The organism is Xanthomonas euroxanthea, from assembly GCF_900476395.1.
In the GTDB taxonomy this organism is placed as follows: domain Bacteria; phylum Pseudomonadota; class Gammaproteobacteria; order Xanthomonadales; family Xanthomonadaceae; genus Xanthomonas; species Xanthomonas euroxanthea.
The window spans coordinates 163,275-220,945 of record NZ_UIHB01000010.1 but is presented as its reverse complement, the minus strand read 5'-3'; the positions used below and the strand labels follow the sequence as shown (position 1 = coordinate 220,945).

Genomic DNA, 57,671 nt, shown 5'->3' with positions numbered 1-57,671 from the left:
ACGGTCCTAAGGTAGCGAAATTCCTTGTCGGGTAAGTTCCGACCTGCACGAATGGCGTAACGACAGCGGCGCTGTCTCCACCCGAGACTCAGTGAAATTGAAATCGCTGTGAAGATGCAGCGTTCCCGTGGCAAGACGGAAAGACCCCGTGAACCTTTACTATAGCTTTACACTGAACGTTGAGTTCGTCTGTGTAGGATAGGTGGGAGGCTATGAAACTGTGGCGCTAGCTGCAGTGGAGCCATCCTTGAAATACCACCCTGTCGTGCTTGACGTTCTAACCTAGATCCGTTATCCGGATCAGGGACCGTGTATGGTGGGTAGTTTGACTGGGGCGGTCTCCTCCTAAAGAGTAACGGAGGAGCACGAAGGTACGCTCAGCGCGGTCGGACATCGCGCACTGTGTGCAAAGGCATAAGCGTGCTTGACTGCAAGATCGACGGATCAAGCAGGTACGAAAGTAGGTCTTAGTGATCCGGTGGTTCTGTATGGAAGGGCCATCGCTCAACGGATAAAAGGTACTCCGGGGATAACAGGCTGATACCGCCCAAGAGTTCATATCGACGGCGGTGTTTGGCACCTCGATGTCGGCTCATCACATCCTGGGGCTGTAGTCGGTCCCAAGGGTATGGCTGTTCGCCATTTAAAGTGGTACGCGAGCTGGGTTCAGAACGTCGTGAGACAGTTCGGTCCCTATCTGCCATGGGCGTTGGAAGTTTGAGAGGGGCTGCTCCTAGTACGAGAGGACCGGAGTGGACGAACCTCTGGTGTTCCGGTTGTCACGCCAGTGGCATTGCCGGGTAGCTATGTTCGGAAGCGATAACCGCTGAAAGCATCTAAGCGGGAAGCGCGCCTCAAGATGAGACTTCCCGGGGCACAAGCCCCCTAAAGGAACCATATAGACTATGTGGTTGATAGGTCAGGTGTGTAAGTACAGCAATGTATTGAGCTAACTGATACTAATGATCCGTGCGGCTTGACCATATAACCTCAAGTTGCCTTGGTCCCAACGAACGTTGGTAGATCATCAAACGCAAGCTACGTCACAAGTTAACTATGCGAGACTGGGCGCCTTAATCCGTTTCTTGGATGGCGACGCTCCAACCGTCTCCCTGGTGAAATTAGCGCTGTGGAACCACCCGATCCCATCCCGAACTCGGAAGTGAAACGCAGCTGCGCCGATGGTAGTGTGGCTCAAGCCATGCGAGAGTAGGTCATCGCCAGGGGCTTTACCCGAAACCCTCAGTCCAACAGGACTGAGGGTTTCTTTTTGTCCAAAATCCGCAACGTAACCGCCAAAAACACCGCGCGAGGACGCACGCGGACCAGCGGATCCGCATCCGCAGGCTCGACGCTCAGGCTGAGCCAGGCACTGGTGCCAGGGCTCGCGCCTGGCGCTTGCGTTGAAGCAGGACGCGCTAGCAAGGCCGAAAGGTCTGAATGTCACTGCAGAACTCGGACCGGCAAGCCGCAATCGGAGCAGGGCACCGATACCAGGACACGCGCTTGACGCTGGGGGCCCACTTCCTGGTACTGCAGCGGCATCCACCTTGCCCTGACCGCAAAGCTGGATTTACCGCGTTTGGCCACCATATTGATCCGCTCCGGCGTGCCGCCGGCCTGGTCGATTGGAGTTGTGCATGCCCGAGCTGCCCGAAGTCGAAACCACCTTGCGTGGGCTGGCACCGCATCTGGTCGGCCAACGCATCCACGGCGTCATCCTGCGGCGGCCCGATCTGCGCTGGCCCATCCCTGAGCAGATCGAACGTCTGTTGCCCGGCGCGACCATCACCGACGTGCGTCGTCGCGCCAAATACCTGTTGATCGATACCGATGCCGGCGGCAGCGCGCTGCTGCATCTTGGAATGTCCGGAAGCCTGCGCGTGTTACCCGGCGATACGCCGCCGCGGGCGCATGATCATGTGGATATCAGCCTGGAAAATGGCCGTATCCTGCGCTTCAACGATCCGCGCCGGTTTGGTTGCCTGTTGTGGCAGCACGCTGCACAGGTGCACGATTTGTTGGCGGCACTTGGTCCGGAACCCTTGTCGGATGCATTTACTGGCGATTATCTGCATGCACTGGCGAGTGGCCGGCGCGCGGCAGTGAAAACCTTTCTGATGGATCAGGCGGTCGTCGTCGGCGTGGGAAATATCTATGCGGCAGAAAGCCTGCATCGCGCCGGAATCAGCCCATTACGCGAAGCGGGCAAAGTGTCATTGGACCGTTACCGGCGCCTGGCCACGGCGGTGAAAGACATCCTCGGCTACGCCATCCAGCGCGGCGGAACCACGCTGCGCGATTTCATCAGCCCGGACGGGGCGCCCGGTTATTTCGAGCAGGAACTCACGGTGTATGGGCGCGAGGGTGAAACCTGCAAGCAGTGTGGACGTTTGCTGAAACACGCCACGATCGGTCAACGCGCGACGGTGTGGTGCAGCAGCTGCCAGCGTTGAACGCCGGCCAGCTGACCCACGTTGATCGAAACACCAGCCTCCAGCTCTGGATCAGTTACGACCGCTGGCCAGTAGCCCTCGGATAACAGCAAACAGCGCGCTTGGAGCAGCAGCGGCCGATTGCTTGATGGTGCGTTGCCGTGCATCGCGCCACAATCGTGACGTCCTGTGATTGGAGTCGTCCATGCCTGCCTCACTGCGCTACTTAATGCCGATCATGCTTGTGGGTGCATCAGCGTTGCCGCTGGCAACAGGCGCATACGCGGAAGAGCTTGCGTCCAGCACCAAACCTGGAGTTGAGCGCATCCAGTTGCACAACGGAGTTGTTGAACTCAGTGCTACGCCCGCCTTCGGTGGGCGCGTGCTGTCCTTCAATTTGCGTGGACACCCCAACGTGTTGAAGACCGGCGAGGCGGTTGATCAGCAGCCCGCGCCAGAAGTGTCCGCGACTGCAGGCGATATCCCGTATCTCGGCCACGATGTGTGGGTGGGGCCGCAGAGTCAGTGGTGGGTGCATCAACAGGTCAACCTCACACGTAAGGCTGCCACCGCGGTTTGGCCGCCGGATCCGTATCTGTCGCTGGCAACCACACGTGCAGTCACCCGTAGTGGCGATGAACTGATGTTGGAGGGGGTGCCCAGTCCGGTCACCGGCGTGCAGCTCCGCAAGCGCGTCGCGCTTTCATCCACGCGTGCCGATACCGTGGAGGTGGAGGCCACTGCGCGCAATATTCGCAAGGATCCGATCAGTTGGGACCTGTGGTTCAACACGCGGGTTGCGGCGGGCACGCGCGTGTTCGTCCCGGTTGCCGAGGCGGCAGACATTCGCCTGCAACCACCGAACGAGCCTGGCACGGTTGCGCCCACGTATCGGCACCACGGTGGTGTGTTTGCGTTGCGTGCCGATGCACGAAAGGACGGGCTGGTCCAGCGTGGCAAGGTGTTGCTGCAGCCTTCGGCGGGCTGGATGGCGGGCTTCGCCGGTGATCAGGTCCTGGTGATCCGCTTTGCGCATCAGCCGCTGGCGGCGATCCATCCGGAACAGGGGCAGGTGGAGTTGTATCTGGATGCACCGCCGCAGCATCCCGAGCGCGGGCTGCTGGAAATGGAAGTGCACGCGCCGTATCGGCAGCTGGCCCCGGGTGCGCACATGCAGGCGAACGAGCAATGGACCTTGCTGCGTTATTCCGGGCCGGACGCGCAGCAGGCGCAACAACAGTTCCTGTGCAGCAAGGCGCAGGAGCTGCAGCTGATCAATGCCTGCGCGCCTTCGTCTGCGGGGCCCTGACCTGCGCATTACCTCCGTGCCGCGCTGTGGCTATGATGTCGGCCATTCCCTGATCAGATCGATGCGCATGCAACGACGCCATTTCCTGAAGAATGCCGCTGCCGCATTGGCCGCGCTCGGTCTGCCGGCGCTGCCGCAGTGGGCGCTGGCGGCCAAGGCCGTTGGCCTGCGGCGCTTGGGGCAACCGCAGCCGTTCGACTATGCCTGGCTCAAGGGGCAGGCGCGTGCGTTGGCCACGGCGCCCTACAAGAGCCATAAGCAGCTGCTTCCCGGGCCCCTGGAAGCATTGAACTGGGATCAATACCAGTCGATCCGCTACCGCCAGGATCACGCGCTATGGGCCGACGGCAACGGCAAGTTCCAGGCCAAGTTCTTTCATCTGGGGCTGTATTTCCACACTCCGGTGCACATCTACGACATTGTCGATGGCAAGGCGCAGCAACTGGCCTACGACCCGGCGGCGTTCGATTACGGCAGCAGTGGCCTGGGCGGCAAGCAGTTGCCCAAGGACCTGGGCTTTGCGGGCTTCCGTCTCAATACACGCAAGGACACCGACCGCGATTTCTCCGCCTTCCTGGGTGCGAGCTATTTCCGCGCAGTCGGCAAGGAAGGCCAGTACGGGCAGTCGGCACGCGGGCTGGCGATCGACACCGGCACCGGCGGGCCGGAGGAGTTCCCGGACTTCATCGCCTACTACCTGGAGCAGCCGGCAGACGATTCGAACACCGTGGTGGTGTACGGGCTACTGGACTCGCCCAGCGTTGCCGGTGCGTATCGCTTCGCCATCACCAATGGCGAGGTGCTGGTGATGGAAATCGACAGCGCGCTCTACCCGCGCAAGACCATCGAGCGGCTGGGCATCGGCCCGTGCACCAGCATGTATCAGGTCGGCGAAAACGATAACCGCATGGATTGGGATTGGCGCCCGGAGATCCACGACACCGATGGCTTGGCGATGTGGACCGGCGGCGGCGAATGGATCTGGCGGCCGTTGTGCAACCCGCCGCAGCTGCGCTTCAACATGTTCGTCGATGAGAATCCGCGCGGGTTTGGCCTGTTGCAGCGCGATCGCAACTTCGACCATTACCAGGACGACGGCGTGTTCTACGAGAAACGCCCCTGCCTGTGGGTGGAACCGAAGAGCGGCTGGGGCAAGGGCTCGGTACAGCTGGTCGAGATCCCGACCGTGGACGAGACCTTCGACAACATCGTGGCGTTCTGGAATCCACAGGACAAGCCGCAGCCGGGCCAGGAATTGCTGATGGGGTACCGGCTGTACTGGGGCGCGCATCCGCCGGCCAGTTCGCCGCTGGCGCATTGCGTGGCCACGCGCACCGGCCTGGGCGGCATCGTCGGGCAGAAGCGCAGCCATTTCTCGTGGCGGTTTGCGGTGGATTTTGCCGGCGGCGAACTGGCTGCGTTGACCAAGGACCCGAAAGCCAAGGTCGAGGCCATCCTCCAGGTCTCGCGCGGGAGCACCGAAATCGTGTCGGCGCGTCCGCTGCATGAGCTCAAGGGCTATCGGGCGATGTTCGACCTGGTGCCGCCGGATGACAGCACCCGGCAGATCGATATCCGGCTGTTCCTGCGCGCCAACGGCAAGCCGCTGACCGAAACCTGGCTGTACCAGTGGACGCCGCCGCCGCCGAGCGAGCGCAAGATCTACTAGCGCAAGGCCACGCGCGGCCGGCAGCCACCGCGGTCCTTGCGCCAACGGCGCATCGAGATCGCGCCGGGTCGGGGAGCCGGCACGCTGCTGCTGCCATCACGCGCACGCCGAAGCGGTGCGCGACCGCGCGTCTGCTAGGCCTGGTTCGTTTTGGCGACAAGCTGCATGCGTCCACGCGGACGCATGCATGCCAGCTCCACCCGGAAGCAGGTGCCGTCCTTGCCGCTGATGATGCGCAGCTCGCCTTGATGGGCACGGGCGATCTGCGCGGCCATGTGCAGGCCCAGATCGACTTCGGGCAAGGGGCGTCCGCCGGCGTGCACGTGGGTGGAGGCGTGCAGCACGTCGAGCCGGCGCGGGTCGATACCGTCCAGATTGCAGACCTCGATGCGCAGGCGGCCCTGCTCGGTCACCGCGATCGCCTTGATCAGCGAGCTCTGTTGCCCCTGCACCACGGCGTTGATCATCAGGCTGCCGAACATCTGCGCCAGGCGCACCGCATCGCCATGCACCGGTTCGTCGATGGCCACGTGCGTGGACAGCACCTGGTTCGGATATGCGGCGCGGGTTTCGTCGACGACCTGCGATAGCGCATCGAGCAGATCGCTGCCGTTGCCGTAGTCCAGCTGCAGCCAGTCGCGCTCGATGCCGCGTGCGAAATCGCTGGCAAAGTCGATCAGCTCTTCCATGCGCCGCAGGCTGCGCTGCATCGACCGGATCGCGCCACCCTGGCGCTGGTTGAGCGAGTCGATCGCCAGCATGTCCACCACCGCATGCATGGACTGCAGCGGGTTGCGCAGGTCGTGGCCAAGGATGCCGATGAACTCTTCGCGCAGCCGGGCCGAGGCGCCGACACGCCCCAGTTCGCTGCGCGCGCGCAGCGATTCCTGCGCGCTCTCTTCGGCGCGTTGTTCGGCCTGGATCTGCGCTGCCAGCAGTTGCGCCAGCAGTTCGACCTTTTCCACCAACGGTGCGTCCATGACGCGCGGCAACGGGTCCAGCGCACACAAGGTGCCGAACACGCTGCCATCGTCGAACTTGATCGGCACCGAGACATAGCTTTCGAAGCCGTACAGCCGCGGCGTGGGGTGGTCGCGGAAGACCGGGTGCTCGGAGGCATGGCCGAACCACAACGCGTTGCCCTGGGTGCGCACGCTGTCGCAGAAGGTGGTGACCAGCGGTAGCTCGTCGCCGGGCGCCAGACCGAACGCCAGGTCGTCGCGCACCTGGCAGGTGATCCAGCGCGTATCGGTCACGCGCGCGACGGCGGCGAACCCCATGCCGGTCAGACGGGTGAGAACGGTCAGGACATCGGGCACCGACGATAGCCGGCCAACACGCGCGATATCGGCGCGTAACTCGGGAGGAAGCGGACCCATGTATTGCCTCCCGACAAGTGGATGGTCGCCAGTTTACAGGACTGCGGTTGCGCCTGGTTGCGCGCGGATCGCTGCAACGGCCCCGCAACGATACGCCTGTTGATGTGTAGCGAAGATGCAGTGGCGACCGCATGCCTGCGGGGGTTTAGCGACGCATCACAGGCGCATACCAGGCAGCGCGCCAGAGCATCCGGCTGAATTCTTCAGCTGCCGCCCTGCCAGGGTTAGCCGTCCGCTGGCACGTAAATACCGGGCCGATAATGCCGAATCATCCGGGAGCTGGAGGATCGCGAGCCGCGCATCAGGTCCATCGGGCGGGATCGGGTAACGGCCGCCGTGTGTCGCTGCAGTTGCGTGGGTTCAATGCGTTGCCAGGTGCGAAACGACGTTGGCACGCCATGCCACCCCGCGTCGGCGGCCATGTCGATGGCCGGTCCGTGGACGATCGGCGTTGCCAGCCGCGGGCAACCCGTCCAGCGTCGCGCTGCCCTTCCAACAGGGCGTGGGCGTTATGCGCCCGCTGGCGGCAGCGGCAATGCGATCTGCAGCGGGTCGATGCGCCCTTCGCCACGCATGATCTTCTTGAACTCGGCGCGGCTGACCGACACGTAGCGCTCGTTGCCGCCGATCTCCACCTGCGGGCCGTCCTGCACCGCGTGGCCTTGCGCATCCACGCGCACGGTCATGGTGGCCTTGCTGCCGCTGTGGCAGATGGTCTTGATCTCCTCCAGCTCGTCGGCCCAGGCCAGCAGGAACTGGCTGCCCTCGAACAGCTCGCCGCGGAAGTCCGTGCGCAACCCGTAGCACAGCACCGGAATGCGCAGGCGGTCGACCACCTCGCTCAACTGCCAGACCTGGCCGCGATTGAGGAACTGCGCCTCGTCCACCAGCACGCAGTGCAGCGCGCCTTCGGCCTGGATGTCGCGCTCGATCAGCTGCTGCAACTCGGTGTTGCGATCGAAGGTGCGCCCATCCGCGCGCAGCCCGATCCGCGAGGCCACCACGCCGCTGCCGGCGCGGTGATCGAGCTTGGGCGTGAGGATCAGGGTGCGCATGCCGCGTTCGCGGTAGTTGTGCGCGGACTGCAGCAAGGTGGTGGTCTTGCCGGCATTCATTGCCGAGTAGTAGAAGTAGAGCTTGGCCATCGGTGGATTTTACCGGGCCGGGCGGCCGGCGGTGACAGCCATCTGCATGAACCGGCGGCGCAGGCCTGCCCGACGCGGCGCCGGTACAATGGCCCGCTCTGTTGGAAGTCTCTATGCACGGTCTCAATCCCCCGCAAAGCGCCGCAGTGCTGCACTGCGAAGGTCCCCTGTTGGTGCTGGCCGGCGCCGGCAGCGGCAAGACGCGCGTGATCGTGGAGAAGATCGCGCACCTGATCGCCACCGGCCGCTATCCGGCCAAGCGCATCGCCGCGATCACCTTCACCAACAAGTCGGCCAAGGAAATGCGCGAGCGTGTGGCCAAGCGCATCCGTGGCGATGGCGCCGATGGCCTGACCATCTGCACCTTCCACGCGCTGGGGTTGAAGTTCCTGCAGATCGAGCACGCCGCTGCCGGCTTGAAGCGCGGCTTTTCGATCTTCGATTCCGACGATGCCGCCGCCCAGATCAAGGACCTGATGCACGGCGCCAAGCCGGATGCGATCGAGGATGCCAAGAACCTGATCTCGCGCGCCAAGAACGCCGGCCTGTCTCCCGAACAGGCGATGGCGGCAGCGCGCAGCAATCGCGAAAAGGAAGCCGCCAGCCTGTACGAGCGTTATCAGGCGCGGCTGACCACCTTCAACGCGGTGGACTTCGACGACCTGATCCGCCTGCCGGTGCAGATCCTGGAGGCCAACGAAGAGATCGTACTGGGCTGGCGCGAGCGCATCGGCTACCTGCTAGTGGACGAGTGCCAGGACACCAACGATGCGCAGTACCGGCTGCTGAAAATGCTGGCCGGGCCACGCGGCAACTTCACCTGCGTGGGCGACGACGACCAGAGCATCTACGCCTGGCGTGGCGCCAATCCGGAAAACCTGCAGCAGATGGGCCGCGATTATCCGGCGCTGGAAATCATCAAGCTGGAACAGAACTACCGCTGCTCCAACCGCGTGCTGCGTGCGGCCAATGCCTTGATCGCGCACAACCCGCACGAACACCTGAAGACGCTATGGAGCGACCAGGCCGACGGTGAGCGCATCCGTGTGTGGGAATGCCGCGACAGCGAGCACGAGGCGGAAAAGGTTGCCGCCGAGATCTCGTTCCTGGGGACCGCCAAGCAGGTGCCGTGGAGCGATTTCTGCATCCTGTTCCGCGGCAATTTTCAATCGCGGCCGCTGGAAAAGGCGCTGCAGCTGCTGCGCGTGCCGTATCACCTGACCGGTGGCACCGCGTTTCTGGAGCGGCAGGAAGTCAAGGACGTGCTGTCGTGGCTGCGGCTGATCGTCAATCCCGACGATGACGCCGCGTTTCTGCGCGCCGTGCAGTCGCCCAAGCGTGAGGTCGGGGCGACCTCGCTGGCGCGGTTGGCCGAGCTCGCCAGTGCGAAGTCGGTACCGATGTCGCGCGCGGCCGAGTCGATGGGCGCGCTGCAGCACCTGCCACCGCGTGCGGCCAATGGCCTGAGTGCGTTCACCGATATCCTGCGCGATATGCGCGAGCATTCGGCCACGCTGCCGGCGGGAGAACTGGTGCGCATGCTGGCCGAAAAATCCGGCCTGCTCAACGACCTGCGCAACCAGTCCAAGGACGACACCGGCTTCCAGCGCCGCAAGCGCAATCTGGACGAGCTGGCCGAGTGGTTCGAAGGCGGCCCGCGTGGTGCCAGTGCCAGCGACCTGGCCGCGCAGCTGGCGCTGTTGTCGCGCAACGACAAGGACGACGGCGGCAACCAGGTGCGCATGATGACCATGCACGCGTCCAAGGGGCTGGAATTCCGTTATGTGTTCATCGTCGGCTGCGAAGACGGCGTGCTGCCGCATGAAGTGAGCCTGGAAGAAGGCAACCTGCAGGAAGAACGCCGGCTGCTGTATGTGGGCATCACCCGTGCCAAGGAGCAGCTGTGGATGAGCCACAGCAAGTTGACGCGCAAGTTCGGCGAGCATGTGCGGCTCAAGCCCAGCCGCTTCTTCGACGAGATTCCGGCTGAAGAATTGCAGCGCGATGGCGCCGACCCGGTGGCCGATGCCGAGCGCAAGAAGGAGCGCGCCAGCGCGGGCCTGGCGGCGATCCAGGCGTTGTTCGACTAGCGGTTGTTGCGTACTACGCAGGCTTGCCAGCGACACGTCTGCACGGCAGGCTGGGTTGCCCTGATGCCGGAGTGCGCCGTGACCGTCGTGATCGAAACCCCGCGTTTGCGCCTGCGCACGCTCGACCCCGAGCGCGATGCCGATGCGGTGCTGGCATTGGTCAACGACCCCGGTTTCATCGCCGGCATCAACGACCGCGGTGTGCGGACCCGCGAGCAGGCGCGTGATCATCTGCGCGAGTGGGCGCAGGCGCACCAGCAACGCTACGGCTTTGCGCACTGGGCGGTGGAGACGCGCGCCGAAGGCGCCTTTGCCGGCACATTGGGCTTGTTGTGCCGCGATACCTTGCCGGTGCCGCATATCGGCTTTGCACTGCTGCCCGAACATCGCGGCAAGGGGTTTGTGAGCGAAGCCGGGCGCGCGGTGCTGGCGCATGCGCGCGATGTGCTGGGGTTGTCGCAGCTGTGCGCGATCGTGTCGCCGCGCAATGTCGATTCGATCCGCGCGCTGGAAAAACTCGGGCTGCAGCGGCAAGGCCTGCGCGTGTTGAGCCAGGAGGCCGATCCGGTGCTGTATTACACGATCGAGCTGGGCCCCGTCGACATGGACAGCCGGGCAGGCCTGCGGCACCCTGGCGGCGACGCTCACCGCTGAACGCGGCCGGCACAACGTAACGAGCAGTCGTCAGCGCAGCCTGGACGGCGCGGAAGAACTCCGGTGCACACTTGGCACAGGAGACTGCGCGCACCGACCGCAGCTGCCTGGCGATGAGCGCCATCGTGGTGTCCGTCGCCCCAACCAGGACACGTGCATGCCATTGCTGGTCAACGCCTATTCCACGCTGCGCGAGCCGGCGTGGCCGGATTTCCTGCCGCGCGCCGCCGTGCAGCACCGCGACCACGCCGATCCGGAACTGGCCAATCATCTGCACGGTTTTGTCGGCTACGTGAACCAGGCCGGCGACGGCCAGATGACCCAGCCGCGCTATCACCTGATGCGGCATGTACAGCGGGTGCGTCAGCACTTCACGTTCGAGGTCGACGATGCGGCGTTCGGGGAGTTGGCGCAGTGGGCCGAGCAAGCCAATGCGGTGTGTTTCCTGGCCGACGGCAGCGTGCGCGATCCACACGGGCGGGTGCTGATCAGCCAGGGCGAGCCGGCGATCGATGCGCAGGCGCAGGTGCCGTATCCGCCGGATGCCTTGCAGCGGCGTGCGCAGCAACTTGCGCAGCTGACCACGCAAGGCATTCGCGTGCCACCCGGCCTGCCGCCGGTGCCTGGCGAGGCCGAAGCACGGGTGCGCGATGCTGCGACGGTGACGCAGCGCATGCTGGGCTTGTTTGCGGTGGCCTTGCGCGCGGAGATGCTGGCCGCCGGCGATACGCCACCGGCGTTGGAAGAGATGGACGCCCGCCTGCCCGGCGTGGCGGCGGCACTGTCGCCGCAGGAGCGCGCCTTTTTTGCCCAACCCGTGCCGGAGCCGCAGCAGCTCGCCAACTTCGGCTGGCGCTACGAGAGCCTGGCCGTGCTGCAGTGGGCCCTGGGGCTGGCCGAGGCGCTGCCGGAGCCGACCGACCTGTGCGATGTGCCCCTGGCCGCCCAGCGCGCGCTGGAGCATGCCGACACGGCGACGCGGCCATCGCTGACGCTACGGCCGGTGCCCGAACTGCTGGATGCGCTGGACCGGCACTTGCGCCTGCATTGGGCGGTGCGCCAGGCCGGCCAGAGCGAGCAACCGCCGCCGGGCGGCATCGTGCCGGGCGTGGTCTACGAGCGGCACTACGCCCTCAACTGGCTGCTGCACTTCGAAGACGCCGACTGGGACGAGGTGGATACGCCGACGTAAGCGGGATGGGGCGCAATCTGCGCCATCACCGCCCGGCAAGGCCCTCGTCCGGTAGCCGGGCCGGTCGGTGCGTGCACTGGGATCGGCGTGGGCGGCGAGGTGCAGCGGGCGTCTCCAGGCGCAGACCGTCGCGCTCAGGCGCCAGCCGCCTCCAGGCGCGCCTGCACGGCGGCCAGCGCATCCTGCAGCTCGGCGACCGTGGCTTCCAGTGTTTGTACGCGCGCTTCCAGCTCGCTGCTGTCGGCATTGCTGCGGGCGCTGGGGGCAGCGCGCGCGGCCGCAGCCTGCAGCGCCTCCACATCCAGCTCGCCACTGAGCAGATGCGCATAACGCTCTTCGCGCTGGCCGCTGGCGCGCGGCAGTTGCACGGCCAGGCCGCGCTGGATCAGCCGGTCCAGATGGTGGCGCACGTCGTCGGCATCGTTGAAGCGTGTCAGCCGCTCGCTGCGCGCGAACAGCTCGCCCAGCGTCTGCGGGCCGCGCAGCAGCAACAGACCGATCAGGGCGACCTGCTGGCGGGTCAGGTCCAGCACGCTGCCCAGCCGGTGCTCGTAGCGCTCGGCGCGCGAGGAGAACTGCTGGCGCACCAACCCCAGGGTTTCGAGTTGACGCAGGGCGTGATGCACCACGCCGGTCTGCAGGTTCAGCACCGGCTCGCGTGCGGTCTTCTGGTTGGCGGCCACCTGCGCGGCGTTGACCGTGAGCGGATACGCATCCGGCGTGGTCGCCTCCTTTTCGATCAGGCAGCCGAGCACGCGGGCCTGGGCGGTATCGAGGACGGGCGGGGAAGGTGTCTCTGTCATGGGGCGACTCCGGGGCAATCAGCGCACAAGGATATGCCGTTCCTGCATCGGCGTTCTTCAGGCCACGATCCCGCCGGCGATGCCGGCACCGGCAGCGGGAGCGAAGAGGCGGTCAGGTGCGGAGGCGGTCGGTTGCCCGCAGCGTGCGCAGGCGCATGCAGCACTCGCGCATCGCCATGAACCCCGCGATCGCGATGTCTTCTTCCATGCGCCTGCGGCACTGCCATCAGCGGGAGCGGGCGGTGCGGCGCGAACCCGCTAAAATCGCGGTCTTCATTGCCGCTCCTGTTCTGGTGGATGCCATGCGCCCCTCGCTTTACGCACCCTTGTCCCTGCTCGCCTGCATCGCGCTGGCCCTGAGCGCCTGCAAGCCCGCCGACCAGGAGCTGGCCCAGCGCGCGCAGGACGCCGCCGTGTCCGCCAATGCGGCCGCCAGCGCCGCCGCCAAGACCACCACGCAGCCTGCAGCCACCAGCGCACCGGCCGGCGACGACAACCTCAATGCGGTGCTGTGGATGCAGCGCTCGGAGGAGTACCGCGCGGTGGCCGAGCAGACCTATCGCGCTGCTGCCGACAAGCTGGACGCTGCGCTGAAGCAGCCCAACTGGGATGCGCTGGTGCCCGAGGAGCGCGGCAATGCCGCCAGCGGGCTGAAGCCGGCGGTGGTGCTGGACGTGGACGAAACGGTGCTGGACAACTCGCCCTACCAGGCGCGCCTGCTGCGCGACGGCAAGGAATACGACGAGCTGAGCTGGGACCAGTGGGTGGCGGAGAAGAAGGCCACCGCGATCCCGGGCGTGGTGGACTTCGCCAAGGCCGCCAACGCGCGCGGCATCACCCTGATCTACATCTCCAACCGCGCGGTGCACCTCAAGGACGCCACGCTGGCCAACCTGCGCAGCGTCGGGCTGCCGGTGGCCGACGACAGCGTGTTTCTGGGCCTGGGCACGGTGGTCAAGGGCTGCGAGCAGAACGGCAGCGAGAAGAACTGCCGGCGCCAGCTGGCCGGGCAGACGTACCGCGTGCTGATGCAGTTCGGCGACCAGCTCGGCGACTTCGTGCAGGTCACCGCCAACACCGGCCAGGCGCGGGGCGCATTGCTGCAGCAGTACCACGACTGGTTCGGCGAGCGCTGGTGGATGCTGCCCAACCCCAGTTACGGCGGCTGGGAGCCGGCGCAGTTCAACAACGACTACGGCAAGCCCTGGCAGCTGCGCCACGACGCCAAGCGCGCCGCGCTGGAGGTGGCCCGATGAGCCGCGCACCGCTGCCGCTGGCCGCGCATGAGCGGCTGATCTTCGCGCTGGATGTGCCCGGCCACGACGAGGCGATCGCCTGGGTCGACCGCCTGGGCGAGTCGGTGTCCTTCTACAAGATCGGCATGGAACTGCTGGCCTCCGGCGAGTACTTCCAGGTGCTCGACGCCCTGGCCAGGCGCGACAAGCGCGTGTTCGTGGACCTGAAGTTCTTCGACATCCCCGCCACCGTGGCCGGCACCATCCGCCGCCTGGCGCAGTGGCCGGTGAGCTATTGCACCGTGCACGGCTGGCACGCCGGCATGCTGCAGGCCGCCGCCGAGGCCAACCACGGCGACATGCGCCTGCTGGCGGTGACCGTGCTGACCTCGATGGGGCGCCCGGACCTGGCCGCGATGGGCATCGACCGCGAGCCGGTGGAGGTGGTGGTGGAGCGCGCGCTGGCCGCACAGGCGGCCGGCATCGACGGTGTGATCGCCTCCGGCCAGGAAGCCGGCCCGATCCGCAGCGCCACCGGCGCCGGGTTTTCGATCGTCTGCCCGGGCATCCGCCCCGGCGGCCCGGTCGGCGACGACCAGCAACGCACCGTGGGCGTGGCGCAGGCCTTCAACGATGGCGCCGATGCCATCGTGGTCGGCCGCCCGATCCGCCTGGCCACCGATCCGGCCGCCGCGGCGGCTGCGATCCAGGCCGAGATTCAAGCGGCGGTGGCGCAGCGCTGACGGAGCCTCCGGCGCGCGCCGGCCATGTCTAAGCAAGCAAAATCAACAAGTTAAAGCGATAGAATTAAAGTGTTGCTTTAACGTTAAAGCCTGCGTACGATGCCCCTCGTCCGATGTCAGTCGGAAGCTGTGCCACTCATTGTCCACCGGGCTTGTCCCGGTTTTCGAAGGGATCGGGCCTTGTGCCCGATCCTTTTTTTTGCCTGCCGATCGGTGCATGTGGCGATTGCGCCTGCCGTGGCGTCGCTCAGCGCGGCGCAGCCGCCTTGCAGTAGCGATCGATGAACTGCTGGTGGGTGGGCATGACATCCACGCAGTGGCCGATGGTCTGCGCCACGCTGGCCAGGAAGCGTTCGGCGTCGTGATCGGGCACCTGGTCCACCAGCGGGTGATAGCCCTGCGGCAGGATGCCCTGGCCGATCATTACCTGCACCCAGCTGATCTCGGCAAACATCTCCTCGGCATTGCGGTAGAAGCGCCCGCTGTCGCGAAACAGGTCCAGCGTGGTCTGCAGCTCCGGGGTGATCGGCATCGTGCGGCAGTGCCGCCAGAACGCGCTGTCGTCGCGCTCGGTGGCGTGGTAGTGCAGCACCAAAAAATCGCGGATGCGGTCGAACTCGAACGCCAGCCGGTCGTTGTAGCGCTGCACCAGCACCGGGCTGATGCCCTCGCGCGGAAACAGCTCCAGCAGCCGCGAAATGCCGGCCTGGATCAGATGGATGCTGGTCGATTCCAGCGGTTCCAGGAAGCCGCTGGCCAGGCCCAGTGCGACCACATTGCGGTTCCAGAACTGCTTGCGCCGGCCGGTGGTGAAGCGCAGCGGGCGCGGGTCGGCCAGCGGCGTGCCCTCCAGGTTGGCGAGCAGGGTGGCGGCGGCTTCGTCGTCGCTGATGTGCGCGCTGGAATACACATAGCCGTTGCCGGTGCGGTGCTGCAGCGGAATGCGCCACTGCCAGCCGGCCGCGCGCGCGGTGGAGCGCGTGTACGGCGTGGGCGGGCCGACGTTTTCGCTCGGCACCGCCAGCGCACGATCGCACGGCAGCCAATGGGTGAAGTCGTGGTAGCCGGTGTGCAAGGCTTCTTCGATCAACAGCCCGCGGAAGCCCGAGCAGTCGATGAACAAATCGCCGCTGACGACCTGACCGGAGGCCAGCTGCAGCGATTGCACGTGGCCGGTGTCCGCATGCAGCTGCACCTGTTCGACCAGGCCCTCGATACGGGTGACGCCGCGCTGTTCGGAGTAGGTGCGCAAGAAGCGCGCGTACTGCGTGGCATCGAAGTGGTACGCGTAGGCGATGTTGGCCAGCGGCGAATTGGCCGGCACATCGCCGGCCGAGGTCATGAACTTGCCGCGCACCGCAGCCACGGTGTTGAGCGTGTAGGCGCCCAGCGGCTGCGCCTTGCCGCGCGCGCGCTGCTTGATCCAGTACTGGTGGAACGGCAGCAGCCCGAGCGGGTGCCCGATCTGGGTGCCGAAGCCATGGATGTACGACGTGCCGGGGCGCTGCCAGTCGACGAACTCGATGCCGAGCTTGAAGCTGCCCTGGGTCTGGCGCACGAACTCGGCCTCGTCGATGCCGAGCAGATTGTTGAAGGCCTTGATGTGCGGCACGGTGGCCTCGCCAACGCCAACGGTGCCGAGCTGTTCGGATTCGATCAGCTGCACCTTGAAGCCGGGGCCAAGCACGCGCGCGAAGGCCGCGGCCGCCATCCAGCCGGCCGTGCCGCCGCCGACGATGACGATGTTGCGGAGTGGAGCGGGGAGCATGCGGCGTTCGATCCTGTACAAGAGTGGAAACCGCCAACAAGCGAACGGGGCCAGCTGGCCCCGTCCGGATCATCTGCCTGCACAGCGCAGACAGATGGCGTTGGGCTGCATCAGAACTTGGCGCCCACTTCCAGCACGACACTACGGGGCACATAGCTGATTTCGCCGTTGTCGACCACGGTGATGTCAGGCTGCAGGCGTCCGTTGCTGCCGAAGCTGTTGTACTGGTACTGGGTGAAGTTCTTGAAGTTGAAGGCGTTGAGCACGTTGATGCGTGCGTTGAGCTTGAAGTCGCCCACCACCGTGAACTCCTTGTTGGCCTGCAGGTCCACGGTGCGGTAGCCCCAGATCTTGCCACCCAGCAGGAACTTGCCATTGCCCGGCGGGGTCACGCCCACGGCCTGGCAGGTGCCGCCATCGGGATCGGTAAAGCCGTAGCAGGCGATCGTGTTGATCGGCTCGGGCGTGGCCAGCACCAACTTGGCGCCGAAGGTCACTCCCCACGGGCCATCGATCGAGCCGGATGCGACGAAGCGATGCGCCGACACGGCATCGGACTTCACGAACGGATAGTCGCGAATGGTCGCCTTGTCGAACGCGAACGGCTCGTCGATGGTGCGGTTCTGGCGCGCGCTGGTGTGGGTGTAGGACAGGTTCAAGCCCCAGCCCGATTCCTTGGTGTAGGGCTTTTCGGCCGACAGCAACACCTGGCTGCTGCGCTGCTCCAGACCGTTGTAGCCCAGGATCGTATTGCGGTAGCCCGGCACCGGCTCGCCCCAGGGCACGCTGCCGGTGGCGTCGAAGTACGCACCATCCGGGTAGCGGTTGACCAGGCTCATCACCAGGCCGTCATAGGCCAACACGCGCTGGAAGGTCACGTCGGTCAACCAGTCGCCGACCTGGTTGCTGATACCGATGCTGTACTGGTCGCTGTACGGGGTCTTGAGCTTGTTCTTGAACATGAAAAGCTCGGAGCTGTCACTGGTGCCATCGATCGTATTGAGCTGATCGATGCCGGTGAAATATGCCGGGTTCCACGCCGTGCACGCACGGTCGTCGCGGAAGCAGCTTTGCCCGCTGGCAGCATCGCTGAAGTACACCACCACCGGTGACAGCGCCGCCTTGACCGATTCCAGTGCGAGCTGCTCGAACAGGTTGCGATCGTAGGAGCGACCGGCGCCGCCATGCAGCACCGCGCTCTCGTCGCCGAAGAAGTCATACGAGAAGCCGAAGCGCGGTGCCCAGGCGTCCTTGAAATTCTTGCGGTTGTTGCCGGTGCTGATGTAGTCGGCCACGTTGATGCCGCTGGGCAGCAGACGGTTGGCCCACGGTTGACCCGGGTTGTCGGGGTCGTCCGAATACAGCGCATTGATGAACGGCTGCGAGGTCACGAAGTCGGTGTAGGCCGGGGTGTCCTCATAGTCGTAACGCACGCCGATGTTGAGCATCAGCTTGTCGTTCACTGCCCAGTCGTCCTGCAGGTAGATGCCGTACTGCTTGGACGGCGATTCCACCACCGGCACCTGACCGGGATTGTCGAACGCACGGATATAGCGCACCTGGAAGGGAACCGGCGCAACACCGTTCTGACCGACTTCATAGCTGAACTGCGGGTTGAGCGAACTGGACTCGCGCGACGTCAGCTTGATGTCGCGATAGGTCACACCGGTCTTGATGGTGTGCTCGCCATGCCACTGCAGTGCGTTGAAGGTCAGATCGTTCTGGAACGACCAGCCCTTCTGGCTACGTAGCTTGAAGTCTTCGCCGCTGGCGGCGCCGGTGTTGAGGAAGACCCACTGGCGCGGATCGGCCTGCGTCCGGTCGATGTAGGTATAGATGGAGCCGTTGCCGATGCCGCGCGGTGTCGGCACGTTGCGCGAATCCTCGGTGGTGAGGATGGCTTCGTTGAACCAGCTGTCGGCGCTGTGCTGCCAACGCAGGCTGGTGCGCTTGTCCTTGTTGATCTTGTCCACTGCGCGGACGGGCGCGTTCTGGCCGCCGACGTTGCTGACCTGGGTTTCGTCGCGGTACTGCGTGGCCAGCTCGATGCGGTCGTTATCGGTCGGCTCGAAGTCGATCTTGCCGAAGTACAGGTCTTCGGTGAACGGCATGTTGGACGCACCGTACTGGTCGCGCAGATTGGACGGCAGCAGGCCGACGAACGGCGCCGCTTCGGCGCTTGGCTGCACGCTCTTGGGCGCCACGTTGTCCTTGCCTTCGTAGGCGAAGAAGAAATGCATGCGGTCCTGGATCAGCGGGCCGCCGATCGCAACGCCGTATTCCTTGGTCTGCGAGTCCACCTTTCCATCTTCTTCGTCCGGGCGCTTCTCACGCAGATCCTGATTGGTGAAGCGATAGAACGCCTCGCCATGGAACTCGTTGGTGCCGGACTTGGTGGCCGCGGTGATCGCCGCGCCACTGATCTGGCCGTATTCGGCCTTGTAGTTGGAGGTGATCACCTTGTACTCGCCGATGGCGAGCTGGGGGAACGGATTGCCCTGGGTCTCGTCCTGCCCGGCAATACCGCCACCGGAGACATAGCTCTTCTGGCTCACGCCGTCGATGTACAGGTTGCTGGAACTGGCGTTGGACGCACCGCCACGCAACTTGGTGTTGCCGTCCTGGTCGATGGTGAACACCATGCCCGGCACGGTGTCGGCGAACTCCAGGAAGTTGCGCGTGGCCTGCGGCAGCTGCTGGATCTGCCGCAGCGAAACCGTATTACCCACCTCCGATGTCTTGACGTCGCGGATCATCGGCGCGCTGACCGTCACCGTGTCCAGCGTGGTCGCATCGCCGGCCGGCGCTGCCGCCGCTTCGGTGCCGAGATCGACGGTGGCGCTGGAGGCCACCGACAGGGTCACCGTGCGGCTGACGCCGTTGGATTCGACGGTGTAGGTGCCCGGTTGCAGGCCGACGATGGTGTAGTTGCCGTTCGCATTGACCGGTGCACGTCGCACCGAGCCAGTGGCGACATTGGTGACGACGACCTCGCTGCCGCTCTGCGCGGAAGCGACCTGGCCGCGCAAGGTGGCGTTGCTGGACTGTGCCATGGCCGGGGTGGTGGCGAACAACGAGGCAGCCAGGGCGCAGCACAACAGGCTGCGTGCCGGCAGGGTGGAGACGGTGCGGTGAGTCTTCATGACTTTCCCCCTCCCAGGGGTAAAGCGCGAACCAGTGAAGTGACTGGCGCGTCGAGGTTGGTGCTTGGTGTGGATGGAACGGGTACAGCGGCAACAGACAGCAGGGACGGCAAACACAACAAAAAACGATCGCCGATGGGAGCGTGCTGGCTGCAGCATCGCGCGCATCGCGCGCCGCGCCACAGCAACACACCGCAATCGGGACGATGCAACAAGCCTGCAGGCGGCCCCTCCCCATTGCCGTGGGGCCGATGCAGCTTAGGCAGCGGGGGTGGCACCGGCGCCGGGACGCCGGATGCCGCCAACGCCGCCGTTACCAGATGATGCGTGCGCTCATGAACAAGGTCCGTGGCGGGGTGGACATCGCGCCGTACTGGTTGATGCGCACGCGCGGGTCGTACACGCCGGCACTGCCCCAGTCGATGCTGTACTGATCGTAGTTGCGGAAGTTCAGCGCATTGATCAGGTCGCCGCGCACCTGCACGGTGACCGCGTCGGTGATATGCATGTCCTTGGACAACGACAGGTCCAGCTGGCGGGTGCCGAAGATGTCGCCGCCGGCGATGAACTTGCCGCCGGGCGCATCCACCGACACCACGCGGATATTGTCCGAACTGGGGCCGCCGTACTGGTCGTAGGAGATCGCCTCGTTGCGCGGCGGCACCGTGGCCAGGGTCAGCTTGGCCGAGCCGCTGATGCCCCAGAACAGGTCGTAGATGCCGGTCAGTACCAGGCGGTGGCGCGGCACCGCGTTGAGGTCCAGGAACGGGTAGTCGGCGATGGTGGCCGCATCGAAGCCGTAGCGATCGTCGTTGCCGCGATTGCCGCGTGCACGCGAGAAGGTATACGCCGCGGTCAGGCCCCAGCCGCTTTCCTGCGTATAGGCCTTGTCCGCTGACAGCAGCAGCTGGCCGGTCTTGGTTTCCACGCCGTTGTTGCCGATGATCAGGTTGCCGAAGCCCTGGGGCCGTTGCTCGAACGCCTGGGCGCCGTTCTGGAAGAAATCGCCGTTGGCGTAGCGGTTGCCCAGGGTGAAGATGAAGCCGTCCTTGCTGTGGATATAGGACAGCGTGGCGGAGGTGTTCCACTCGCCCAGCTGGGTACGCAGACCCAATGAATACTGGTCCGCGTACGGCGTCTTCAGATCGTTGTTGAGCAGGTTGATCTCGCCGTTGCGCACGCGCGCATCGACCAGGTTGCCCAGGCTGTCGGGGTTGCTCACATACGCCGGATCGAACGCGGTGCAGGTGCCCGGCGCCGGGACGCAGTCGGTGGGTCCGGCAAAGCGGATCGTGTACTGCGCCAGCGCGGATTTGATCTGCTCCAGGCCCATCACGTCGAACAGATTGCGGTCGTAGCTGCGGCCGGCACCGCCGAACAGCACCAGCGACTCGTCGCCGCGGAAGTCGTAGGAAAAGCCCAGGCGCGGTGCGAAGTTGTTGTTGTCCTGCTTGCGATTGCGGCCGTTGCTGATGTAGTCGTTGATGTTCACCCCGCCCTTGGCGAGCTGCTCGGCGTAGGTGGCGCTCACCGCCGGATCGGTGCCGGGGCCGTTCAAGGCCGCCACCACTTCCGGCGGGGTCACGTTGTCCAGGTACGAGGGAATCTTTTCGCCATCCCAGCGCACGCCGAGGTTCAACTGCAGCTTGTCGTTGACGTCCCAATCGTCCTGGATGTACAGGCCCAGCTGCTTGCTGGTGGTGGTCACCGACGGTGCGGCGCCGGCGAACGGCAGGTTGAAGCGCACCTGGTAGGGAACGGCCGAGGTGCCGACGCCATCGCTCACTGCGTAATAGAACGACGGATTGGCTGCCGAGTTCTCGCTCTGGGTCAGCTCCACTTCCTTGTACTTCACGCCCATCTTGATGACGTGGTTGCCGTGCCACTCGAGGTTGTTGAAGGTCAGGTCGTTCTGGAAGCTGGGACCCTTCTGGCCCTTGCGCTGGATCGCCAGGCCGCTGGTGGCGCCGTCGTTGAGCAGCACGTCGTCTTCGGCGATGCCGCGCGTGTACACGGTCTGGCTGCCCAAGGTGTAGGCGGTGGGATTGAACAGCACGTCCTCGTAGGACACGCGCGCTTCGTTGACGTAGCGCTCGCCGTAATGCTGCCAGCGCAGGTCGAAGCGTTTTTCGGTATTGAGGTTGATCTTGGAGGCGATCGCGGTGGTCTGGCCGCCAACGCTGTCGCGGCTTTCCTCGTCGCGATACTTGCCGGTGAGTTCCAGACGGTCGTTTTCGCCGATGTCCCAGTCGACCTTGCCGAAGTACAGGTCTTCGTTGAACGGGCGGGTCACCGAGCCCAGCCGGCCCTGCACGCCGGCCGGCAGGTCGTCGCTGAGCGCGCTGAAGCGGTCGGGTACGGCCACCGGATCGGCCGAGACCTCGAAGCCCTTGCCTTCGTAGCTGAAGAAGAAGTGCGCCTTGTCCTGCACGATCGGCCCGCTCAGCGCGAAGCCATATTCGTCCTGGTGGGTCTTGCGCTTGCTGCCGTCGGCGTTGGGCGCGCCGGCGCGCTCGTCGGGCTGGCGCGCGCGGAAATCGGTGTTGCTGGTGCGCCCGAAGATCTCGCCGTGGAATTCGTTGCCGCCGGACTTGGTCGAGGCCACGATCGCCGCCGAACCGACCTGGTCGAACTCGGCCTTGTAGTTGGAGGTGATGACCTTGTACTCGCCGATGGCCAGCTGCGGGAACGGATTGCCCGCGCTCTGCTCCTGCCCGGACACACCGCCGAACAGGTAGCTCTTCTGGCCGACGCCGTCGATGTAGACGTTCACCGCCGAGCTGCCCTGCGCGCCGCCGCGGATCTGGCTATTGCCGTTGGAGTTGGTCTCGAACTGCATGCCCGGCACGGTGTCGGCGAACTCCAGGAAGTTGCGCGTCAGCTGCGGCACGGTGCTGATCTGCTTCAGCGACACGTTGGTGCCCACTTCGGACGTCTTGACCTCCTGCAGCGTGGTGGCGGTGACCTGCACCGCATCCAGCGTGGTGGCATCGCCGGCAGGCGCCGCCGCCGCGCCGCCGCCCAGGTTCAAGGTGACCGACGAGGCCACCGACAGGGTCACGGTCTGTTCGCTGCCGGGGCCGGCGTCCACCTTGTAGGTGCCCGGGGGCAGGCCGACCAGCGCGTAGCTGCCGTCGGCGCCGGTGGGCACGCGCCGTACGGCGCCGCTGGCGACATTGGTCGCGGTCACGGTGGTGCCGGCCTGCGCCGAAGCGACCTGGCCGCGCAAGGTGGCGTTGCTGGACTGGGCCATGGCCGGAGTGCTGGCCAGCAACGAGGCGGCAAGGGCGCAGCACAACAGGCTGCGCGCCGGCAGGGTGGAGACAGTGCGGTAATGCTTCATGACTTTCCCCCTCCCAGGGGTAAAGCGCGAACCAGCGAAGTGGCTGGCGCGTCGGTACGGCGTAAAGCGGGACAGCTGGCAACAACGGCAGGGACTGCAAGCAACACACGTTCGGCAAGGCGCGGTGGCGCGTCTCAGGTGGGAGGCGCCGCACGCGGCGCGCTGGATGCGCGCACGATCAGTTCGGGCACCATCTCCGAGAACGCCGGCGGTGCGGCGTCGGCGGGCGGTGCAGGCGCATCGGCCAGTTGCTGGCCCAGCAGCAACTGCAATGCGCGTGCGCCCAGCCCGGCGATATCCACCCGCATGGTGGTCAGTGCCGGCAGCACGTAGCGCGCCATCGGCACGTCGTCGAAGCCGGCCAGCGCGATGTCCTGCGGCACCTTCAGCCCGGCATGGCCGAGCGCGAACAGGCAGCCCAGCGCCATCATGTCGTTGGCCGCGAACACCGCATCCGGGCGGGTGTCCTGCGCCAGCGTCTGGCCGGCGCGGTAGCCGGACTCTTCGTCGAAGTTGCCCGGCAGCACCCACGGCTGCGCGTCGGCATCCAGCGCCAGCTCGTCGCGGTAGCCGCGCAGACGCTCGTGCGCATCGAAGTTGTCGGCCGGCCCGGCGATGAAGGCGATGCGGCGGTGGCCGCTGTCGCGCAGATGCCGCGTCATCATCCGCGCGCCGCCGTAGTTGTCCACGTTGAGCACCGGGCGCTGGCTGGCGGTGCCGGCGCAGTTGAGCAGCACCGCAGGCAGGCCGCCGGGCAGGGCATCCTCGTGCACGCCGGAGTCGCCCAGCGAGGGCGACATCACCACCACCCCGTCCACGCGCCCGGGCAGGCGTTCCAGCGCCTTGCGCTGCGCCTGCGGGTCGCCGTGCGAGCTGGACACCAGCAGGTGGTAGCCCTGCTCGCGCGCCACCTGGTCGATGCCGCGGATCAATTCGGAAAAGAATTCGCCATGCAGGTCCGGCAGCACCACCCCGATGGTGTGGGTGCGCCGGCTGCTGAGGCTGCGCGCGGCGTGATGCGGGATGTAATGCAGCGCACGGGCCACCTGCAGCACGCGTTCGCGCACCGATTCGGCCACGTGCTGATGCCCGTTCATGGTGCGCGAGACCGTTGCCACCGACACCTGCGCTTCGCGCGCGACGTCCTTGATGGTGACGCTGCCGCCTTCGGAGCGTGGCCGACTCATGGCAAAACCTCCAGGACAACGCGGTTGCCGGCGCGCGCCGGGTAGGGGCGCGCGGTCCGCTGGCGCAGAACGTTCGTGTCACACATGCACATGAATGACATCGGCCCCAACCGATGGCGACCTCAGAGCGAGATGGCGCGCACGCTAGCAGGAACTGCAAGCGCTTACATGATGCGCTGCACCATTGCGCCAAATGCAGGTGGCACAAGGGCTTGGCGACATCGCCTGGACAAGTTTGTCCGCAAGGGACAACAGCAGTCAATGTCGGACACCGGACGACATCGTGCGTGGAACTACGAAAACCTAACATTTTGTACCGTACCCGGGCGCACGGTTGTCGCGCGCCTTGCCGCCAGTGCGTTCAGCCAGCAAGATGCGCCGATCGATCAGGGGGAACAGCGTGCGCATGTCGCCATCCACCGTCCGCGCCGGCCGGTTCCAGTCCATCGCGTGGGTGCTGCTGGCAGCGCTGTGCGTCAGCAGCTGCCAGCGTACGGACAAGACCGCCGCATTGCCGGGCGCCAGCGCCGAGCCGGCTGCGGCGATGCAGTCGATGACCCTGCCATTGCGGCGCAACGACCTGGTCGCCTATGCGCGGATCCGGGTCACCCCTGCGCAGTACACCCGGCTGGAAGCGGCCTGGCGCAGCGGGGCCAGCCGTTGGCCGCTGACCGAGCTGCCGTTGCCCAACGAGGTCGGCAGCCTGCTCGGCAGCTTGTCCGCGCCCGGCGCCGAGCGCCAGCTGCAGCAGGCCTTCGATGCGCAGCTGGCCGGCCAGGCGCAGGGCATCCGCCAGGCCGCGCAGTCGCTGGGCCAGTTCGGCGTGCAATACCTGCGCAGCCGCAGCGACTACCAGCCCGAGCAACGCGCCCACTACGTGCAGCTGGTCGATGCCCTGAGCGCCTGGGCCGCCACCGCGCCGCTGGCCGATCGCGCGCGCGCCAAGGCCAGCATCACCGACCTGGTGACCGCCGCCCGTGCCACCGGCATCGGCTCGGACGCCGATCTGCAGCGGCTGGGGATGGAAGAGAGCCTGCGCCGGCTCGGGCCGTTCTGGGCCGCGGCCAAGCAGGTGCTGGAGCGTTACGGCCTGTCACTGGACGGCAGCCTGGATGCGCTGCGCACCGGCCTGATCAGCCAGGACGGCGACCGCGCCCAGGTGCGGCTGCGCTATCCGCTGGCCGCGCACGACATCGACCTGAGCATCGCCCTGATCAAGCGCGACGGCCACTGGTACCAGCAGCAGACCCAGGACGAGGTCCAGGCGCTGCTGGACGCCGCGCCGCCGGCCGCGCCCGTACCCGATGCCGCGGCAACGCCTGACACCCCGGCGGCCGCGCCCGCCACGCCCGCCGCCACCGGGCAGCGCCCGGCTGGGCGATAATGACCGTGATGCCAGACCAGAATCCCCTGCCGTTCCCGGACGGCCAGCCCGCCCCGCCCAGCGCTGCCGCCGCCGATCTCGGCGCCACGGCCGCCGCATTGCCGACCGCCACACCGGTTCCGCCGGAGGTTGCGCCGTCGATCGCGCCTGCCGTCGCCGCCGCCCGCAACGCCAAGCGCCCGTGGTGGGCGCGCCTGCTCGGCCGGCTCGCCGACCCCTGGCTGAGCCTGACCATCGAACCGGACCAACCGAGCCGCTACGACGACGGCACGCCGGTGGTCTATGTGCTGGAGGACTACGGCCTGTCCAGCGCGCTGATCCTGGACAAGGCCTGCCGCGAAGCGGGGCTGCCCTCGCCGCTGGTGCCGCTGCCGGGCGACCCGCTGCAGCGCAAGCGCGCCTACCTGGCGCTGTCGCGGCGCAGCAGCAGCAACTCGCTGATCCCCGAGCAGCGCGGCGGCAAGACCCATTCCGATTCGCTGGCCAAGCTGCTGCAGGCGCACCGCGTGCGTGCCGACCTGGACGTGCACCTGGTGCCGGTGTCGATCTTCGTCGGCCGCGCGCCGGACAAGCAGAGCGGCTGGTTCGCGGTGCTGTTCTCTGAAAACTGGGCGCTGGTCGGCCGCTTCCGGCGCCTGCTGGCGGTGCTGCTCAACGGCCGCACCACCATCGTGCGCTTCGCCCCGCCGATCTCGCTGCGCCAGACCATGGCCGAGGGCCTGCCGCCCGAGCGCACCCTGCGCAAGCTGCAGCGCGTGTTGCGCACCCACTTCCGGCGCATCCGCGAGGCGGTGATCGGGCCGGACCTGTCCACCCGCCGCCTGCTGGTGGACCAGGTGCTGGCCGCCGACTCGGTGCGCGAGGCCATCGCCACCCAGGCCAAGCGCGACAACTCCAAGCCGGTCGATGCCTGGCGCAAGGCGCACGCCTACGCCTGGGAAATCGCCGCCGACTATTCCAGCCCGGTGGTGCGCTCGGCCAGCTTCCTGCTGACCCACGTGTGGAACCGCATCTACGCCGGCGTGCTGGTGCACCACCTGGACAAGCTCAAGCAGGCCGCGCCCGGGCACGAAGTGGTCTACGTGCCCAGCCACCGCAGCCACATGGATTACCTGCTGCTGAGCTACCTGCTGTACGAGCGCGGCATCGTGCCGCCGCACATCGTGGCCGGCATCAACCTCAACCTGCCGGTGGTGGGCACGCTGCTGCGCAAGGGCGGTGCGTTCTTCATCCGCCGCTCCATCAAGGGCAACGCGCTGTATTCGGCGGTGCTGAGCGAATACGTGGCCCAGCTGGTGGCCGGCGGCTATTCGATCGAATACTTCGTCGAAGGCGGGCGCTCGCGCACCGGGCGCCTGCTGCAGCCCAAGGGCGGCATGATCGCGATGACCTTGCGCGCCTACCTGCGCCAGCCGCGCAAGCCGGTGCTGTTCCAGCCGGTCTACATCGGCTACGAGAAGCTGATGGAAGGCAACAGCTACCTGGACGAGCTCACCGGCCGGCCGAAGGAGAAGGAATCGATCTGGGGCCTGCTGTGGTCCATCCCCAAGGTGCTCAAGCAGAACTACGGCCAGGTGGTGGTGAACTTCGGCGAGCCGATCGCGCTCAACGACGTGCTGGCCAGGCACGCGCCCGACTGGGACGGCCAACCGCTGCCCGACGACGAAAAACCCACCTGGCTGGCACCGGCGGTGGACACGCTGTCCACCCAGATCCAGACCCGCATCAACTGCGCCGCCGACGTCAATCCGATCAACCTGCTGGCGCTGGCGCTGCTGTCCACGCCCAAGCATGCGATGGGCGAGGCCGACCTGATCGCGCAGATCGAGTTGTGCAAGAAGCTGCTGGCGGAAATGCCGTACTCGGACCGCGTTACCGTCACCCCGCACACCCCGGCGCGCATCATCACCCACGCCGAAGAGATCAACGTGCTCACGCGCGTGTCGCATCCGCTGGGCGATGTGCTGAGCGTCAGCGGCGACACCGCGGTGTTGCTCAGCTACTTCCGCAACAACGTGCTGCACCTGTTCACCGCGTCCTCGTGGGTGGCCTGCTGCTTCCAGAACAACCGCCGCATGAGCCGCGCCGGCCTGATCCGCCTGGGCCGCACGGTGTATCCGTTCCTGCAGGCCGAACTGTTCCTGCCGTGGAGCGAGGACCGCTTTGCCGAACGCATCGAGCAGACCATCGACATGTTCGTGCGCGAGGGCCTGCTGCTCAACGTCACCGACGACGATGGCGGCATCCTGGCGCGCAACACCGGGCAGACCGATGAAGTGTTCCGCCTGCGGGCGATCGGCCATTCGCTGCAGCAGGCCTTCGAGCGCTATTACATCGCCATCTCGGTGCTGGTGAAGAACGGCCCCGGCGTACTCGGCGCCGGAGAACTGGAAAGCCTGTGCCAGCAGGCCGCGCAACGCCTGAGCCTGTTGTATGCCCCGGCCGCCCCGGAGTTCTTCGACAAGACCCTGTTCCGCAGCTTCATCCAGAAACTGCGCGAGCTGCGCCTGGTGTGGCCGGACGAGAACAGCAAGCTGCTGTTCGACGAGCGCCTGGATGCGTGGGCCAAGGACGCCAAGTTCATCCTCGGCCGCGAACTGCGCCACACCATCGAGCGGGTCAGCCCCGAAGCGGTCAAGCCGGATGTGGTGCTGCCGCCGGCCGAGTAAGGCGGCGCTACAGACGCCAGCGTCTCCCTGCGGTAGGTGATGCGGGCAACGGCAGCGCACCAGCAAGGAAGCGCAGGTGCGCACGACGCTCTCTTCTCCCTCCGGGAGAAGGTGCCCGAAGGGCGGATGAGGGCAGTCAGCACGCAACCCCCCGGCGCTGCAGCAGACCAGAGTCACTTCTGGCGTCCTCCACTGACGCCAGCAACTTCACACAACAGTTCCGCCCGTTTCATCCTCCGCTTGCGGCCGTGCCGATAGCATCGCGCCACCTTTCATCACGATCGGGTGCGTTGGACCACTGGCGTGCCCGGCAGGAGATCTCCATGCGCGCAGCCATCCACCCCCAATTCGGCGACCCCGCCAAGGTGCTCGAACTCGGCCAGCGGCCCACCCCGCAACCCGGCAAGGGCCAGGTGCGCATCGCCATGCGTCGCTCGCCGATCCACAACCACGACCTGTGGACGGTGCGCGGCAATTACGGCTACAAGCCCGAGCTGCCCGCCATCGGCGGCAGCGAAGCGGCCGGCGCGATCGACGCACTCGGCGAAGGTGTCGACGGCCTGCAGATCGGCCAGCGCGTGGTCGCCGCTGGCGTGCATGAAAGCTGGGCGGAGTACTTCCTCGCCGATGCCTCTGGCGTGGTGCCGCTGCCCGACGCGCTCGACGACGACCGCGGCTGCCAGCTGATCGCCATGCCGCTGAGCGCCTTGATGCTGATCGAGTTCCTGCAGGTCAAAAAAGGCGACTGGATCGTGCAGAACACCGCCAATGGCGCGGTCGGCAAGACGGTAGCCATGCTCGCCGCCGCGCGCGGCATCAACGTGATCAACCTGGTGCGCCGCGATGCCGGTGTGGACGAGTTGCAGGCGCTGGGCATTGGCAATGCAGTCTCCACCGCGCAGGAAGGCTGGCAGGACACCGCCCGCGCGCTGGCCGGCGACGCACCCATCGTGCGCGCGATCGACTCGGTCGCCGGCAGCGCGGCCGGCGAGCTGATGGGGCTGCTGGCCGAAGGCGGCGAGCTGGTCTCGTTCGGCTCGATGACCGGCGAGCCGTTGCAGATTTCCAGCGGCGATGTGATCTTCAAGCAGGCCAGCGTGCGCGGCTTCTGGGGCACCAAGGCCATGGCCGCCACCAAGCCCGAGGACAAGCGCCGCATGATCGGCGAACTGCTCAAGGCCGCCGTCGATGGCCGCCTGGCCCTGCCGGTGGAAGCGGTGTTCGACCTGGAAGACGCCGCCAAGGCCGCCGCAGCCAGCGCCGAACCGGGCCGCCGCGGCAAGATCCTGCTGCGTGCTGGCCGAGCGCTGCACGCAGGAGTCTGATTGTCTTGCCCTGGCGCTTCCTTCCCCCGCTGGCGGGGGAGGTGCCCGAAGGGCGCATGCGGGAAACGCAGCGACAGTTGGTCAACGTCTGCGGACTCGCAGTCAGTCGGTTACGTGCGCGCAACGCCACGCCAAGGCCACGCTTGCTCCACCCGCCATGACACGCCGCGTCCCCCATCGCGAATCACATGTCGCGCATTCGCAGCCCCGCCAGCCAATCTGCTCACAGGCACCGTAGAAGCACGCCTGAGCGCGACGGGCCTTCCAGGGGAACGTCTCATCGCGCCCAGGTGCGCTCCTACGCAGGGGAATTGGCCCCAAGAGCGGGCAGACGCCGCGATCAGCGCGCCGGTGTCGACAAGCGAACCCAACTGAAGGCACGACCTCACGCCGGCTCGTCAGGCACCAGTTCCATCTCCAGCCGCGTGATGCAGTCCTTGAGATGCAGCTTGCGCTTCTTCAGGCGCTTCATCTGCAGCTCGTCCTCCAGATTCGCGGGCACGCGCTGGATCTCCTCGTCCAACGCGCGGTGGGCGCGTCGCAACTCGGCGATCTGCTCGGCAATCTCGGCGGGTAAGAGGGTTTCCACGGCTCCGAGCATACACAACCGCGGCCCGGTCGCGTCACCTGCTTGCCAGGCAGCTTGAGGCTGCGACAACGGCGGCGCGCCGCCGGGGAAGCGGGCGGCGCACCCGATCCCCTCATTGCCGCGCGGCCACGGCCGTCGAGAAATGAGCCTCACGATGCGCCTGCGGTGTTCCCTGCCGGCCCTGAGCCTGCTCACCGCCGCCGACAACGCAATGTCTGACAATTTCGACCTTGTGGATAAGGCAGCGGTGCGCCTATCGTCCACAAGCTGATGAAAGGTCTGGTAACAAGGCAGGATGATGTCACGCCCACGATGTGGAGCGTGGTCAGAGACCTCACAAGCAGTGGCGACCGGAGGACATGCCCCAACCACTATGGAGTTTTCACCATTGTCTGAAGTGGCCTGTGATCAGCATTGATGCTCAGTCGGTTGCTCTGGATGGCGCCCACCCTGCATGCGGTTGCATGGTCACCACGCGACTCCAGTCGCGCGTCTGATTGGATTCGGGTGCTGAAGCCGGCGGCCAGACGACGGGTCTTGCTGCCTCCGCCCTACCTGCGATAACCGCGCTGCTCAGCGAGCCTCCTGCTCTGCCTGAGTACCTGCTCTCCAGTGCCGCTGGCGGCGCGCCATTGCTACGTCACATATGAATACCTGGTGAGAGCCAGGCGCTAGAATTCCTCCTCGGCCAATTGGCCGCCAAAATCCAAACCCTCATGCAACGACATCCGGACCTGTATCCCAACGACGACAACGGCGACACTCTCTGGCACATCGCCCAGCAAGGGGTGGATCTATCCAAGCCACGCGAGATTGCGTTCTCCGTGGTCTTCCCCACGAAGGAGTCGGCACTGGAGTTCTCGGTGACGCTGCTGCGCTTCGAGCAGAAGGTGCGTTGCTGCCACTACCCGGACAACACGGCGTTTCCGATGGACGTGACGGTGTATCCGACCATGATCCCAACGTACAAGGCGATTTCGGCGTTCGAGGAAGAGCTGGCAGCCGAAGCCAAGCCGCTGGGTGGCTTGAATGACGGGTGGGAATTTTCCGTGGATGACAAGAACGTCTGACGCGCACGGCATGTAAGCGCCTGCGATGCGGTCACTGCATCGCTGGGCGCGGTCGCAGTTTTTTTTCCGCAGCGGCGCTTTACCGCGTCAGCGCTGCGACTGCGGGACGCGGCGCAGCTGCGAGACGTCGTAGCCCATGGCGGCGATACGTTGGACGGCCTGCTGATAGTCGGCCTCGGAGACCTGCGGCGTGCGCGCCATATACCAGACGTAATCGCGCTTGCTGCGTGCCACGATGGTCTGCGAATAGTCTGCATCGCGCCAGGCGATCACGTACTCGGCCTTGAACGGCCAGAAGAACTGCATGCTCCACAGCGCGCCATTGCCCTCCTTCGCCACCCGGCCGATCGGATGCATGGACTTGAGCGGTGCCTGGAAGCTGCCCTTGCGAAAGGTAAAGGTGGTCTGGATGCGGCCGTCTGGGCGCAGCGCATAGCTCTCCACCGCATCGTAGGCCTTGCGCTCGGGCCGGGTGGGAATGTGCGCGATGACGTACCAGTCGCCCATGAAGCGCGGCACGTCCACGCTGTCTGCGCGCGGCAAGGCGGAACGCGACTCACCGCCGCTGGCACTTCCGTGGGCCGCGAGCGTCAGTAACAACAGCATCGAACCATGTCGCATGACAATCTCCACCTAAAAGAAACACGTACATGCCCTACGGAGTTGCCATGCGTGCGGATGCAACCCCATGCGATGCAGTTCCGCACTGGCGCACGCCGGCCTGCCGTGCCAGTGAGGCGACGGTAACGTCCAACATGTCATGGCCGCGTTGAAGAGCGAGGCCGACGCGTCGCGCACGCCAGGAGATGCTCGATCAAAGACTTGAGCGCTGGGGCGACGATCGGCCGTAGTAAGGATCACGACGTGCTTTGAAAGCATCGCGGTGACAGGACGTGTCGTTCAGTGCCGGCGGTGGAGCCATGACGCGCTGGTGGACGTTCCGGGAAGCAGGAGCGCAACGACATTCACCAGGGTGACACCGCGTCTTCGCCATATGGATAAATCGTCGCGATCCTTCCGTCGGCAGCATGCTGCAACGGTGCCATCTTGATGCTGCGCAGATGCGTCTGCCCGCCCGACAAGACAGCGTCGTGATAGAACAGATACCACTGGCCTTCGACCGCACAGATGGAGTGATGCGTGGTCCAGCCAATCACCGGTGCGAGCAGCACGCCCTGGTAGGCGAATGGCCCGTACGGGGAGTCGCTGGTGGCGTAGCAGATCAGGTGGGTGTCGCCGGTGGAATACGACAGGTAGTAGCGGCCCGCATGGCGATGCACCCAGGGGCCTTCGAAGAAGCGGCGGGCGTGGTCGCCGGCGCGGAGCGGGGCGCCGTGTTCGTCGAGGATGACGATCTCGCGGGTGGGTTCTGCCAGTTGCGTCATGTCCTCGCGCAGGCGGGCGACGCGCGGGCCAAGCGCAGGCGCAGCGTCGTCAGGTTCCTGATGGGTCGGCGCGTAGACATTGTCGCGGTAGTGCTGCAGCTGGCCGCCCCAGATGCCGCCGAAGTACAGGTAGTGCGCGCCGTCGTCGTCGGCCAGGATGGCCGGGTCGATCGAGTAGGTGCCGGCAATGGGTTCGGGCTCGGCGACGAACGGGCCTTGCGGGCCATCGCCGACTGCCACGCCGATCTGGAAGATGCCGTCGGCACGCTTTGCAGGGAAATACAGGTAGGTCTTGCCGTCGCGCTGCGCGGCATCCGGTGCCCACATCTGGCGCTGTGCCCAGGGCACGTCGCGCACGTGCAGCACCTGCCCCAGGTCTTCCACCGGCGCGTGCGGATGCGCCATGCGCAGCACGTGGTAGTCGGCCATGTCGAAGTGCGAGCCGTCGTCGCTGAAGGCAACGCCGGCATCGATGTCGTGGGAGGGGTAGATGTACAGCGCGCCGTCGAACACGTGTGCAGACGGGTCGGCGGTGTAGAGGTGGGTGACCAGCGGTGCGGAAATGGCGGTGCGCGCCAGCGCCTGCAGTGCAACGGTGTGCAGTTCATCGGACATGCGCGTACCTGTGCATGAGGTGGGAGGAGGGAGTCAGGGCGAAGCGAGTGGTGCGGCCTGACGGCGCAGGCCCAGCTCGTGTTCGATGCGGGTTTCCAGCGTCTTGTCGATCTCATACAGCGCCAGCAACGCGGTGCCGAGCAGGAACGGGATGGACGCATACACGCTGATGGCCAGGCGAATGCCGCTCGTCACTGCTTCGCCTTGCAGCGGCAGGGCGGCGTCGTAGCCATAGAAGGCCAGGATGCCGGCGACCAGGGCGCCGCCGACGCTCAGGCCGATCTTCAGCCCGCACAACATCGCCGAGAAGATGATCGCGGTGGCGCGGCGGTGGTTCTTCCACTCCGAGTAGTCGGCCACGTCGGCGATCATCGCCCACAGCAGCGGGATGGTGATGCCGTAGAAGAAGCCATGCAGCACATAGGAGGCGAACACCCAGCCAATCGCATCCGGCGGGTACACGTAGAACGCCAGCAGAAACACGGTGGAGATCAGCAGCGCGCCACCGAAGACGTTGCGCTTGCCGTAGCGGTCTGCCAGCCGCTTGGAAAAACCGATGCCCACGATCATCGCCAGGATGCCGCCGGCACTAAACACGCTGAACGCTGATGTCGGTGCGTCCTGCGGCCACTGCAGTGCACTCATGCCGGCACCGGTCAACACACTGTTGATGCCGCCGATAAAGCGATTGAAGCCTGCGTGATCCAGAAACAGCGTCAATGCGTTCGCATCGAGGTAGTACTTGAAGTAGTAAATGTACATCCCGCCCTTCATGGCGAGATTGATGAAGACCAGGATGGTCAGCGCCAGCATCACCAGCCAGGGCTTGTTGCGGACCAGGTCGGTAAGGTCCTGGCGCACGCTGGTGCGTTGTTCGGCGATCGGCAGCACGCGCTCGCGCGTGGTGAAAAAGGTGATCAAAAAGCACAGCGTGCCGACGGCGGCGAACAGCGCCATGGTGTTGCGAAAGCCCTGCGCCTTGTCGCCATTGCCCAGGATCAGCACCAGCGGCAGCAGCAGCACCTGGATGATGAACTGCGCAAAGGTCACTGCCAGGAAGCGATATGCCGACAGGCTATTGCGCTGCTCCATGCTGCCGGTGAGCACGCCGCTCAATGCCGAATAGGGCAGGTTGTTGGCCACGTACACCAGCATCAGCAGCGTGTAGGTGGCGAAGGCGTAGGCGATCTTGCCCTGCTCGCCGAGGGCGGGCGTGTTGAACGCGGCCAGCGACAACGCACCGAACGGCACTGCCGTCCACAGGATCCACGGGCGGAACTTGCCCCAGCGCGTGCGGGTGCGGTCGGCCAGGATGCCGATGATGGGCGTGAACACGAACGCGCCAAGCATGCCCACCACGAAGATCAGCGTAGCGGCCACGCCCGCCGGGATGCGGAACACATCGGTGTAGAAGAACGCCAGGAAGGTGACCAGCGTCTGGAAGATCAGGTTGGCGGCCAGGTCGCCCAGGCTGTAGCCGATCTTTTCGCGCAGGGAGAGCTGTTGTGACGGATCGTTCATGAGGCGGGGCGGGCTCGAGGAATGCTGCGGGAAACGCCGCGGCGCGCGCCATGCCGCCGACCGCGATCGGTCCGGATCGCGGCGGCAGGCATGGCGCCTGAAGTGTCCGGCAAAACCGCGCGCGCCAGGGGAGCGGCAGCGGCATGCGGTGCGCGGGCCATGCAACAAGACCACGCGCGCTCCACGGGTCGGCCACACCCGCCTGGCCTCTGTGCGGTCGTGTCGATGACCACGCTCAGAACGTGCCGCGGATGCCGAGCATGACCGTGCGGCCGGGCTCGTACAGATCGTAGGTGGCGTTGGGCCAGGCGTAGGTGGTGCGCAACGGTTCGTCGGTGAGGTTGGTGACGTTGAGGGTGAGCTGCGGCTTGGACGGCAGCCAGTCCAGTGCGTAGCTGGCCGACAGGTCCAGCTGGCCACGCGCATCGGCGTTGAGGCGCGCATACGGAATGCCGTTCTGGTTGGCGCCGGAGATCACCATGTCGTCGTTCCAGGTGTAGGACAGGCGCACCGAGGCGGCGTCCTTTTCCCAGTACACGGTGCCGTTCCACAGGTTGGGTGCGACGCCGACCGCCACTGCCGGAATGCCTTCGCCTTCGGAGGATTGGGTGACGTGGGTGTAGTTCACGCTGAAGCCCAGGCCGTCGACCAGCTTGTCCAGCGGCTGCACCCAGATTGCCTCGGTGCCGCGAATGTTGAGCACGCCGTCGGCGTTGACCTGGGTCTGCACATCCACGGTGGCCGCATTCGGGCCGCCGCGCTGGTCCAGGCCGGCCTGCTGGATCGGCAGCAGGCTCTCGTACGGCACGCCCAGGTCGTTGAAGGGAATGCGCCGCACGCCGTTGACGGTGAAGCCGCTGATGCGCTTGTTGAACAGCGTCAGGCCCACATAGCCTTCGCCGCCGGTGTACCACTCGCCACCGAAATCCACGTTGGTGGACAGATACGGCGCCAGGTTCGGATTGCCCTGGGTTGCGGTCTGCGCGGAGGGGTCGCTGAAGTTGGTGTTGGGCAGCATCGCGCTGGGATCGGGGCGGGTGAGCGTGCGCGAGCTGGACAGGCGCAGCACCACGTTGTCTGCCACGTCCCAGGCGGCGTTGAACGAGGGCAGGGTTTCCTTGTAGTCCGAATCCAGCACCTGGATGCGGCGGATGCCGTTGATGGTGACCGGGCCGGTGATGGTCTGGTCGGTGGTCACGTAGCGCACGCCGGCGTTGAAGCGCAGCGTGCGGTTCCACACCTCGGTTTCGGCGTTGGTTTCGATGTAGAAACCCCAGTTCTTTTCGCGGATGCCGCCGGCCGAGGCACCGGTGTTGGCGGAGTTGGTTTCCGGGGCGGAATCGCGTAGCGCGTAGTAGTTGGTGTCGCCCAGGAAGCGGTTGAAATCGGCGGTGATGAAGCCGTCCGGGCCGGGGCGCAGATAGCCGGCCAGGGCCGCATTCGGAATTGCCGAGCCGGGGCCGCCGTTGCAGATGGTGCCGCCGCCGCCGCGGCAGACCACCTGCTCCCAGGCGATGCTGTTGTCGAAGCCGCGAATGGTGCGCTCGGCCTGGTCGTAGGCGGCGCCGATCTTGATGTTGCGCTTGTCTTCGCCGAATTGCAGGTCGGCACGTCCGCCACGTGTTTCGGTCACGCGTTTTTCGTTCTGGATATTGACCCGTCCCCCGTTCCAGCCCCAGCCCAGGTTCGGGTCGTTGAGATCGAGCGGGCTGCTGATCGACGGGCGGTCGCCGCCCTCATTGCGGTAGTCGACGGTGGTGAACGGCGAGGTGACCAGGATGCTGGGCGATTCGCGATCCAGCCAGCTGCGCGTGGCATTGGCCTGCACGTTGAGCTTGATGTCCTGGTCCGCGCCGAACAACAGTTCCGCACCCGGGTTGACGCTCCAGAACTTGACCTCTTCGCGGTACGGGCGCGCTTCCAGGAAGTACTGCGCATTGGCGAAGGTGGCGCTGGTGACCACGTTGTTCTGGTCCAGCTGCATGCCCAGCGGAATCATGTTGCCGTTGCGGCCGATCAGATTCATGCTGATGCGCTCGGTGGTGCGCTTGGCTTCCGAATACAGCGTATCCAGGTAGAAATGCATGCTGTCGGAGGGGCGCCATTCCAGCGACATCACCGAGGCATCGCGGTCGCGGTCGCCATTCATGTACACGCTGCGGCCCAGCCGCGGAATCAGTGCGTCGCTGATCTGGTCGATGCTCAGGTCGGGGTTGCGCGCCAGCAGCCAGGCCGCATCGATGGTCTCGCCGGTGGTCAGGCCGCTGCCGGCGGTGGCCGGCACGCGGTCGGGGATGCGCCAGTTGCCGCCACCATTGACGTTGCACGCGGCCGGCTGATTGGTGGCCGGCGTGCCCGCAGGCGGGGTGAGGCCGCACTGGGTGTAGGTGAGGCCGGGGTTGGTCCAGCCCACGCTTTCGAAGCCGCGCACGCCCAGCTTGCTGCGCACCGAGGCCACGCCGAACAGTGCGCCGAAGGTGCCTGCCTCGTTGGTCCAGCTGCCCATGAAGGCGCCGCGCGGGGTGGTCTTTTCGCTGGTGCTGTTCCAGTCGGCCTGGGCCTGGTAGGTGAAGTGCACGCCGGGGCGATCGAACGGCCGCGCGCTGCGCATGTCCACCACGCCGGACACGCCACCTTCGAGCATGCTGGCGGTGGGCGTCTTGCTCACGGTGAGCTGGGTGAAGAATTCGGTGGGAAACAGGTTCAGATCAACTTCGCGGTTCTGGTTCTGCGCGTTCAGGCCGATCGAGGCGGTGGCGATGCTGGCGCCGTTGAGCGTGGTCTTGGTGAAGCTGGTGCCCAGGCCGCGGATGGCGATGTTCAAGCCCTCGCCATTGACGTCGCGCGAGAGCTGCACACCGGGGATGCGGTTGAGCGACTCGGCGATATTCATGTCCGGGAACTTGCCGATGTCCTCGGCAAACACGGTGTCGGCAAAGCCCACCGAGTCGCGCTTGGCATCGGTGGAGAACTGGATGCTGCGTCGGTAGCCGGACACGGTGACGGTGTCGAGCTGGGTCACCGCATCGCCGCCGGCAGCGGTGGCCGGTGGCGGTTGTGCGGCAGGCGCGGCGCTGCTGGCATCGCTGGACTGCGCCCAGGCGGCAGTGCTGGCCATGCCCAGCAGGATGGACCCCAACGCGCAGGACAACGCGGTTCGTGCGTAGCTGTTCTTCACCGTAATCCCTTCCCTAACAGGTGAGCAGATGTCCCACGCATCGCCCCTGCGCAGGGAGTGCCGCTGCCGATGCGCGGCGCGGCGATGGTGCGGTGGGGAAGAACGGGCGATCAGTGACGCCGGATGGTAGCGCTACCAAATTCAGAACATCACGCTGCAGGGCAGCATAGGCGGCGAGGTATCGCGGCGGCGGGCAACAGCGGCGCTGATAGAAACCGTGCCGGCTGCGCACCACGCGCTGGCGTGCTGCACTGCGCGATGGTTTTTGCCCGACAGCGTGGTAATGGTAGCGCTATCACCCGTGGCGCAAGGCCACCTTCGTGCAGGTGCAGTGCTCGATGAATCGAACCGAAGAACGCGGCAGCCAGAGGCCGGGCTACCCCGGGCATGTGGCAGTGCCTAGCAGTGGTCGCTGCGCGATTGCCCCGCGCATGCTGCGCGCAGCAGCGCTGCGGCGCGCGGGCACATGAGCCAGTTGCCGCACGCCGCTGCGCCCGCCGGCACGCTGGCGCGCCTGGGCCGCATGCGGTGGCGCGTGTGCGCACTGCTGCTTGCCGCCACCACCATCAACTATGTCGACCGCCAGGTGCTGGGCGTGCTGGCGCCGTTTCTGCAGACGCAGATCGGCTGGAACGAGATCCAGTACGGCTATATCGTCACCGCCTTCCAGGCCGCCTACGCGCTGGGCCTGTTGTGCAGCGGTGCGGTGATCGACCGCTTCGGCACGCGCGTCGGCTACGCGCTGGCGATCGGCATCTGGAGCCTGGCGGCGATGGGGCATGCGCTGGCCACCAGCGTGGTGGGCTTTGCGATCGCGCGCTTCTTCCTGGGGCTGGGCGAGTCTGGCAACTTCCCCGCCGCGTTGAAGACGGTGGCCGAGTGGTTTCCGCGTCGCGAGCGCGCCCTGGCCACCGGCATCTTCAATTCCGGCTCCAACATCGGCGCCATCGTCGCGCCGTTGCTGGTACCGCTGATCGCCACCGCCTGGGGCTGGCAGGCGGCCTTCCTGTTCACCGGCGTGCTCAGCGCCACCTGGCTGCTGGTGTGGTGGCTCAGTTATCACCCGCCGGAGCAGCAGCCCGGCCTGTCGGCGGCAGAGCTGGCGCATATCCGCAGCGATGCGCACGAGCCGGTGCAGCGGCGGCTGTCGTGGCTGCAGGCGCTGCGGCACCGGCAGGCCTGGGCGTTCGTGCTGGGCAAGTTCATCACCGACCCGATCTGGTGGTTCTTCCTGTTCTGGCTGCCCAAGTTCCTGCATGCCGAATACGGTTTGAGCCTGTTGCAACTGGGCGCGCCGTTGATCGTGATCTTCGTGCTGGCCGACATCGGCAGCATTGCCGGCGGCTGGGTCGCCGGGCGCTTCATCGCGCGCGGCTGGAGCGTCAACCGCGCGCGCAAGACCGCCATGCTGATCTGCGCCGTCTCGGTGGTGCCGATCGTGTTCGCTGCACGTGCCGATAATCTGTGGCTGGCGGTCGGCCTGATCGGCCTGGCCACTGCCGCGCACCAGGGTTGGTCGGCCAACCTGTTCACGCTGCCCTCTGACATGTTTCCGCGGCATGCGGTGGCCACGGTGGTCGGCATCGGCGGCTTTGCCGGGGCGGTCGGTGGCATGCTGATCGCCACCTTCATCGGGTTCCTGCTGCAGGCCACCGGCAGTTATGTGCCGGTGTTCCTGATGGCAGGCTCGGCCTACCTGCTGGCGCTGGCGGTGGTGCACGCGCTGGTACCACGCCTGGAGCCGGCGCAGCTGCCGGCAGCGGCCTCACCGGCCGCCACCGCATCGTCCTGAGGGGAGCATCATGCACTTACGCACACTGGCAGCCGGCGTGTTGTTGGCAGCGAACATCGCAAGCCTGGCGCAGGCCGCACCGCTGGCCGCCGGCGCGCCCAAGTTCCTGGGCAGCGCCTACAGCCCGCAACAGGCGCCAGGATTCGCGCAGTACTGGAACAAGCTCACCCCGGAAAACAGCGGCAAGTGGGGCAGCGTGGAAGCGGTGCGCGACCAGATGGACTGGAGCGGGCTGGATACGGCCTACAAACTGGCCAAGGCCAACGGCATGCCGTTCCAGATGCATGTGATGGTGTGGGGCAACCAGCAGCCGGAGTGGATCAAGTCGTTGCCGCCGGCCGAGCAACGCCGCGAGATCGCGCAGTGGTTTGCTGCGGTTGCGCAGCGGTATCCGGACATCGACCTGCTGGAAGTGGTCAACGAACCGCTCAACGACCCGCCCAGCAAGGACGACACCGGCGGCGGCAATTATCTGCAGGCACTCGGCGGCAACGGCGCCAGCGGCTGGGAATGGGTGCTGCAGTCGTTCCGGCTGGCGCGCCAGCACTTCCCGCGTGCGCGGCTGATGATCAACGACTACAGCATCACCAACAGCGCCCAGGCCACGCAGAAGTACCTGCAGATCGTGCAGCTGCTGCAGCGCGAGCAGCTGGTCGATGCGATCGGCGTGCAGGAGCATGCCTTTGAAACCACCCCGAACGTGGCGATGTCGGTGCATCATGCCAATCTCGATACATTGGCCGCGACCGGCCTGCCGATCTACATCACCGAGTTCGATCTGGACGGCCCCAGCGATGCGCAGCAGCTGGCCGACTACCAGCGCGTCTTCCCGGTGTTCTGGGAGCACCCGGCGGTGCGCGGCATCACGCTGTGGGGGTTCCGCCCCGGCCTGTGGCGCGACAAGGAGGCGGCGTACCTGATCCGTGCCGATGGCACCGAACGGCCTGCCCTGACCTGGCTGCGCGATTACGTTGCCAGCCATCCCGGCACGCGCGCGCCATGACGCGTGCAGTTGCTGGATTTCGTTTTCAGTCTCTTTTGGTGCATTGATGCCATGTCCACGCCTTCGCCCCTGACCCTGCACGACGACCGCCTGCTGCCCGCCGACCCCGGCACGCGCGCGATCGCACGGCGCCTGTATGCGCAGGTCGCCGCGCTGCCGATCATCAGCCCGCACGGCCATACCGACCCGGCATGGTTCGCCACCGATGCGCCATTCGCCAATGCCACCGAGTTGCTGCTGGTGCCGGACCATTATGTGTTCCGCATGCTCTACAGCCAGGGCATCGCGTTGGACGCATTGGGCATCCCGCGGGCGGACGGGTCGCGCGCGGCGGTGGACCCGCGCGCGGCGTGGCGCGTGTTCGCCGAGCACTACACGTTGCTGCGCGGTACGCCGTCAGCGTTGTGGCTAAACCATGTCTTTCATGATGTGTTCGACCTGCGCATCCGGCTGGATGCCGGCACCGCCGATCATTACTACGACCACATCACCGCCGCCTTGCAGACAGCGGCGTTTCGCCCGCGGGCCTTGTTCGAGCGTTTCAACATCGAGGTGATTGCCACCACCGAATCGCCGCTGGACACGCTGCAGCACCACGCGGCCATTCGCGCCAGCGGCTGGAAGGGACGCGTGCTCACCGCGTACCGGCCGGACCCGGTGGTCGACCCCGAACACGAACAGTTTGCCGGCGCGCTGCAGCAGTTTGGCGCGCTCACCGGCGAGGACGTGCTGAGCTGGCAGGGCTATCTGCGTGCGCATCGGCAGCGCCGCGCGTTCTTTGCCGCACACGGCGCAACCTCCACCGACCATGGCCACCCCAGCGCGGCCACCGCCGATCTGTCGCCGGCCGAGGCGCAGCGCCTGTTCGACACCGTGGTGCGCGGTGCGGCCACGCCCGCGCAGGCCGAGCTGTTCCGCGCGCAGGTGCTGACCGAGATGGCGGCGATGAGCCTGGACGATGGCCTGGTGATGCAGCTGCATCCGGGCTGCTTCCGCAATCACAACCGGCAGTTGTTCCAGACCTTCGGGCGCGACAAGGGCGCCGATATTCCGATGCGTACCGACTACGTGCACGCGCTCAAGCCGCTGCTGGACCGGTTCGGCAATGACCCGCGCTTCCGGCTGATCGTGTTCACGCTGGACGAAACCAGCTACAGCCGCGAACTGGCGCCGCTGGCCGGTCATTACCCGTCGCTGTTGCTGGGCCCGGCCTGGTGGTTCCATGACGCGCCGGAGGGCATGTGGCGGTTCCGCGAGCAGACGCTCGCCAGTGCCGGCTTCTACAATACCGTGGGTTTCAACGACGACACCCGCGCCTTCCTGTCGATCCCGGCACGCCACGATGTGGCGCGGCGCGTGGACAGCGCGTTTCTCGCCAGGCTGGTTGCCGAGCATCGCCTGGATGAGGATGAAGCGGTCGAGGTGGCGATCGATCTGGCCTACCGCTTGCCCAAGCGGGCCTACCACCTGTGAAGGTGGGCGAGGCAGCAGGCAGCGATGCCCACCCGTGTGCACGAGGGGCGGACATGCCGTGCGTGTATAGACGGCAGAAGAGTGCCGCGCCATGACGCGTGCCGGCAGGCAGGCACCGGTGATGCACGATTTGAGGCGCTGCGCAGGTGTTGCACGTGTGGCGATGCTCTGCATCTTCATCGTCATGCCCGCGCTGGCAGCACCACCGGCGCCTACCGAACTGCCAAAAGAGCGGATCTCGCTCAACGCGCAATGGCGCTTCCACCGCGGCGACCCTCCCGGCAATCGCCAACTCCTGGATTACGACGTCCGCCCGCAGGTGCTACGCAGCGAAGACGGCAAGGTGGCCGATGCCCGGCCCGAGCAGGCGCAGCACCTTGATGCCGGCGCAACACGCGTGCTCAAGCCGTGGATCCTGCCCACGGCCAATGCGTTGATTGCAGACCCGGCAAACCGCCATGTCCGACCGCCCGGGCATCCGGGCAGCAGCGTGGCCTTCGTGCAGCCGCAGTTCGACGACAGCGGCTGGGAGCGCGTGGATCTGCCGCACGATTGGGCCATCGCCGGGCCGTTCCTGGCCGATGGCCCGTACGGCGGCATGGGGCGCCTGCCGAGCTGGGGCGTGGGCTGGTACCGCAAGACGCTGGACATTCCGGCCAGCGATCGCGGACGTTCGCTGTTTCTGGATCTCGATGGCGCGATGGCCTACGCCACGGTCTGGCTCAACGGCAAGCTGGTCGGCGGCTGGCCGTATGGCTACAGCTCCTGGCGCGTGGACCTGAGCCCGCACGTGGTGTTTGGCGCCAGCAACCAGCTGGCGATCCGCCTGGACAACCCGCCCGACTCGGCGCGTTGGTATCCCGGTGGCGGGCTGTATCGCAATGTATGGCTGACCAGGACCGCGCCGCTGCATGTCGCGCACTGGGGCACGCAGCTGACCACGCCGCAGGTGTCGGCCGACCGGGCGCAGGTGCAGCTGGCAGTCACGCTGGACAATGCCGCCCGCAGTGCGGTGCTGGCGCAGGTGAGCACCGCGATCTATGTGCTCGACGCTGCACGCGGTACGCGCAGTGGCGAGCCGGTCGCGCGCATTGCCGCCATGCGGGTTGCGGTTCCCGCGGGTGGTAGCGCCCGCGTGCAGGGCAGCACGCAGATCGACCAACCACGTCTCTGGGGCCCGCCGCCCACCCAGCGCCCACATCGCTATGTCGCAGTGACCGAGGTCCGCCAGGATGGGCATGTAGTGGATCGCTACGAAACGCCGTTCGGCATCCGCAGCATCGTGTTCGATGCCGAGCAGGGCCTGCTGGTCAACGGCGAACAGGTGCCGATTCGCGGCGTGAACAATCATCACGACCTCGGCGCGCTGGGTGCGGCGTTCAATGTGCGCGCCGCCGAGCGGCAACTGCAGCTGCTGCAGCAGATGGGCGCCAACGCCATCCGCATGAGCCATAACCCGCCCGCGCCGGAGCTGCTGGAGCTGACCGACCGCATGGGCCTGCTGGTGGTGGACGAGGTGTTCGACAGTTGGCAGATGAAGAAGACCCCGCTGGATTTCCACCTGGTGTTCCCGCAGTGGCACGAGCCGGACCTGCGCGCGATGCTGCGGCGCGACCGCAATCATCCCTCGGTGGTGCTGTGGAGCGTTGGCAACGAGGTCGGCGAGCAATACACCGGCGAGCAGGGCGCGGCGATCGCACGCACACTGCACGCCATCGTGCATGAGGAAGACCCCTCGCGCCCGGCCACGGTGGCGATGAACTACGCCTCGCCGGACATGCCGCTACCGGCTGCGCTGGATGTCATCAGCCTCAACTACCAGGGCGAGGGCATCCGCGACACACCGGAGTTCGCCGGCACCGAGCGTATTCGCAAGCAACCGCAATACCCGGCGTTCCATGCGAAGTTTCCGCACAAGGCCATCCTCAGCAGCGAGACCGCCTCGGCCTTGAGCAGCCGCGGCGTGTATCTGTTTCCGGTGACGCCGGACACCAGCGCGCCGGTGCGCGATGGGCGCGGCGGCGATTCGGTCGCGCACCAGGTCAGCGCCTACGAACTGCATGCGGTGGACTTCGGCTCCAGCGCCGACAAGGTGTTCGCGGCCCAGGACCAGCATCGGTATGTTGCCGGCGAATTCGTCTGGACCGGTTTCGATTATCTGGGCGAGCCCACGCCGTACTACAGCTCGCGCAGTTCCTACTCCGGCATCTTCGATCTGGCCGGTTTTCCCAAGGACCGCTACTGGCTGTATCAGTCACGCTGGCGCCCCGACCTGCCGATGGCGCACCTGCTGCCGCACTGGACCTGGCCCGGCCGCGAGGGCCAGGTCACGCCGGTGCATGTGTTCACCTCCGGCGACGAGGCCGAGCTGTTCGTCAATGGCGTCTCGCAGGGGCGCAAGCGCAAGGGCCCGCTGCAGTACCGGCTGCGCTGGGACGATGTGGTCTACCAGCCCGGCGAGCTGCGCGTGCAGGCGTACAGGCAGGGCAAGCCTTGGGCCAGCGACCGCGTGCAGACCGCCGGCAGCGCCGCGCGCATGCAGGTGATGCCCGACCGCAGCCGCATCCGTGGCGACGGGCAGGATCTGAGCTTTGTCACCGTGCGCCTGTTCGATCGCGCCGGACGTCCTGCGCCGACCGCTGGCGACCGCCTGCGTTTCCGCATCGAGGGCCCGGGCGAACTCGTCGCTACCGACAATGGCGACCCCACCAACCTGGAGTCGTTCGCCGCGCCGCAGCGCAACGCCTTCAACGGCCTGTGTCTGGCGATCGTGCGCGGCAAGGCCGGCGTGCGGGGCACGATCACCGTCCATGTCGAGTCCGACAGCTTGCAGGCGGCCAGTGCGCAGGTGGTGGTGGAGTGATGGGGCTGCTGCTCGGCAATTGTGTGGCACGTGCAGGTGAGCTGTCGCGTGCGGATGGCGATGCGGTGCCTGCACGCAACAGATGCGATGGACGCAAACGTGCTCCCGCGTTCGCTAGCGTGGTTGCCGGATTCACACGCACCTGGCAACGCATAAGCTGCGATCCCGCATTGGCGCGCATTGCCAGTCACGGTCAGCCGCGAAGAGAACAGAAAACGCATCCGATCAGGACGCCTGTCATGCAAGAAAACAGTACGCGCGCATCAACCTGCCTGAGCATTGCGTTCGCCGTCATCAGCGCCGTCACTGCACTGCCAGCCTCCGCTGCCTGCGACACCCGCAGCACGTCGCTCCGGCGCGCCTACGCCGACGGCTTCCTGATCGGCACCGCCGTCAATGCCGACATCGTCTCCGGCAAGGATGCCGCTTCTGCGGCGCTGGTCGCCTGCCACTTCAATGCCGTCACCGCCGAAAACGTGATGAAGGCCGAAGTGGTTGCGCCACGTCCGGGCGTGTTCGACTTCAGCGCTGCCGATGCCTTCGTCGCCTACGGCCGCAGCCACGACCTGTTCGTGATCGGCCATACGCTGGTCTGGCACAACCAGACGCCGGACTGGTTCTTCGTCGATGCACAGGGCAAGCCCAACACCGCCGACGCGCAGCTGGAGCGCATGCGCGCGCACATCGCGCAGGTGGCAGGGCGGTATGCCGGCAAGGTGCAGGCCTGGGACGTGGTCAACGAGATCATCGACGAAGACGGCAGTTACCGCGATACCAACTGGGTGCAGCGGGTCGGCGACGGCGACACCGTGGTGCGTAACGCCTTCGCCTTTGCCCAGCGGTATGCACCGGATGCGCAGCTCTACTACAACGATTTCAACGCCTGGCGGCCCAGCAAGCGCGACGGGATCGTGCGCATGGTCAGGATGCTGCAGCAGGCCGGCATCCGTATCGACGGCGTCGGCATGCAGGGACACTGGGGGCTCAACTACCCCAGCCTGCGCGACATCGAAGACGCCATCGATGCCTACGCCGCGCTCGGCATCAAGGTCATGATCACCGAGCTGGATATCGACGTGTTGCCGCTCACCAGGGAAGGCCAGGTCATCGGCACCGGCCTTGCACACACGCAGTTCCAGCTGCCGGAATTCAAGCGCTTTCTCGACCCGTATCGCGATGGCCTGCCAGCGCAGGTGCAGGCGCAACTGCGTGATCGCTATGCCGAATTGTTCGCGCTGTTCTGGCGCAAGCGCGACAAGCTCGCCCGCGTCAGTGTCTGGGGCGTCACCGACGGCATGTCATGGAAGAACGACTACCCCGTGCCGGGGCGTACCAATTATCCGCTGCTGTTTGATCGCAATCACCAGCCCAAGCCGGCAGTGGATGCGATATTGGCGGTGCCGGCGCACGCTGGCGAGCGCTAGCATGGTCGCCAGCGTGCGCAGCAGACCTGCACACGCATGGTGGCATCATGGCCCGACTTCGTTACTGGACTGACCGATGCGCTTACCGCCCTATCTGCTGTTGGCCGTTCCGCTGCTGGCCATTGTCGCTGCCTGCACGAAAAAGGAAGCTCCGCCGCCGCGCTTCACGGCGATCGGGCACCTGGAAACCTTCGACCAGCGCTTCGGTAAGGTGGTTGCGGCCGACGCGCGCATCGAGAAGCTCACCGAAGGCTTCACCTGGTCCGAGGGCCCGGCCTGGGTGCGCAATGGCGGCTATCTGTTGTTCACCGATGTGCCGGAAAACACGCTTTATCGTTGGTCCGAGGAGGCGGGCCTGTCGGTCCTGCTGTCGCCGTCTGGTTACAGCGGCCCCGAGCAGGCCACGCTACGCGAGGCCGGCGCCAATGGGTTGTATGCCGAACCCGATGGCACTGTGTTGCTGGCCGATTCCGGCACGCGCATCGTCGCCAGGCTCGACCCGGTCACGCGCAAGAAGACACCGCTGGCAACGCAGTTCGAAGGCCACCGCTTCAACAGCCCCAATGATCTGGTCCGCCGCAGCGATGGCGTGGTGTTCTTCACCGACCCGCCGTATGGCCTGAAGGGCATGAACGACTCGCCGGTCAAGGAACTGCGCTTCAACGGCATCTACCGCCTGGACACCGACGGCAGCGTGCACCTGCTGGACGACAGCCTCAGCCTTCCCAACGGCATCGCCCTGTCGCCCGACGAGCGCACCTTGTATGTGGCCAACTCCGATCCGCAGCGCCCGATCTGGATGGCCTACACGCTCGACGCCAACGGTGCGGTGACCGGCAAGCGCGTGTTCGCCGACGCCTCCGATCTGGTGGCCAAGGACGCGCCCGGCCTGCCCGACGGCATGGCGGTCTCCGCCGACGGCCACCTGTTCGCCACCGGCCCCGGCGGGGTCATCGTGTTCGCCCCCGACGGCCGCAGGCTGGGCCGCATCGAAACCGGCGAGGCCATCTCCAATTGCGCCTTCGGCGACGACGGCCACACCCTCTACATGACCTCGCACGCGATGCTGACGCGGGTGCGCGTCAAGGCGCGGGGCCTGGAGTTTGCAAGGTAGCACCCGATAGCCCACCACATCCAGTCGCCGCTCTTGTAGGAGCGGCCCTGGCCGCGATGGAGCGTGACCGATCGCCCAGTACGACAAGTCGCTTTCCCTTCGAGCCAAGACTGCGATCCGGCTCGGATGCAACCCACCTCGCTTAGCGTGTGGCTTCCGCCCCGCCCAACACCAACACATCATCCAGCTCCGGCCCGCCGCCACGGTTGCCGCTGCCCGCAACGATGTACAGATCGTCGCCGATGGCGGCAACCTGGGTGCCATGCCGCCCTTGCGGCAATGCTGCCAGCGTCGTCCAGATGGACGCGGCTGGGTCGTAGGCTTCCACCTCGTCGTGCGCCTTGACCTGCCGCATGCTCTCGCCACCGATGACCAGCAGGCGGCCATTGCGTGCGATGGCCGCAGTGCCTGCGCGCTGCGTCGGCAGCGCAGCCGGTGCTACCGACCAGGTGCCGCGCTGGATGTCATACACATCGACGTCAGGAATCGTTTGCGCCAGGGTATTGCCGCTTTCGTGCGCCGACCTGCGTCCACCGGCGGCATACAGTTTCCCGTCGAGCACCACTGCATGGAAATGATCGCGGGCACGCGGTGCGTCGGCCAGCTGCGCCCATTGCTGCGTTCTGGTGTCGAACGCATCCAGCCATGGCACATAGCCGCTCATATGGCCGCGCGTGTTGCCGCCGACCAGGTACAGCACGCCGTCGTGCTCCACCGCGCCTGCCGCGCCGCGGCGGCGATGCTCGGGAATCTCCGGCCCCACCTGCCAATGGTCGGTGCGGGGATCGTAGATCAGCAGATTGCTCAGCGACGCTTCCTCGGGATAGTCGCCGGTGAACCCGCCCACGACGTACAGCTTGCCCGACGACACCACCGCCTGCGCGTGGCTCACCATCAGCGGCGGCGCACTGCCCTGCGACCAGCGGCGCGTGCGGGTGTCGAAGATCTCCAGCGGGCGCTGATCGCGTCCACCGACCAGATACAGGCGATCGCCAATGGCCACCATGCTGTTCTCATGCCGCGCATGCGGTTGGTTGCGCGGGCTCAGCACCTGCCACTGGGGCGACTGTGTCGATTGCGCCGACGTGGCTGCCGGCGCCGCTGCGTCGGCAGCCTGCGCAAGCGCGGGGAGCATGCCGATTGCGGCAGCGAGCAGGCCCGCGTGGAACGAGGTCTTCAACAGGCGCATGCAGCACTCTTGCGATAGCCGTGGCAGGCCAGTGTAGCGACACATGCACGGCGATCCAGCTTCCCAAGCAGGCTGATCTGCGCCTGCGCCTGCGCCTGGCGCGGCGGATGTCGCTTGCCAGTGCATGCTGAGCGAGAGCTCGCCTTGACTGCCGCGCAAGCGCGCGCCGCGTGGCGTGCCTGCGTATCGCCGAGTCGCCTCCATCGGCGTGTGGCGTGCGCAGGCCCGGCTGCCAGCCTCTTCACATGCAGCAGCACGGCGCATGCGAACACTACGGTAATTCGATGCGACAGGAGCAACCCGTGCCACGCACACCAGCAAAGCAGGCGATTTCCACACTGCCACCCAGGAACGTTGCCAATGCAGCGGCACGCGGACTGCGCTTGCGCGAGCAGCACGGGCGTGGCGGCACCGCGATCGGCGTTGCGCGCGCGCGCGACCTGTCGGCACAGACGTCGCTGTCCACGCAGACCATCCGGCGCATGCATGCGTACTTCGCGCGCCACAGCGTGGACAAGAATGCCAAGGGCTGGGCCGATCGCAGTGCTCCATCTGCAGGCTACATCGCCTGGCTGCTCTGGGGCGGCGACGCCGGCCAGCGCTGGGCGGCGCGGCTGTACCAGCGTCTGCACGATGCAGCCAGCGCGAAGACCAAAGCAGGAAAGGGCACAGGCACCAGCAACACGGCCGCCACTGGCGCCAGTGGTACGAAGACACGCACCGCCGGGCAGACCGCAGCAAAACGCACCGCAAGGAAGACCGCCGCAAAGAAGGCCGCAAGGAACACAACGGGAACGCCCTCCGCGAAGAAACCTTCGGCGAGAAAAGGCGCAGCCGGCAAAGCAGTGGCCGGTAGCGCGGCGACATCAACGTCCAGGTCGTCGACCGGTGCCCGCAAGGCCACCGGCACGACGGCAGCCAAGAAGGCGGCTGTAAAGAAGACCGCAGCAAGGAAGACCGCAGTCAAGAAAGCGACGGCGAAGAAAAGACCTGCAAAGAAGACTGCGACTAAAAAGACCGCCGCTCGCCGACCTGCGGCCAGCAAGAGCGCCTCCACGCGCAGTACTGCGAAGAAAGGCGAGGGCAAGGCTTCAGCGCCATGGAACAAGCCGGATCCGAAGCGTGCTTCGCGCTCAGGTTCGCTTTCTCCAGCGCAGAAGACGCAGGCCAGACAGCGCGCCAAGGCAGCGGGCCGGCCCTATCCCAACCTGGTCGACAACATGGCCGTGGCACGTAAGGGCAGCGCTGCCAAGCGGGCAGGCGGAGCGGGCGCTGCGAAGAGAACCGGCACGCATTAGCCGCAACCGGGTGCGGGGATGGCCGCCCCTGGCTGGCCCGGAGCGCCGGTGAAAGCTGCGCGCGCAGTGTCTATAGTGGACAAGCTCGCCCGTGCAGATGCGATCCGGAGCTCCGGAAGAGCACACGCACACTCGCCTCATCCTGGACAAGGACGCTCGTGAAGATTTTTCTACCCGTGTTATCGGCCCTGCTGTACGGCGTTGCGCTATGCCTGCCCGCATTGCATGGCGGCAATGATCACCTGGGTGGCTTCGTCATCCTGCTGCTTGGCTGGATGCAGGTGGTCGATGGCCAGTGCGTGGCCTGGATGAGCAATCCGTTGTTCTTCCTGGCGTGGCTGTGTTACCTCTTCAAGGTGGACAAGGTGGCGGCGGCGCTGTTGGTAGCGGCGTGCCTGATCGGGCTGGATACCTTTCGCGCAACCCGGTTCGACAAGAACGAGGCCGGCCACCAGGTCATGATCGACCACGTGGGTATCGCGTTCTATGTGTGGGAGTTGAGCTTTGTTGCGCTGCTCGTCGTGGTGCTGATGCGCCTGTTCGGCACCGCTGGTGCCGTGCAGGTGCGGCAGGCGAAGTGATCCGCAAGCAGGCCGAAGACGCCTGGGCAATGCGGATATTCGTCCGGCCCGCACGCCGCCACCGGCATCAGTGCAGCAGCATCGACAGCAGCCACGTGCAAAGACAGACATACGCCAGCAATCCCAGGCTGGCGGCCAGGGTGGTCCGCATAATTGCCGACTCCTGCCCCACCAGCTTGACCGCAGCGGCGGCAATGGCGATCGACTGCGGCGAGACCAGCTTGGCCATCACGCCGCCGGCGGTATTGGCCGCCACCAGCAATGCGGCCGGCACGCCGATCTGTGCCGCCGTCACCGCCTGCAGATGCGCAAACAGCGTATTGCTGTTGACCACCGAGCCGGTGATGAACACCCCCATCCAGCCGATGACCGGCGACAGCAGCGGAAACACGCCACCGGCCTGCGCCAGTGCCAGACCGATGCTCGACGATGCGCCGGAATAGTTGGTGACATAGGCCACCGCCATCACCAGCGACACGGTGGCCAGCGGTCTCCACATCTCCCTCGCTGATTGGGCCAATTCGCCGGTCGCCGAGCGCAGGGTCAGACGCGGCGACAGCAGCACCGTGAGCACCGCGGCGATCAGGATCGCCGTGCCGGAAGCGTTGAGCCAACCGACATTCCACACCGCAGGCAGGGTACGCACGCTGGCCACCAGTGGCGGCACTTCCTGCACGCGTTGATCGAGCAGGCCGATGGGCAGATGCAAGACCGTGGCGGCAAGCGCGCCGTCCGCGGCAAACAGTGCCTTGAACGCAGGCAGGCTCCATACCAGGATCGCGCCGGTCAGGATGTAGAACGGCGACCACGCACTCAGCACCTGGGCAAGCGTCCAGCGCTGGGTGGAGCACGGCGGCGCCTGTGCTTCGCGGTAGATGCGCCTGGGCCGCCAGAACCGCATGAACAGGGCCAGCCCGCCCATGCCGGCCAGCGGGCCGACAATGTCCACCAGTTCCGGACCCAGCAGGGACAATGTCACCGTCTGCACGCCGCTGAACACCACGCCGACAAACAGCAGCACCGGCCAGGTCTCGCGCACGCCACGCCAGCCATCGAGCATCGCCACCAGCCCCGCCGGCACGAGCAGTGCGCAGACCTGCACCAGCGCGATCAGCATCAGCGACATCTCGTCCAGGCGCACGCCGCCCTGCTGCGCGCCCACCAGCACCGGGATGCCGATCGCCCCGTAGGCACCCGCCGCGCCATTGGCCAGCAGGCACAGCATTGCCGCCTTGAGCGGACGGAAGCCCAGCTCCACCAGCAACGCCGCGCAGATGGCGATCGGCACGCCAAACCCCGCAGCGCCTTCCAGAAATCCGCCGAAGCAGAACGCGATCAGCAACACCTGGATGCGCTGGTCTTCGGACACCGTGGCAATGCTGCCGCGGATCACCTCGAACTTGCCGCTGCGGATTGCCAGCTTGTACAGCCACACCGCCATCAGCACGATAAAGCCGATCGGGAAGATGCCGTTGGCAATGCCCAACAGCGCGGCGCCCACGATGCTGGCCATCGGCATGCCGAACACCAGCGACGACACCGCCACCGAGACCAGCACCGCCAGCGACGCGGCGGTCAGCCCCTTGAGCCGCAGCAGCGTCAGCGCCAGCAAAAAGAACAGCACCGGCAAGGCCGCCAGCAAGGCCGAGAGGTTGGCGTTACCGAGCGGGTCGTAGAGTTGTTGCCACATGGTTGGACCTGCGCGGGTGGTGAACGGGAAAGGTGACGCTTACGGTGTCGGAACAAGATTGGCGCACGGGGAGCCCGCAGCGAAATCAGCGAGGTTGCGCAGGGTGATTTCGGAGATCTCCTGCAGCGCCTCGGCGGTGAAGAATCCCTGGTGCCCGGTGACCAGGACATTGGGGAAGGTCATCAGGCGCTGGAACGCCTCGTCGTCGATGATCTCGCCCGAGCGGTCCTGAAAGAACAAGGCGCTTTCCTGCTCGTAGACATCGATGGCCAGATGGCCGAGCTGGCGGGACTTGAGCGCGCGGATCACCGCATCGGTATCCACCAATCCACCGCGCGAGGTGTTGACCAGCATCGCCCCCGGCTTCATCGACGCCAGCGCCGCATCGTCGATCAGGTGCTGCGTGGCCGGTGTCAGCGGGCAGTGCAGCGAGACGATGTCTGCACGTGCAAGCAGCGTCTCCAGTTCCACCCGCTGCCCGATTGCAGCGAAGCCGGGTGTGGGATAGGGGTCAAAGCCCAGCACCTCGCAGCCCATCCCGTTGAAAATACGTGCAGTCGCCAGCCCGATCTTGCCCAGCCCGACCAGGCCCACCGTCTTGCCATGCAAGGTGCGGCCGAGCAGGCCGTTGAGCATGAAGTTGCCCTCGCGCACGCGGTTGTAGGCGCGGTGCGTCTGCCGGTTGAGCGTCATGACCAGCGCCAGCGTGTGCTCGGCCACCGCTTCGGGCGAGTAGGCCGGCACGCGTGCCACGAACAGGCCAAGTGCGGTGGCCGCGGCAAGGTCCACATTGTTGAAACCTGCGCAGCGCAGCAGCACCGCGCGCACACCGCTGGCGTGTAGCGCCTGCAGCACGGCCGCATCGAGCTGGTCGTTGACGAACACGCACACCACCTGGCACCCCTGCGCCAGTGCGGCAGTCTGCAGATCCAGCGTTGCCTCGAAGTAAACGAACTCGGCTGCACATTCCACGCCCAGGCGCAGTTTTGCTTCGTCGAGAAAGCGCTTGTCGTAAGGGCGCGTGCTGAAGACAGCCATTTTCATGCGGGAAACTCCATAGGTGCGGGAATACGGTAGCCCACCCAACCGGGCCTTTTCCACCGCGTTTTTGCCAATCGCCGCGACCACGACCAGCGCCAGTGGCGATGCGGACATCGAACCGGTGCCGAGGTTCGTTACTGCACAGCGCGCACCCACACTACGCGAGTGCGCCCGTGTGTGACGGTCTGGCGCTGGTGGGCGCGCGTAGTGGTGATCGGCAATGCGCACATCGTGCAGGTCACGGAGGCGGACGCGTCCGCTTGCTTTCGCCACGGCAGCGGTCGGAGCAGTACTTCACCTGGTCCCACACGCGCTCCCACTTCTTGCGCCAGCGAAACGGCCGCCCGCAGTGCATGCAGGGTTTCTCAGGCAATTCGTGTTTCTTGCGCATGGTCATGCGGCGCGTGAGCCTAACCGGAGGTGGGTGGGGCGTGGATGAGGCCAAGCATGTCATGTCGCGCGGTGCCCTGCAGATGCCGGTGCAGGCAACACGCTCCGTGCCGCTGGCGGCCCACGCGCAACGCGGCCTTGCTTCGCTGCCCCGTATCAGAACAGACATGTTGCTCTCGCGTGCAGACGGCACAGGCAGCCTTCTGTCTCCAACGCAAGCAGGATCGGGCAGGCTTCCTGTTCCAATCCGGACGAGGGCAACAAGCACACCTGCCCCCGTGCAAGGGAGCAGGTGCCACAAGCGCCGCATCAGGGCCCTTGGCCCATACGGGTCACTTTCGGCGTGGTTTCACCGCAGCCAGCGCGGGTGCCATGCGGCTGATCAACAGCACGCCGCGTCCCACCGTGACCTGCAGCGCATCGCCAACCGCGAAACCGCAGTGCTCCAGCCAACGTCCGGACAGCCGCAGCTTGGGCACCGCGCAGCCGACGACATCCTCGGCCCGCCGCACGTCGTAGTGCTGGCAGCTCATGGTGACCCGCTCGGGAATACGGAAGCCGGGCTTGCGCAACGGTGGGGTGGGCGCTGGCGATGGATCTGCCGCCGACTCCATGTCGGTCACGGCGGACACCGAACTTTGCCTTGATCCGGTACGTGCGACAGCAGAGCGCTTGGATGGCGATGCAGAGCGTGCATGGGCAGTCGCTTTGGGGCGGGTCATATCGAACTCCTTGTGTGATAGGAAGTCCGCCACCTCGCTGCTAAACAAGGGTGGCGAACGATGCGCGGTTAGCAGACCGGTCACAAGGAACCGGCAGACCTTGCGGTCTCCGCGCACCGCCCGCCGTAAAGCGAGCACGCCTGCCCGCGCGACACGTCGGGCAAAAGAAAAGCGCCGACATCGTGCAATGGGCGCTGGTGCGCCTTGTGATTACAGGCTGCTAAACCCGGCTGCGGAATGTGCCGCAGCAAGGAGATCTTGCGACTCGCCATTGGAGCGAGTCAAGACAGGACGGCACGGCGCTCAACCGATCTGTCGGATATGGCGTATCGTTGCGTCCAACGGCGACTTCGTTCTCCCACTACGAGAAAGCGATGACTTCCAGTGCCCAGGTGCCAGACCGTACGATTCCGCTGCTACCGGCTCGCTCCATCGAGCGCACCGTCGCCTTCTACCGGCGGCTTGGCTTTGTCGGCGATGCGCATCCGCACGATGCAGGCTACGCGATCCTGACCCGTGGCGAGGTGGAACTGCATTTCTTCGCGCACCCGGACCTGGATCCTGCTGCCTGCTATGCGGGGTGCTACATCCGGGTTTGCGATGTCGATGCGGTCTACGCTGCCATGCGTGCGGCGGAGCTTCCGCTGCACGGCATCCCCCGGCTCGATCCTGTCGGCGACAAGCCCTGGGGAATGCGGGAATTTGCGCTTGTCGACGAGAATGGCAACCTGCTCAGGATTGGGCAGGTGATCGGAGGCTGAACCTTCCGTCCACCGGCCAGCCTGATTAACTCGGGTAAGCAGGAGTGAAGCTGGTTGATTGGCTGCATCAACCAGCCTCCACGAACCCCTGATCAAGCTTCCTGAGGCAGGTAGGATGCGACAGTGGCCTTGATCTTGTCTGCAAAGCTGTAGATGTCGTCGATCGAGCCGAGGTCGAGTTGTTCTTCTTCCTTTTCCTGATTGAAGACACCAAGTCGAAGCCGTTGAAGATTGTTGAAGCGCAGCCTGCAGATCGGTTTTCTGTTGTTGTCGTCGAGTAGCACTGCGCAGTAGCTTTGGGCATCCCGCATGAAGACCCGCTTGCCAGGAATCACTTCGCGCACAATGGCCCGAACGATGTGAAACCCTTCGATTTCTTCCGGAGTGGTGACGATCAAAGGATCAGCCAGCAATGGCGGTGTCGCGACGGCCGGTTGCTCTGCAATGACACTCCCAGCGTGATCGCTGATGGAGATTGCCTCAGGAGCCATGGCGCCTTTAAGCCGTTCATTGATCCGCTCGCTAACCAGCTGATCGAAGGCGCGACGCGTGATCGATGTGAACTGATCGCGGATCGCCGGCGTAAAACGCCGAGCTCCGACAAGGTCTGCTGAAACCAGTTTGACGAACTCTTCGGTCGGTTGATGCATCCACTCCGTCAGTTTGGTTTGGATGGCGCGCGTGTACTTCAACTCATTGGCAGTCGTCAGGATCGTATCCAGATCGAACGCCGTCTTGGCAAACTTCTTCAATTCTTCGACGTCGCGTTCCTTGAAGTCCAAGACGTTGAACTCGAAGAACGGTTTCTCATCCATCTTGTTGGGTTGCTCAAGATCGGTAAAGAACCGATAGACCAAGCCGTTGGTGAGAACCCCGAACCGGGCAGCAGTGACGTGGAAGTAGCGAAAAAGTTGACTGGCATGGTTGATGCTCAGCTCAGCGCCTGCCTTCTTGCATTCGAAAAGAATGATCGGTTTGCCATCGCGAAGTATCGCGTAATCAACCTTCTCGCCTTTCTTGGTTCCCACATCGGCCACAATTTCTGGCGTGACTTCGAGTGGATCGAAGACGTTGTATCCCAGAATCTGGATTAGCGGCATCACCATCGCATTCTTGGTGGCTTCCTCCGTCTGAATCAGTGCCCGCGTTGTACTAATGCGCGTCGCAAGTACGCGCAGTTGATCAATGAAATCCATCCACGTTGCTCCTTTCCCCAATTTGGCAATTTCTACCACAGCAAAGGCAACGGGTGACGCAGTTACAGCGAATTTTGTCCGGCTTATGGATCAGCTCGTTTTATCGAGCTGGAGTAGCAACGTCATGCGCAGGACAAAGTCAGGCCTGCCAAAAAACTTATTCCCCGGGCCGGATTGGCTTCTGAAATGAGGAATTTCAGCCCTATTCCATTAGGGCATTTTGCACGTGTGCCGGACTGCCGGGAGACAGCGCTGCGTATGAATGTTCTAGCGCCTTCACAAAACGCACATCGCCGGAAAGCGACGCGAATACCGCATCCACGGTGAGGAATGCCGCGATGTCATGGGCGGCATCGCCGGTGGCCGAGCGGCCGATGTCGCTTAGCTCTTCGCTCAGCGGGTCGACCAGGGCCGCTCCATGACCAGCCTGCCTGCACACGAACTGCAGCCAGGCCGCTACCGGAATGCAGAGCCGGTCGATCCGCCGCCCAGCAGCCAGTGCATCGCCGATGACGCCGAGCAGGCGTACCGGGATCTTCTGCGAGCCGTCCCAGGCGATCTGGGCGAGCAGGTGGCGGATGGCGGGGTTGCCGAAGCGGGCCAGGATGGCGTCGACGTACTGCTGCGCATCGAAGCCTTGCATGGGTTGTAGAGTGGGGGCGATGTCTTCGCGCATCAGGGTTTCGACGAAGGCGGCCAGTGGCCGGTGGCGCATGGCATCGGCGACGGTTTCCAATTCGAGCAGGCTGCCGAGATAAGCAAGTGCGGAGTGCGGACCGTTGAGCAGGCGCAGCTTGGCGCGTGCATAGCCGGCGATGTCGTCGCTGAGGATCACGCTCGCCCGCTCGAACGCGGGGCGGCCGTTGCAGAAGCGGTCTTCGATCACCCACTGGCTGTAGCGCTCGCGTTGGATCGGCCAGGCGTCGCGCAGGCCGGTTTGCGCTTGTACTTGCGCGCGCAGCGCGTCGTCGCTGGCGGGGGTGATGCTGTCGACCATCGACCGTGGGAAAGTGGCGTGCTGGTCGATCCACGCCGCAAGCGCTGGATCGTGTTGCTGGGCGAGCCGCAACACCGCGCGGCGCAGCAGGCTGCCGTTGTCGGGCAGGTTGTCGCAGCTGAGCACGGTGAACGGCGCAATACCCTGCTGCCTGCGCTGGTGCAGGCCGGCGACGAGATAGCCGATGGCGCTGCGCGGTGTGCCGGGGTGGGCGATGTCGTGCGCGATGTCGGGGTGCGTAAGGTCGAGCGTGTCGCCAGCCAGGCAGTAGCCTTTTTCGGTGATGGTGAGGGTGACCAGCCGCAC

At 65.8% G+C, this 57,671-nt stretch carries 40 protein-coding genes, 2 rRNA genes and 1 other RNA gene (2 of these 43 cut by a window edge); 23 read left to right on the top strand and 20 right to left on the bottom strand.

Features of this window, described 5'->3' with window-relative positions:
- From CPBF1521_RS20915 to CPBF1521_RS20895, 5 genes are all read left to right on the top strand, one after another.
- Nucleotides 1–984 (top strand): 23S ribosomal RNA (locus tag CPBF1521_RS20915) (it extends 1,897 nt beyond the left edge of the window).
- A gap of 127 nt (nt 985–1,111) precedes the next feature.
- Nucleotides 1,112–1,226, top strand: a 5S ribosomal RNA gene (rrf, locus tag CPBF1521_RS20910).
- A 414-nt stretch (nt 1,227–1,640) separates the two neighbouring features.
- Nucleotides 1,641–2,456, top strand: a complete 816-nt coding sequence (mutM, locus tag CPBF1521_RS20905; RefSeq protein ID WP_115678162.1) for a bifunctional DNA-formamidopyrimidine glycosylase/DNA-(apurinic or apyrimidinic site) lyase — start codon at nt 1,641–1,643, stop codon at nt 2,454–2,456.
- 184 nt (nt 2,457–2,640) lie between these two features.
- Nucleotides 2,641–3,744: a DUF4380 domain-containing protein gene (locus CPBF1521_RS20900; RefSeq protein WP_115678161.1), complete on the top strand. Its 1,104-nt coding sequence runs from the start codon at nt 2,641–2,643 to the stop codon at nt 3,742–3,744.
- A 67-nt stretch (nt 3,745–3,811) separates the two neighbouring features.
- Entirely contained in the window at nt 3,812–5,413 is a 1,602-nt protein-coding gene (locus CPBF1521_RS20895; RefSeq protein ID WP_115678236.1) for an OpgD/OpgG family glucan biosynthesis protein, read from the top strand.
- A 134-nt stretch (nt 5,414–5,547) separates the two neighbouring features.
- On the opposite strand, the gene CPBF1521_RS20890 is transcribed toward CPBF1521_RS20895, so the two are convergent.
- Both CPBF1521_RS20890 and CPBF1521_RS20885 read right to left on the bottom strand, forming a co-directional pair.
- On the bottom strand, nt 5,548–6,792 hold the full coding sequence (locus tag CPBF1521_RS20890) for a GAF domain-containing sensor histidine kinase (RefSeq protein ID WP_115678160.1): 1,245 nt from the start codon (nt 6,790–6,792) through the stop codon (nt 5,548–5,550).
- Between the two features lie 509 nt (nt 6,793–7,301).
- On the bottom strand, nt 7,302–7,937 hold the full coding sequence (locus CPBF1521_RS20885; protein ID WP_016904282.1) for a thymidine kinase: 636 nt from the start codon (nt 7,935–7,937) through the stop codon (nt 7,302–7,304).
- Nucleotides 7,938–8,050: 113 nt separating this feature from the next.
- Between CPBF1521_RS20885 and rep the strand changes: the two genes are divergently transcribed.
- Both rep and CPBF1521_RS20875 read left to right on the top strand, forming a co-directional pair.
- Nucleotides 8,051–10,027, top strand: coding sequence for a DNA helicase Rep (gene rep, locus CPBF1521_RS20880; protein WP_016904281.1), 1,977 nt, complete (start codon nt 8,051–8,053; stop codon nt 10,025–10,027).
- Nucleotides 10,028–10,090: 63 nt separating this feature from the next.
- Complete coding sequence (locus tag CPBF1521_RS20875) at nt 10,091–10,681, top strand: GNAT family N-acetyltransferase (protein ID WP_115678159.1); 591 nt, start codon at nt 10,091–10,093, stop codon at nt 10,679–10,681.
- Between the two features lie 4 nt (nt 10,682–10,685).
- Here the strand turns inward: CPBF1521_RS20875 and CPBF1521_RS20870 are convergent.
- Nucleotides 10,686–10,761, bottom strand: a non-coding RNA gene (locus CPBF1521_RS20870) — sX9 sRNA.
- 77 nt (nt 10,762–10,838) lie between these two features.
- Here CPBF1521_RS20870 and CPBF1521_RS20865 point away from each other — a divergent pair.
- Complete coding sequence (locus tag CPBF1521_RS20865; protein WP_115678158.1) at nt 10,839–11,873, top strand: DUF4272 domain-containing protein; 1,035 nt, start codon at nt 10,839–10,841, stop codon at nt 11,871–11,873.
- Nucleotides 11,874–12,007: 134 nt separating this feature from the next.
- On the opposite strand, the gene CPBF1521_RS20860 is transcribed toward CPBF1521_RS20865, so the two are convergent.
- Complete coding sequence (locus CPBF1521_RS20860) at nt 12,008–12,676, bottom strand: YceH family protein (protein WP_115678157.1); 669 nt, start codon at nt 12,674–12,676, stop codon at nt 12,008–12,010.
- Between the two features lie 293 nt (nt 12,677–12,969).
- On the opposite strand from CPBF1521_RS20860, the gene CPBF1521_RS20855 reads away from it, so the two are divergent.
- Both CPBF1521_RS20855 and pyrF read left to right on the top strand, forming a co-directional pair.
- Complete coding sequence (locus tag CPBF1521_RS20855) at nt 12,970–13,932, top strand: 5'-nucleotidase, lipoprotein e(P4) family (RefSeq protein ID WP_115678156.1); 963 nt, start codon at nt 12,970–12,972, stop codon at nt 13,930–13,932.
- Nucleotides 13,929–14,654 carry an orotidine-5'-phosphate decarboxylase gene (gene pyrF / locus CPBF1521_RS20850; protein ID WP_016904023.1) on the top strand — a complete coding sequence of 242 codons (726 nt, stop codon included), beginning with the start codon at nt 13,929–13,931 and terminating at the stop codon, nt 14,652–14,654. Before CPBF1521_RS20855 ends, pyrF begins: the two co-directional genes overlap by 4 nt.
- A 247-nt stretch (nt 14,655–14,901) precedes the next feature.
- Here the strand turns inward: pyrF and CPBF1521_RS20845 are convergent, their stop codons facing one another.
- From CPBF1521_RS20845 to CPBF1521_RS20830, 4 genes are all read right to left on the bottom strand, one after another.
- Entirely contained in the window at nt 14,902–16,422 is a 1,521-nt protein-coding gene (locus tag CPBF1521_RS20845; RefSeq protein ID WP_115678235.1) for a tryptophan halogenase family protein, read from the bottom strand.
- A 110-nt stretch (nt 16,423–16,532) separates the two neighbouring features.
- On the bottom strand, nt 16,533–19,565 hold the full coding sequence (locus tag CPBF1521_RS20840; RefSeq protein ID WP_115678155.1) for a TonB-dependent receptor: 3,033 nt from the start codon (nt 19,563–19,565) through the stop codon (nt 16,533–16,535).
- 313 nt (nt 19,566–19,878) lie between these two features.
- On the bottom strand, nt 19,879–22,908 hold the full coding sequence (locus tag CPBF1521_RS20835; protein ID WP_115678154.1) for a TonB-dependent receptor: 3,030 nt from the start codon (nt 22,906–22,908) through the stop codon (nt 19,879–19,881).
- A 134-nt stretch (nt 22,909–23,042) separates the two neighbouring features.
- Entirely contained in the window at nt 23,043–24,095 is a 1,053-nt protein-coding gene (locus CPBF1521_RS20830) for a LacI family DNA-binding transcriptional regulator (protein ID WP_104649838.1), read from the bottom strand.
- A gap of 406 nt (nt 24,096–24,501) precedes the next feature.
- On the opposite strand from CPBF1521_RS20830, the gene CPBF1521_RS20825 reads away from it, so the two are divergent.
- From CPBF1521_RS20825 to CPBF1521_RS20815, 3 genes are all read left to right on the top strand, one after another.
- Nucleotides 24,502–25,479: a hypothetical protein gene (locus tag CPBF1521_RS20825; protein WP_181901319.1), complete on the top strand. Its 978-nt coding sequence runs from the start codon at nt 24,502–24,504 to the stop codon at nt 25,477–25,479.
- Entirely contained in the window at nt 25,479–28,148 is a 2,670-nt protein-coding gene (gene plsB / locus CPBF1521_RS20820; RefSeq protein WP_115678152.1) for a glycerol-3-phosphate 1-O-acyltransferase PlsB, read from the top strand. Before CPBF1521_RS20825 ends, plsB begins: the two co-directional genes overlap by 1 nt.
- Nucleotides 28,149–28,471: 323 nt before the next feature.
- Nucleotides 28,472–29,473 carry a zinc-binding dehydrogenase gene (locus tag CPBF1521_RS20815; RefSeq protein ID WP_115678234.1) on the top strand — a complete coding sequence of 334 codons (1,002 nt, stop codon included), beginning with the start codon at nt 28,472–28,474 and terminating at the stop codon, nt 29,471–29,473.
- Between the two features lie 385 nt (nt 29,474–29,858).
- On the opposite strand, the gene CPBF1521_RS20810 is transcribed toward CPBF1521_RS20815, so the two are convergent.
- The gene (locus tag CPBF1521_RS20810) at nt 29,859–30,062 is read right to left on the bottom strand and encodes a YdcH family protein (protein ID WP_181901337.1); all 204 of its coding nucleotides are present in this window, start codon (nt 30,060–30,062) and stop codon (nt 29,859–29,861) included.
- 716 nt (nt 30,063–30,778) lie between these two features.
- Between CPBF1521_RS20810 and CPBF1521_RS20805 the strand changes: the two genes are divergently transcribed.
- Complete coding sequence (locus CPBF1521_RS20805) at nt 30,779–31,132, top strand: ribonuclease E inhibitor RraB (protein ID WP_115678233.1); 354 nt, start codon at nt 30,779–30,781, stop codon at nt 31,130–31,132.
- 87 nt (nt 31,133–31,219) lie between these two features.
- Here CPBF1521_RS20805 and CPBF1521_RS20800 read toward each other — a convergent pair whose 3' ends face one another.
- The 4 genes from CPBF1521_RS20800 to CPBF1521_RS20785 form a co-directional block, all read right to left on the bottom strand.
- Nucleotides 31,220–31,753: a lipocalin family protein gene (locus CPBF1521_RS20800; protein ID WP_115678150.1), complete on the bottom strand. Its 534-nt coding sequence runs from the start codon at nt 31,751–31,753 to the stop codon at nt 31,220–31,222.
- Between the two features lie 344 nt (nt 31,754–32,097).
- On the bottom strand, nt 32,098–33,132 hold the full coding sequence (locus CPBF1521_RS20795; protein WP_115678149.1) for a glycoside hydrolase family 43 protein: 1,035 nt from the start codon (nt 33,130–33,132) through the stop codon (nt 32,098–32,100).
- Nucleotides 33,133–33,165: 33 nt separating this feature from the next.
- The gene (locus CPBF1521_RS20790; RefSeq protein WP_115678148.1) at nt 33,166–34,653 is read right to left on the bottom strand and encodes an MFS transporter; all 1,488 of its coding nucleotides are present in this window, start codon (nt 34,651–34,653) and stop codon (nt 33,166–33,168) included.
- A 235-nt stretch (nt 34,654–34,888) separates the two neighbouring features.
- Nucleotides 34,889–37,831: a TonB-dependent receptor gene (locus CPBF1521_RS20785; protein WP_181901318.1), complete on the bottom strand. Its 2,943-nt coding sequence runs from the start codon at nt 37,829–37,831 to the stop codon at nt 34,889–34,891.
- 466 nt (nt 37,832–38,297) lie between these two features.
- On the opposite strand from CPBF1521_RS20785, the gene CPBF1521_RS20780 reads away from it, so the two are divergent.
- From CPBF1521_RS20780 to CPBF1521_RS20755, 6 genes are all read left to right on the top strand, one after another.
- On the top strand, nt 38,298–39,623 hold the full coding sequence (locus CPBF1521_RS20780; protein WP_115678147.1) for an MFS transporter: 1,326 nt from the start codon (nt 38,298–38,300) through the stop codon (nt 39,621–39,623).
- Nucleotides 39,624–39,633: 10 nt separating this feature from the next.
- Nucleotides 39,634–40,626 (top strand): endo-1,4-beta-xylanase, encoded by a 993-nt coding sequence (locus CPBF1521_RS20775; RefSeq protein ID WP_115678146.1) that lies wholly within the window; start codon nt 39,634–39,636, stop codon nt 40,624–40,626.
- 51 nt (nt 40,627–40,677) lie between these two features.
- On the top strand, nt 40,678–42,099 hold the full coding sequence (uxaC, locus tag CPBF1521_RS20770; protein WP_115678145.1) for a glucuronate isomerase: 1,422 nt from the start codon (nt 40,678–40,680) through the stop codon (nt 42,097–42,099).
- Between the two features lie 184 nt (nt 42,100–42,283).
- Nucleotides 42,284–44,962: a beta-galactosidase GalB gene (gene galB / locus CPBF1521_RS20765; RefSeq protein ID WP_115678231.1), complete on the top strand. Its 2,679-nt coding sequence runs from the start codon at nt 42,284–42,286 to the stop codon at nt 44,960–44,962.
- 239 nt (nt 44,963–45,201) lie between these two features.
- Nucleotides 45,202–46,386 carry an endo-1,4-beta-xylanase gene (locus CPBF1521_RS20760; RefSeq protein WP_181901317.1) on the top strand — a complete coding sequence of 395 codons (1,185 nt, stop codon included), beginning with the start codon at nt 45,202–45,204 and terminating at the stop codon, nt 46,384–46,386.
- A 76-nt stretch (nt 46,387–46,462) separates the two neighbouring features.
- A complete protein-coding gene (locus tag CPBF1521_RS20755; protein ID WP_115678144.1) occupies nt 46,463–47,500 on the top strand; it encodes an SMP-30/gluconolactonase/LRE family protein in 1,038 nt (345 codons plus the stop codon).
- A 142-nt stretch (nt 47,501–47,642) separates the two neighbouring features.
- Here CPBF1521_RS20755 and CPBF1521_RS20750 read toward each other — a convergent pair whose 3' ends face one another.
- Nucleotides 47,643–48,689, bottom strand: coding sequence for a Kelch repeat-containing protein (locus CPBF1521_RS20750; protein ID WP_115678143.1), 1,047 nt, complete (start codon nt 48,687–48,689; stop codon nt 47,643–47,645).
- Between the two features lie 302 nt (nt 48,690–48,991).
- On the opposite strand from CPBF1521_RS20750, the gene CPBF1521_RS21925 reads away from it, so the two are divergent.
- Nucleotides 48,992–49,987 (top strand): DNA-binding protein, encoded by a 996-nt coding sequence (locus tag CPBF1521_RS21925; protein WP_201798640.1) that lies wholly within the window; start codon nt 48,992–48,994, stop codon nt 49,985–49,987.
- A gap of 158 nt (nt 49,988–50,145) precedes the next feature.
- Nucleotides 50,146–50,568: a hypothetical protein gene (locus CPBF1521_RS20735; RefSeq protein WP_115678142.1), complete on the top strand. Its 423-nt coding sequence runs from the start codon at nt 50,146–50,148 to the stop codon at nt 50,566–50,568.
- Between the two features lie 67 nt (nt 50,569–50,635).
- Here the strand turns inward: CPBF1521_RS20735 and CPBF1521_RS20730 are convergent, their stop codons facing one another.
- The 4 genes from CPBF1521_RS20730 to CPBF1521_RS20715 form a co-directional block, all read right to left on the bottom strand.
- On the bottom strand, nt 50,636–52,258 hold the full coding sequence (locus CPBF1521_RS20730; protein ID WP_115678141.1) for an L-lactate permease: 1,623 nt from the start codon (nt 52,256–52,258) through the stop codon (nt 50,636–50,638).
- Nucleotides 52,259–52,297: 39 nt separating this feature from the next.
- On the bottom strand, nt 52,298–53,302 hold the full coding sequence (locus CPBF1521_RS20725) for a 2-hydroxyacid dehydrogenase (RefSeq protein ID WP_115678140.1): 1,005 nt from the start codon (nt 53,300–53,302) through the stop codon (nt 52,298–52,300).
- A 235-nt stretch (nt 53,303–53,537) separates the two neighbouring features.
- Nucleotides 53,538–53,696, bottom strand: coding sequence for a DUF2256 domain-containing protein (locus CPBF1521_RS20720; RefSeq protein WP_115678139.1), 159 nt, complete (start codon nt 53,694–53,696; stop codon nt 53,538–53,540).
- Nucleotides 53,697–54,021: 325 nt separating this feature from the next.
- Nucleotides 54,022–54,321 (bottom strand): SymE family type I addiction module toxin, encoded by a 300-nt coding sequence (locus CPBF1521_RS20715; protein WP_232099136.1) that lies wholly within the window; start codon nt 54,319–54,321, stop codon nt 54,022–54,024.
- 464 nt (nt 54,322–54,785) lie between these two features.
- Between CPBF1521_RS20715 and CPBF1521_RS20710 the strand changes: the two genes are divergently transcribed.
- Nucleotides 54,786–55,172 (top strand): bleomycin resistance protein, encoded by a 387-nt coding sequence (locus CPBF1521_RS20710; RefSeq protein WP_115678137.1) that lies wholly within the window; start codon nt 54,786–54,788, stop codon nt 55,170–55,172.
- 92 nt (nt 55,173–55,264) lie between these two features.
- Here CPBF1521_RS20710 and CPBF1521_RS20705 read toward each other — a convergent pair whose 3' ends face one another.
- Nucleotides 55,265–56,368 (bottom strand): type I restriction endonuclease, encoded by a 1,104-nt coding sequence (locus tag CPBF1521_RS20705; protein ID WP_104649851.1) that lies wholly within the window; start codon nt 56,366–56,368, stop codon nt 55,265–55,267.
- A 202-nt stretch (nt 56,369–56,570) separates the two neighbouring features.
- Nucleotides 56,571–57,671, bottom strand: partial view of a mannitol dehydrogenase family protein gene (locus CPBF1521_RS20700; RefSeq protein ID WP_115678136.1) — the 3' portion only. It continues 360 nt past the right edge of the window; only the last 1,101 of its 1,461 coding nucleotides appear in the window; its start codon lies off the right edge, out of view; its stop codon occupies nt 56,571–56,573.

Bases quoted from the DNA above. Each gene is read 5' to 3' on its own strand.
- CPBF1521_RS20790 (WP_115678148.1), bottom strand. From the start codon at position 34,653: ATGAACGATCCGTCACAACAGCTCTCCCTGCGCGAAAAGATCGGCTAC.
- CPBF1521_RS20710 (WP_115678137.1), top strand. From the start codon at position 54,786: ATGACTTCCAGTGCCCAGGTGCCAGACCGTACGATTCCGCTGCTACCG.
- CPBF1521_RS20830 (WP_104649838.1), bottom strand. From the start codon at position 24,095: ATGAGTCGGCCACGCTCCGAAGGCGGCAGCGTCACCATCAAGGACGTC.
- CPBF1521_RS20725 (WP_115678140.1), bottom strand. From the start codon at position 53,302: ATGAAAATGGCTGTCTTCAGCACGCGCCCTTACGACAAGCGCTTTCTC.
- CPBF1521_RS20705 (WP_104649851.1), bottom strand. From the start codon at position 56,368: ATGGATTTCATTGATCAACTGCGCGTACTTGCGACGCGCATTAGTACA.
- CPBF1521_RS20835 (WP_115678154.1), bottom strand. From the start codon at position 22,908: ATGAAGCATTACCGCACTGTCTCCACCCTGCCGGCGCGCAGCCTGTTG.
- rep (WP_016904281.1), top strand. From the start codon at position 8,051: ATGCACGGTCTCAATCCCCCGCAAAGCGCCGCAGTGCTGCACTGCGAA.
- CPBF1521_RS20885 (WP_016904282.1), bottom strand. From the start codon at position 7,937: ATGGCCAAGCTCTACTTCTACTACTCGGCAATGAATGCCGGCAAGACC.
- CPBF1521_RS20815 (WP_115678234.1), top strand. From the start codon at position 28,472: ATGCGCGCAGCCATCCACCCCCAATTCGGCGACCCCGCCAAGGTGCTC.
- CPBF1521_RS20755 (WP_115678144.1), top strand. From the start codon at position 46,463: ATGCGCTTACCGCCCTATCTGCTGTTGGCCGTTCCGCTGCTGGCCATT.
- CPBF1521_RS20825 (WP_181901319.1), top strand. From the start codon at position 24,502: ATGTCGCCATCCACCGTCCGCGCCGGCCGGTTCCAGTCCATCGCGTGG.
- CPBF1521_RS20865 (WP_115678158.1), top strand. From the start codon at position 10,839: ATGCCATTGCTGGTCAACGCCTATTCCACGCTGCGCGAGCCGGCGTGG.
- CPBF1521_RS20900 (WP_115678161.1), top strand. From the start codon at position 2,641: ATGCCTGCCTCACTGCGCTACTTAATGCCGATCATGCTTGTGGGTGCA.
- CPBF1521_RS20895 (WP_115678236.1), top strand. From the start codon at position 3,812: ATGCAACGACGCCATTTCCTGAAGAATGCCGCTGCCGCATTGGCCGCG.
- CPBF1521_RS20800 (WP_115678150.1), bottom strand. From the start codon at position 31,753: ATGCGACATGGTTCGATGCTGTTGTTACTGACGCTCGCGGCCCACGGA.
- CPBF1521_RS20840 (WP_115678155.1), bottom strand. From the start codon at position 19,565: ATGAAGACTCACCGCACCGTCTCCACCCTGCCGGCACGCAGCCTGTTG.
- plsB (WP_115678152.1), top strand. From the start codon at position 25,479: ATGACCGTGATGCCAGACCAGAATCCCCTGCCGTTCCCGGACGGCCAG.
- pyrF (WP_016904023.1), top strand. From the start codon at position 13,929: ATGAGCCGCGCACCGCTGCCGCTGGCCGCGCATGAGCGGCTGATCTTC.
- CPBF1521_RS20780 (WP_115678147.1), top strand. From the start codon at position 38,298: ATGAGCCAGTTGCCGCACGCCGCTGCGCCCGCCGGCACGCTGGCGCGC.
- CPBF1521_RS20730 (WP_115678141.1), bottom strand. From the start codon at position 52,258: ATGTGGCAACAACTCTACGACCCGCTCGGTAACGCCAACCTCTCGGCC.
- CPBF1521_RS20750 (WP_115678143.1), bottom strand. From the start codon at position 48,689: ATGCGCCTGTTGAAGACCTCGTTCCACGCGGGCCTGCTCGCTGCCGCA.
- CPBF1521_RS20760 (WP_181901317.1), top strand. From the start codon at position 45,202: ATGCAAGAAAACAGTACGCGCGCATCAACCTGCCTGAGCATTGCGTTC.
- CPBF1521_RS20795 (WP_115678149.1), bottom strand. From the start codon at position 33,132: ATGTCCGATGAACTGCACACCGTTGCACTGCAGGCGCTGGCGCGCACC.
- galB (WP_115678231.1), top strand. From the start codon at position 42,284: ATGCCCGCGCTGGCAGCACCACCGGCGCCTACCGAACTGCCAAAAGAG.
- mutM (WP_115678162.1), top strand. From the start codon at position 1,641: ATGCCCGAGCTGCCCGAAGTCGAAACCACCTTGCGTGGGCTGGCACCG.
- CPBF1521_RS20845 (WP_115678235.1), bottom strand. From the start codon at position 16,422: ATGCTCCCCGCTCCACTCCGCAACATCGTCATCGTCGGCGGCGGCACG.
- CPBF1521_RS20805 (WP_115678233.1), top strand. From the start codon at position 30,779: ATGCAACGACATCCGGACCTGTATCCCAACGACGACAACGGCGACACT.
- CPBF1521_RS20860 (WP_115678157.1), bottom strand. From the start codon at position 12,676: ATGACAGAGACACCTTCCCCGCCCGTCCTCGATACCGCCCAGGCCCGC.
- CPBF1521_RS20890 (WP_115678160.1), bottom strand. From the start codon at position 6,792: ATGGGTCCGCTTCCTCCCGAGTTACGCGCCGATATCGCGCGTGTTGGC.
- uxaC (WP_115678145.1), top strand. From the start codon at position 40,678: ATGTCCACGCCTTCGCCCCTGACCCTGCACGACGACCGCCTGCTGCCC.
- CPBF1521_RS20775 (WP_115678146.1), top strand. From the start codon at position 39,634: ATGCACTTACGCACACTGGCAGCCGGCGTGTTGTTGGCAGCGAACATC.
- CPBF1521_RS20875 (WP_115678159.1), top strand. From the start codon at position 10,091: ATGCCGGAGTGCGCCGTGACCGTCGTGATCGAAACCCCGCGTTTGCGC.
- CPBF1521_RS20720 (WP_115678139.1), bottom strand. From the start codon at position 53,696: ATGACCATGCGCAAGAAACACGAATTGCCTGAGAAACCCTGCATGCAC.